Below are 57,671 nucleotides of genomic sequence, written 5' to 3' on the forward strand. Positions count from 1 at the left end.
AACCTGAACATTGCCAAAGATTGGGCTTTGTTCCAATTACGTTTATAGGTTTGAAGTGGCTACGGCACGGTATATACATCAAGTCTACGCATCACCAACGAACGAACAATCCGCTGTTTAGCGAATATACGGCAAAACAATCTCATCGCGCTGCGGCGAGCGCCTGCGGTCACGCTGCGGCAAAGCTCTAAAAAAGCCGTAATCCCTGCCGTGCGATATTTTTGCTTATGGAGCACAAAATGAAACTGCCGCGCTAAATCCAAACCCACTACTGGCAGCTCTACCAAGCTGCCACGGCGAAATGCTTCTTTCAGCGCCAGCCGTGAAATACAACCAATTCCCAAACCCGACTCCACCGCGCGTTTAATCGCCTCGGTATGCTCCAGCTCTAAGCGAATATCGAGCTTGGACTGGACATGCCGCATGGCGTAATCAAAGGTTTGCCGGGTGCCAGAACCTGACTCCCGAACAATCCAAGACGCCGCCAGCAAATCAGCAAAATCAATCTCACCGCCTTGCTGCAATTTATGCGCCAAGGGATGTTCTGGCGCAGCAAATACCGCTAATTCATCGGCAATCCAGGGAATAACATCCAAATCGGCATGCTGACAATCGCCTTCAATCAAACCTAAGTCCAGCTCATAATGCGCCACTTGCCGCACAATATGTGCGGTATTGTGCACACCCAATGAAACACGGCAGCCCGGATGCTGCCGCATAAAATCACCAATGAGTAAGGTGGCCAGATAATTACCAATGGTCAGCGTTGCACCGACACGCATCGGGCCAAACCCCGAACGTCCTGCCAATAAGGCGTCAATTTCTGCCGCATGATCGAGTAACTGGATGGCTTGTGGTAATAAAGCTGCGCCCAATTCATTAAGCTGCAAGCGTTTGCCAATCCGATCAAATAAGCGCCGATCATACACCCGCTCTAATTCAGATAGCGCGGTGCTGGTCGCCGATTGCGATAAACCCACGCATTCTGCGGCCCGCGACACGCTTTCGCCACGACCTACGGCCACAAACACCTCTAACTGGCGTAGGGTGAATTTCATTTCGATACCTTCAATTGATTTTTAAAATTCAATCTGCACTATAAATATCTGATTCGCTGACAGCAAGCGTTTATAATTTAAAGCTTCTGATCGTTAAATCGTTTCACTGGGTCGTTGATAAAACCCAGCAGCTTGATGCCCTTGTTGGCCCGCGACGATCACCGACTTTATTGATTGATAACGTATGCAAATGATTCTCGACGCTCAGCCCCATCTTGAGCAAAGCATCGCCGCTGCTCGCGCCTGTTTTATTGCCGATTGCACTCAAAGTGTAGCCATTTTACTGCCGGTCATTGCTCAGGCCCAAAACGCCCCGCAAACAGAAATCAATGCCCAATTACTTTTAGCTCAATGCTACTGGGCATTAGACGATCGCGTAGCAGGCCATGCGGCCTTAGATCGGGCTGAGACGCTGATAAAAAGCCAAAAATCACCCCGTCAGCATGCCGAATATGAGCATGCCCGCGCACAATTATTGCTGTCGAGTAATCAATACCTTGCCGCACTTAAATTGTGGATGAGCTGCTTAAAAAAAGCGTTGCCATTACACGCCTACGATTTATATGTCCACGCCTGTATTGGTATCGGCAATATCTACTGCGCCTATCAACAATATGGCGATGCCTTGCACTGGCATGAAATGGCCTTAGAATTTGCACCGCATAGCCAGCAATATGAATTGCTTGCCAATAGTTATTTACACGTCGCAGCCGATTTAAATCTGTTAGGCGAATACGAAATTGCGCTGTCTTTATCCACGCAAGGCGAGGCGGTTTTTTTATCTAGCCAGCATAAAGCGTGGCTGGCTGAATGGTATAGCTATCGAGGTGAAGCTCATCTTGAGCTAGCGGAATATACCCAAGCAAAAACCTGGCTCCATACCGCGTGGGATTTAAATCAAAAGCTCAATTATCGCTGGTGCCAAGCCAATAATTTGCTGGCCTTAGGCCGCGTCTATATGGCAACCCAAGAGCCGCAATCGGCCAAGCAATATCTACTGATGGCCCTTAATCTGATTCAATCGTTTGAATCTAATCCCTTGCGGCTCAAGGCTTATCACTTGTTAGCGCAGTTGGGTGAAGAAATAGCCGACTTTAAAATGGCGTGGGAATACCGCCGCCAATACCAACATTTGGCACTGCAAGACGCACAACAAATTGCTAAAGATAAAATCACCTCGGCACTCGAGCGCAGAATGAAAGAGCTCGATATTCAATTGCTGTTTTTACAAACGCGGCAAGAAAACATCATCTTGCGGCAAAAAAGCTCCGCCGATTCTGAATTACTCAGCTCACTGCGCAGCGCCACTTTGCAAGACCCATTAACTGGCCTGAGTAATCGCCGCCATCTCGAACAAGAAATGCCCAGAATGTATCAGCGCTGTATCGAAGAGCAGCGTCCATTCTCGGTGTTGATGGTCGATTTAGATCATTTCAAACACATTAACGATCGCTTCGGCCATCCGATTGGCGATATCGTGATTCAAAATACCGCGCAGATTTTGCTGCAATCTTGCCGTAGTGGCGATCTAATCGTCCGTTACGGCGGAGAGGAATTTGTGCTCTTACTGCCTGGCGCCGCCGGCAACACCGCCTCAGAGATTGCCGAGCGAATTCGGCAAAGAGTTGAAACGCATTCTTGGCAAGACAGTCATATCGATTTACGCGTCAGCGCCAGCATTGGGGCTGCCGAATATCACGACGAGCCCGATGCCCAAACCTTGATCAAACATGCCGATCAAGCGCTGTATCAAGCCAAACACCTAGGCCGTAACCGTGTGGAGTTATATCGATGATCTGTGAAACCGCAACCACCGACTTGGCACTACTACGCCATACCCTCCACCGCGATCACGATACCGCCGAGATTGACCACACCATTCGACACGCCAAAAAAACGCATCAATTGTCGCTACTGGCTCAAGCGCTACTGTGTCGTGGAGAATATTTAATCGATATCGGCGAGCAGCCCAGCGCCGCCAGCAAAGACTTTCGCGAGGCCGGCATACTTGCCCGCCAACTCAATGACTGGTCTTTACTCGCCCAAACTTTACATTGGCAAGCACAATGCCAATTGCATTTGGGCGAATACATGCGGGCGCTGGATATTTGGTTGCAAGCCCTGCAAACAGCCATCGACGCGGAAGATCATCCCGCTTTTGTGCGCAGCTACTCGGGAATTGCCCAAGTCTGTTTAGTGTTTGGTCAGGTAGGGCTCGCGCTTGAGTACCAACAACGCGCCTTTGATTTAGCCGCCAACATCGACGATGCCACGCTATTTACTGACTGCCTACTGGCTTTAATCGCCAATTGCTACCAGCTCAAGTATTACACTGAAGTCGAGCGGCTATTGGCACAATTAAGCGAGCATCTGGCAAGAAATCCGCGCATCGAAGCCCAGGCTGAATTTCATATTTATACCGGCTTAGTGTTATTTGATCACCACCAGCTCAGCGCGGCATTTGATCAATTGCAAACGGCAAAAACATTAGCGCAAAACTATGGTGGTTTATGGTGCCGATCTTTAGTGGCCTTAATTTTAGGGCGCATTTATTTACACCAAAATCAACACGCTGCCGCACGGCAATCACTTGAGTTTTGCCTTGAATTGGGCGAACAAATTCGTGGCTTTAATATGAGCCAACAAGCACATGAATTACTTGAAACGCTGTGCATCGAACAAGGTGATTACCAAAGCGCCTTAAGCCATCTCAAAGTGGGCCACGCCAAACAGCTACAGCAACTGCAATCTAAAGCCGAAAGAAAATTGCAGCGCATTTCACAAAAACAGCTCAACCCACTTGAGCTTGAACTGCGCTTAGCCTTAAGCCGAATTCGCTACCAAGCCAAATCAGTAGCCAATTAATTCAGTCATTACATGGACTAATAGCAGCAATCTAACTCAAACAATATAACAGCCACTTCGTATTGATAAGCTATCATTAAAGCATTCTTAATTACTCATTATTTTGGAGTAAGCTTATGCAATTAAAAAAACAGCTTGGCTCGGCTTGGCACTACTGCCATTGAGCGTTTCACTATGGGCTAGTGATAACCAGCCACTCGAAGCAGCAGTTAATCCATTGGTGGTAGCTAAAGCGGTTGAAATTGGCAATCACCTACGCAGCTTACCCAAGGCCGAAGTTAAAGCCGTCATCACACAAGATATTCTGTCGCCATCAGGCCAAATGATTCAAACCATGGGCAAGAGCACGATGCTCATTGATGGCCACAATAAACTGTATGTAAAAATAAAGAGCGACAATTTAAATCGCGAATATTTTTATAACGGCCAGCAATTAACACAATACTCCCCCACCTTGCATTACTACACCACGGTTGATGTTGCCAGTAATACCAGCGATATGCTCAATCAAGTCAAAAACGTCTATGCGCTGAATATTCCACTTAAATCGTTATTTGATATTGGCAAAGACCAAGCCGTACTCAATCAACTCACCTTGGCTGAATACGTTGGTGTCAGCAAAATTAATGGTCAATTATGTGATCATTTCGTGTTTGCTCAGGCTGAGTCCGTGTGGCAATTATGGACTAGCCGCAGCAAGCCATCGCTACCTTGCAAAGTGCTGATTACCGATAGCAGCAAGCCCAATCGCCTGGCACTCTCCGAAACTTATATTTGGAATCTGAAGCCTAAGCTCAATAAGCGCGAATTTACCTTTAAAGCTAAAGCAGGTGATATTGCGATTCCATTTAAAAAAGCGGCAGAATAAGGGGCACATGATGTTTAAATTCGCAACAAAAGCCAGCATCCTGATACTGAGCGCCGTGGCTTTAATCAGCCTCGGTATGCCAATTCAAGCACAAGCTAAAGGCGATCACCAAAAAGGCGCTCGACCTGCCGCGAGCAAAAAAATAATAAAGCGACTAACAATCACAGCAATAACAATAAAAACGATCATCGAAATAACAATATTAAAAACACCAATGTCAGCAACAATAACGTTAATGTGAATGTCGATCATAACGGCGGCTATCGCCATGGCGCTTATTATGACAATGACTATCATCCGGTTGCGACCGCAGTGGCCGTCACTGCCGCTGTCGCAGTAACCTCAGCGGTCATTGGTAGTATTGTGAATGCCAACCAAATACCGACTAATTGCGTTCAAGTCATACGCGGGAATACGGCATATATGCAATGCGGATCAACTTGGTATCAACCGCAATATCAAGGCAGTAATGTGACTTATATTGTGGTGAACCAACCGTATTAATTTATTTATGCTGTGCTGATTCATGATTAAAAATAGATGATTTAGCTTTTTTAGATAAAAAAATAGGCCATTTATCTGGCCTATTTTTAATTGGAATTGACTGTTTTTCATTTCAAAATTTAAATAAAAAAACACCTCAAACTACCCACCCATATTACCAAACTGATGCGTTGGATTTTTTAGCCCGGCACTCAGCTTTCATTTTTTGCTTGGCAGCAGTGCGCTCAGCAGGGGTCATCACGCCATTTTTATCGGTATCAATCAACAAAATCAAAAAAGGCTTCCATTTTTTTGAGATAGTCCGTTTTTGTCACTTCGACTTTTGGCATCACGCGGGGACCATCATCACAATCGGCGTAAGCCATGGTTGAACCCAAAACGGCAGTGGCCAGCAATGTGGCTTGAATCAGATGACGCATTGAAATCTCCTATTTAAACCGCTAAATACGGTTCTTTTTGAGTATAACAAAGCAAATCTAACACTCAAGCCATTATTTTCTTTATTTATTAGTAAAAATAACCATTGTTATTTGTAATAATAAAGCGATTACTGGCTTATTGCTTCACCATGGAATGTGTCAGTAGTTTTTGATTTACAAATTGCGCGGTGATTTGCACTTGTCCGTCTTGCCAGCTGGCAGTTTCACCTTGAATACCCAAGAAACCACCCGATTCACTCTGAGTCGGCTCGCCTAAAATAGCCACCACTTCAGCACGGCTCATGCCGGTTGTGACTTTGTTGTAATTCTCGACGGTGATTTTTTGCTACACGCCATCAGCAGCACCAGCAAAGATAAAATGAAATAACGTTTCATACTGTTTGTCCTTGATTTCAAATAAAAAAAACAAGCAGCCCGTAGGCTGCTTGTCATCGTAGTAATTACCGAGCGGATTAACCGAGGAAAACGCGCGCGTTGCGGAACATCCGCAACCATGCGCCGTCTTCTGACCAGTCTTCCGGATGCCACGAGTTTTGCACCGTGCGGAATACGCGTTCTGGATGCGGCATCATAATGCTAAAGCGGCCATCTGGCGTGGTTACACCGGCAATGCCGTCGGGCGAGCCATTTGGATTCATCGGGTAAGTTTGCGTTGCCTTGCCGTGGCTATCCACGTAACGCATCGCCACCAATGCCTTGGCTTTATCACCTTGCTGGCTGAAATTAGCAAACCCTTCGCCGTGACTCACCACCACTGGCATTTGACTGCCTTCCATACCGGCAAAGAACAGCGATGGTGATTTCATCACCTCGGCCATCACCAAGCGCGCTTCAAATTGCTCACTTTGATTGCGGGTAAATTTCGGCCAGTGCTCAGCGCCTGGAATAATGCCCGACAAATTGGCCATCATTTGGCAACCGTTACACACGCCCAAACCGAAGGTATCAGCGCGATTAAAGAACGCTTCGAATTGTTCACGCGCTGCGCCGTTAAACAGAATCGATTTCGCCCAACCTTCACCGGCACCCAATACGTCGCCGTACGAGAAACCACCGCAAGCAGCAAGACCATTAAAGTCAGCCAGTTGTACACGGCCGGCAATCACGTCGCTCATGTGCACGTCAACCGCTGCGAAACCCGCACGGGTAAACGCCGCGCCCATTTCAACATGACCATTCACGCCTTGCTCACGCAATACCGCAACGCGGGGTTTTGCGCCGCCGTTAATATATGGAGCGGCGATATACGGGGCTGCAACGTCTTCCGCCGGATTGAAACTCAATTTAGCAAACAAGCCTTTGTCGGCTTTATCACCAATGCGCGCGTATTCAGCGTCGGCGCATGCTGGATTGTCGCGCAGACGTTGGATTTGCCAGCTAGTGTGGCTCCAAGCGCGTTGCAAATTGACGCGTGTTTCATCCAACAACAAACGATTGCGTTTTTTGATTTTAAGCTTGTCGTCATGGTTGGTCGAACCAATCACGTGCAACTCACCTGCCAAACCGGCATTCATAAACGCCGCAATCACCGCTGCGGTATCGGAGCGACGCACTTGCATCACTGCGCCAAGTTCTTCGTTAAACAACACGCCCATCACCCGGCCGTTTTCGGCGCGCTCGATGTCATCGGATGAAATTTCATCTTGTTGACGCTGACGCAAACGACGCTCGATACAGAGTTCGTCGATTTCCAGTGTCACGCCACAATGGCTAGCAAACATCATTTCTGACACAGCAGAGATCAAGCCACCGTCAGAACGATCGTGATAAGCCAGCAACTTACCATCGGCGTTCAATTGCTGAACCGTTGCAAAGAACGATTTCAGGTGATCCACACTCACCACATCAGGGGCAAAATTACCTACTTGGCGATACACCTGAGCCAAGGCCGAGCCACCTAAACGGCACTTGCCAGTACCCAAATCAATCAGCAATAAATCAGACTCAACGTCTTTGAGTACCGGCGTCAACGTTTTGCTCACGTCGGTCACGGGTGCAAAACCCGAAATCACCAATGACAGCGGCGCAGTGACGGCTTTTGCTTCGCCATCATTCCATACTGTTTTCATCGACAACGAGTCTTTACCAACTGGAATCGACACGCCGAGTTGACGGCACAATTCCAAACCAACGGCAGCGACGGTATCGTATAAATTGGCGTCTTCCCCCGGATGACCGGCAGGCGCCATCCAGTTAGCTGACAATTTAACGTCGGACAATTTAGCAATTGGCGCAGCGGCAATATTGGTTAACGCTTCACCGACCGCCATGCGGCCAGATGCTGGGCCAGAAATCAAAGCAAGGGGGGTACGTTCACCCATCGCCATGGCTTCGCCGCGTAGCGTGTTATACCCCATAGTAGTGACTGCAACGTCCGCCACCGGCACTTGCCACGGGCCAACCATTTGATCGCGCGCGGTGTAACCACCCACAGTACGGTCACCGATATTAATCAAGAACGATTTGTCGGCCACGGATGGCAAAGCCAAAACGCGGTAGAGCGATTCTTTTAAATCCAGCGCCGCTGAATCAAAAGTTTGCAATTCTGGCGCAACCCGCGTGACATCCCGCGTCATTTTTGGTGGTTTGCCAAGCAACACATCCATCGGCATATCGACGGGTTTATTGTCGAAATACGGATCTTCAACTGTCAGCTGACGCTCATCGGTGGTGCGACCAATCACCGCAAACGGGCAACGCTCACGCTCGCAAATCGCTTCAAAGGTCAGCAAATCATCCGGATGAATGCCGAGTACGTAACGTTCTTGCGACTCATTGCTCCAAATTTCTTTCGGCGCCATGCCACGCTCTTCGATATTTACTTTACGTAAATTGAAGACCGCGCCCATACCCGCATCGTTCACCAATTCTGGGAAGGCATTCGAAATCCCGCCCGCACCAACGTCGTGAATCGATTGAATTGGATTTTTACCACCCATTTGCCAGCAGCGATCAATCACTTCTTGGCAACGGCGTTCCATTTCTGGATTACCGCGCTGCACCGAATCAAAGTCCAAATCAGCCGCGTTTGAGCCGGTTTCCATCGACGAAGCAGCGCTGCCGCCCATACCGATTAGCATGCCCGGGCCGCCGAGTTGAATCAGCAATGAGCCATCAGGTAAATCATTTTTCTTCACGTGCAAGGCGCTGATATTGCCCAAACCACCGGCAATCATAATCGGCTTGTGATAACCACGGCGCTCGCCGTTGAAATCAAGTTCAAAGGTACGGAAATAACCGGCTAGATTTGGGCGACCAAATTCATTATTAAACGCTGCCGCACCAATTGGGCCTTCGATCATAATATCGAGCGCGCTGGCGATGCGATCAGGTTTGCCGTACGGCGTTTCCCACGGCTGAACATGGCCGGGTAACAACAAATTTGAAACAGTAAAGCCACACAGACCGGCTTTCGGTTTTGAGCCACGACCGGTTGCGCCCTCATCCCGAATTTCACCGCCCGAACCAGTGGCTGCGCCTGGGAATGGCGAGATCGCGGTTGGATGATTGTGGGTTTCCACTTTCATCAAAATATGCGTTTCTTCCTGCGTGAAAGCATATTCAGCGCTGCCATTTTCTGACATGGCCGCTGGGAAGAAACGTTCAGTTAACGCGCCTTCAATCACCGATGAATTATCCGAATACGCCACCACAGTGCCTTCCGGCGCGGCTTTATGCGTTTCGCGAATCATGCCAAACAAGCTGTAGTCTTGCGCTTGGCCATCGATAATGAAATTCGCGTTAAAGATTTTATGTCGGCAATGTTCCGAGTTCGCTTGCGCAAACATGGTTAATTCCACATCGCTTGGATTACGGCCTAACTTGGTGAAGTTTTTCCACCAAGTAATCAATTTCGTCGTCAGACAAAGCCAAACCATACTCGCCATTGGCTTTTTCTAGTGCCGCTTTACCGCCGTTTAATACATCAACCGTTTCGAGTGGTTTTGGCTCAAAGTGACGGAATAATTCATGGCCCGCCGCCAAGCCATCAAACACTTGTTCAGTCATTCGGTCGTGAATCAACGGCAGCAGGATATTTTTTTCTGCGCTCGACAAAGCAGAACCATCGGCTTTGCTGGCATAAACCGCGATACCCCGCTCAATTCTTGCCACCTTACCGGCCAAAGCGCAATGCAAGGCAATATCCGTCGCTTTAGAAGACCAAGGTGAAATCGTGCCCAAACGTGGCAAGACCAAAATTGGCGTACCTTGCGCCAAATCGACTTGAGCAGGCTCTCCATAGCTCAAAATTCGCGCCAAGATTGCGGTATCGGCCTCACTCAAATCCTGAGTTTGCTCAATGAAGTGCCAGAATTCGGCGTACAAATTAACCGCAACGCCTTGCGCAGCAAGTGCCGATGATAATTTTTCAATCCGGAACGGTGAAAGCGCGGTACCGCCGCGTAGTTGGAGCACATTGGCCATGTTTGAAATTAACCCAGAAATGTGGCAAAAAGTACGTAATTATACCGAAAAATCACCCTCTTTAGGAGAAAGAAAGCAAGGAATTCCACGCCTATACGCCCAGATTGCATTAACCAACGCGCAATCGAGCTGACGTCACCCATGCATGATCAATCAGGCTACCGAGTTTCTTTGGAATTTTGCCAAGGCGAGAACAGACGATCAGCGGCGGCAATTGCAGCCTCTGCTTAGCCAATTGGCTGGTTTTTAATTTTGGCCTGACGACGAAAAGCACGCGGACTCAGCCCCAACCGAGCACTAAACTGCTGATAAAAATGACTTAAACACGGATAACCACTTTGATTGGCCACCCAATCAATACCGCGATCAGTGGTCAGCAATAAATGGCTGGCATGGGGCGATGCGCAAACGCATTAGCTCTTGGCTAAAACTGGATTTCATTTGTTGCAAGAATAAGCGCTTGAGCGTCGTCACACTGCATGCGGCGACTTCGGCCAATTCACCCAAAGTGACCGATTGCAGATAATGGCTTTGTAAATGCGTCATGGCTTTAATTAAGCGGCGATCAGGCTCCAATTGGGCGACTTCGCAATCAATAAAGCGCGCGGCGGTATCTTTTTCTAATTCAGACAAAATATCCAGCACCGCAATCAAGCGCTTGACGCCCGTTAATTCATGTAGGCGCGCCAAACGCGGTGCCAGCAACTGGGTAAATGCCGGACTAAACACCACCCCTTGCCGAATCTGCGCCAGCCATTGGCACAGATGGCGTAATTCTGGCATGCCGTGCTCAGTCAATGCCACCAGCCAATCAAGCCGAAACAGCACCACTTGTAATTCCAGCGCGGCACCATCGCTGCGTGCCGGCGCTTGCCAACTATGCGGTTGATTGGGCGCGACCAAGGCCAAATCACATTCAGTGATACTTTCTATATCATGCCCAATATGGCGTTGCCCGCCGGCACCTAGCGTCAATGTCAGCTCATATTCTGGGTGAAAGTGATAATTAAACGGAATATGCTCGGCCACATGATGGTTTAAGCGCCATGCATGGCCTTGCGAATTGCCAATCCATTCTCTAATGAGCATCGTCACCTCTCGTTTGAGCCAATCATATACTTTATTGAGCTAATAGCAGATAAAATCAGCCCTAGTCGCGGTATAACTGCACTATTGGTGCGTTGTCGCATCATCTGAACGACAGCGCACCGGCAATGCTCGCATTGTGCTGGCAGCGCTTTTACACTGTCGGATGGGCAAAAGACCCACTTCAACCAAGCAAAGGGAGAGTTAAAATAATGAGCAATCCAGCTGGCGCACACCTCAAATTGATATGGGCCAATCATACCAATGCCCATAACGGCGATAATTTTCTTGCCGAGCTTCGCCTCGTCAATCTCTCTCTGATCAAACTTTGCCGACATCAGGCTGGGCTTTGTATTTTAATACTTGCCGCAAAATCAAACCCGAAACCGTCAGCGGTGACGTTGAAGTCACGCATATTAACGGCGACTTTTGGCGTCTAGCGCCGAAGGCGGGTTTTGCTGCGGTTGCCCCGGGCGAATCGCGCACCTTTGCCTATGAAGGCCTGTATTGGGTGATTGCCGAAACCGATGCGCCACTGGTTTTTTTATATTGTTTACAACGATGGTCAAGAGAACGCTTACCACGAAACCATTGGCGATCCTGAGATTGTACCGTTTGTGACCGAGCAGCAACGCCATCGCAAAGCCGATGATTTAGTGCCACTGAGCACCCCTGCACTGACGTTTGAACACAATAAAGATTTGCATCAACTACCCATCGAGCAAGTCGGTAAAATCACCCCCAGCCCATTGTCGAGCGAATGGCTCAATGGTGAAATTTAGTATTAATAAAGACACCTTGATTGTTCACAGCGCCAATTAGCCACCGAAGCGCGCTTTTTGCGCGCGGCGATTCATGATGTGAGCCGCGTGTATTTACAGCAAGCCGCTATTCGCCCAACAGGCAGCCAAGCGATTGTGTTGCAAATCGGCGCGGTCACAGTCAGTGACTCATTGGCGCCCAACGAAGCCTATTCGTTACAGATTAACGCCAACGAAATCATCATTACCGGCGCGAGCGCGCACGGTGTGTTTAATGCCTTGCAAAGTCTGCGCCAACTCTTGCCGGTAGCTGCCTTTCTCAATCCGCAAGCAGTACTTAATGTACCTTGCTGCCGAATTATTGACGCACCGCGCTTTGCGTATCGCGGCATGCATTTAGACGTTGGCCGTAATTTCAGCAGCAAAGACAGTGTCTTGCGACTACTGGACTGCATGGCACTGTATAAACTGAATCAATTTCATTTCCATATCACTGACGATGAAGGCTGGCGCCTAGAAATCCCTAGCCTGCCAGAACTCACCGAAATCGGCAGCCAACGTGGCTTTACCCAAACGGAAACCGATCATTTAGTACCGTGCTTTGGCTCTGGTGGTGATGTGAGCAATCCAGCCGGTAGTGGTTTTTATAGCCGCGCCGACTTTATCGAAATCTTGCAATTTGCCACCGCGCGCCACATCGAAGTCGTGCCAGAAATCGACGTACCCGGCCATGCCCGTGCGGCAATTAAAGCGATGAACTTGCGCTACCACCGCTTGATGGCACAAGGTCAAACCGACGCCGCCAAACAATATTTGCTGTGCGACTTTGACGATGCATCCGACTATGAATCAGTGCAATTGTGGCACGACAATGTGATCTGCATCGCCCAAGAGTCTTGCTACAACTTTATCGAAACAGTACTGCATGATTTACAAGCGATGTACCTTGAAGCTGGCGCGCCGCTAACCACGATGCACACCGGTGGCGATGAAGTGCCGCACGGCGCCTGGGAAAAATCACCGGTTTGCCAAGCCTTTATGCAAACGCAAGGCATGACGCAAATCGTTCAACTGCAAAATTACTTCCTCGCCCGTTACCGTGATTTATTAAAAAAATACGGTTTGGTGTTTGGTGGCTGGGAAGAAATCGCCTTAGTCAAAAAAGAAGTCAATGGCGAGCACACCCATGGGCCAAATCCAGAGTTTGTGAATGCCAACTTCCGCCCTTACGTATGGAACAACGTTTGGGGCTGGGGCCAAGAAGACTTTGCCTATCAATTGGCCAATGCCGGTTATAAAACCGTGTTATCCAATGTGACCAATTTGTACTTTGACTTGGCCTATTGCAAAGACCCTGCCGAGCCTGGCTACTACTGGGGGGGCTTTATCGAAACCCGTGGCGCATTTGAATTTTGCCCCTTGGATATTTTCACCACCGCCACGGTCGATTTAATGGGCCACCCGCTCGATCAAGAAAAAATCGCCAGCAAAGTACGGTTAACGCCAACTGGGGTGAACAATATCATCGGGATTCAAGGCCAGCTGTGGGCTGAAAACATCCGTGATGCCGCCCGTTTGGAATACCTCGCCATGCCACGCATGATGGCTTTAGCCGAGCGCGCTTGGGCGCGTGATCCAAAATGGACTTTGATCGCCGATGCAGACCAGCGCCAAGCCAAAATGGATGCGGATTGGAATGAATTTGCCAATCGGCTTGGCCAACGTGAACTAGCGCGCTTAGATGGATTTTTAGGCGGCTACGGCTACCGCATCCCATTGCCGGGCGCGAAAGTGGAAAACGGCCAATTGCTCGCCAATGTTTCAGCACCGGGTTTAACCATCCGCTACACCGTTGATGGCAGTGAACCCACCGCACAATCAGCGCCCTACACCGGCGCGCTCGATTACGCGGCGCTCAGCCAAGCCGCTGGCTTTACGGGCGTGAAGCTGGCTACCTTTAGCAGCAGCAATCGCAAGAGCGCCACGGTTGTAGTCAACTAAACCAGTCGCATTCTGCTTAGGCCCCGCATGGCGCGGGGCTTTTTTTGCGTCGAAATTCAATCATTCCCCGTCGTTTTCTTGCTGTGAACTTGACAGCTGGCCATCAAACTCTTGTTCAAAGGCGACGAATAGCTCGCCGATATCAGTTAAAAAATACATACGTATATCAATACAGGCTTTTTATTACATGATTCACAGCAACATACCCATGAACTTAACTGAGTTAAGTGTTCCTAATACGCGCCCCACTTGCCGCTTTATTAACCGCCACCGCCCTATTGCACGCTTTGCTTCACGCATTCAGGCTGATGGCACCGCGCGTCTTGTTAGCCTCATGGTCAAGTAACAATCTGCCAAACATAATCCAATGTATCTATACAAAACGACACAGCCGCAGCATCGCGCATAAAAAAGCCCCATCAATCGATGGGGCATAGGCATTCAAACAGCCAATTTAATTTATTCAGAAATGAACAATTCAATTTCAACGTTTTCGGCCGAATATTGAATCTGCGCCAACAAGACCGCATCAACAAAATTAGCAAACCGGCGCAATACAATCGAATTGGCTAACGCTGGGCCCATTTCAGAGCGAAACTCACCCACATATTGCAAAGCACCAACGTGATTGCTTTCTAGCTCATCTTCATTATCGCTAATAATGCTCTTAATTTTTTTGCGAATTTCTTTTACTTCTTTAAACAAGTCGCTTGAAATTTCGCACAATTGAGCAAATTGAATCGCAATATCAATCTTGCTGCCCGGCACTAAAAAACGGCTTAATGTACGTGATGACTTTTGCAATAATTCTAACTCCAAATCATCCACATACAAATCCATGGGGAAATGACCTTCCACCGCCTTTAGCGCCTGACGAATTCCTTCATTCGACTTTAATGCCTCAGGTAAACGATTACTGGCACGGGCACCGACTTTATAACGACTTTTATTGCTCATTTAATGCTCCTAGCTTTCGATTTACAAAAGAGTGTATCTCAGCAGTGTGACGCCCCTTTTAATTAGCATCAAGTCTGAAGTACATCCCATGACAAAAATGCAATCAAACCGCCCACCTGCACAGCCCCCCATCTCAAAGCAAACAAAATAAAATCGCTACACGGCAAAGTCAGTCAACCTGAGAGAAAAAATTTTAGCGTTAATTCAAATATTTACTCAACCCACGGCAAAAATTTAGCGCAAAGGGGTTTACAAACGCCCTAAGTCTAGCTAGAATTCGCCACCTCACTGAATTGAGCAATCAGTTCAGTATGTAGTGCGCGATTGGTGGAATTGGTAGACACGCAGCGTTGAGGTCGCTGTGCCCTTACAGGCGTGCGAGTTCGAGTCTCGTGTTGCGCACCACAAAAAACATTAACCCCGACAAGCTTAGCTTTGCGGGGTTTTTTGTTGTCTATCGCATCCAAGACAGCCAGTACCAAACCTGCCCCCATTCCTGCCCCCTACTACATTTTTGTCCCATCACTTCATCGACACATACCATGCTCCCACCAGGCGACACCTTAACAACCAAGTATGGATATTGTTTTCTCTAGTTGCTGCGGTTTTGGCGCTGATTGCGGCGTAATTTACTGTCAAAAAATAGACTGAATATCTATACCCAGCGCTGATTCAAGGCAAGAAGGACTTGATGTCATTCTTTTTGTATTTACGCGGAGCTTAAACCAAAAAACAGTACTAACATAAGCAAACAGAAAGCAAACCTGGGTTGAGATGATGATCTTAGAACAGCTAAAATTAAAAACTCGTAAACAACACTCACGCCTGCATCAACACCCCCTACTCAAAGGGATTACCCAGTCTGGGTATTCTTTGGCACGCTATATTCAATTATTAAAAGCTTACTATGAAATCTACTCCGCCATTGAAACCGTACTTTTGCAAAGACAAAGCCAATTTAATCTCGATTTTGATTATCAAGCGCGCTATAAGCTGCCGTGGTTACAAGCCGATTTAAAAGATCTTGAATCGCCGCCCACGATGAGCCACCCCACTCTCGCCAATGAAACGTCGGGCATCATCACCACACCCGAGCAATGGCTCGGTGCGGCGTATGTGCTTGAGGGCTCAACCTTAGGAGCCCGCGTTATTAGCGCTTGTTTACAAAAAACGCTGCGTATCAGCCCGCAATTTGCTGGGCATTTTTTTAATGCCTATGGTTTAAATACCTCGAAATACTGGCTTGAATACCAAAATTTTTTAGCCAGCCATCCGATTGTGGCCACAACAGAAATCACCGCTGCAGCATCACAGACCTTTGGCTTATTTAATAAAGGTCTTGATTTTTATGCCCAATAAAACATTAAGTACACCAGAATTTGAGCAAGCCTTGCGCCAATGTGCAACTGAGGCGATTCATTTAATTGGTTCGATACAAGATCATGGCATTTTTTTGGTTTTAGATCTAAACGATGAGTTCATCCACGTGAGTAGCAACACCGAGCATTTTTTCGGATTAGATCCTAATGAATTACTGGGTAAAAACATTAAGCACATATCGGCACTACAGCCAATATTGAGCTTGATTAAAGATAAAAAAACAGCCGAACACCATCAAAATATATCCATCGGAAATAAATATAAATTCAATATCAGCACATCGATTCATGACGACAGTCTATATATCGAATTAACACCCAATATAATTGAAAAAGACAATCAATTAAAAATTGAAAGTACAATTAATGAGCTACTATCCATCAATAGAACGACCCATCATTCTGATTACTTCAATTTATTAGCGCAGTATATTCAAGAAATTAGCGGATTTGACCATACGATGATCTATCGCTTTGATAGCAATTGGGATGGCGAAGTGATCGCAGAAAACTGCCACAATACCTCAGACTCATATCTGGGCTCTCGCTTTCCAGCGAGCGATATCCCAGCGCAAGCCAGACAGCTCTATACTAAAAATACCATTCGTTATGTGGCGAATGTCGATGCGGATCAAGTCCCAATTTTATCCACCGATGCCAATAAAACGCCAGATTTAAGCTACGTTCAATTACGATCGTTATCACCAATTCATCTGCAATACTTAAAAAACATGGGCGTTGCGGCTTCTCTATCTATTTCTTTGTTACAAGATCAACGTTTATGGGGACTGATTACTTGTCACCATAAAACACCCAAAATATTAAGCACCCAAGCCATGCTGAGGTGCGAATTAATCGGAAATTTAGTTTCTGAACATTTAAATTCAGATCAAGTATTAGAACAATTTTCGCTTGATGAACAAATCATTCTTTTATTTGGTAAATTATCGCAATTTTTATGGCTGCCACAACAAGGTATACCCGACAAGATTCTAGAAGAAATTCAACATTTAATGACTGCCGATGGCGTGGTTTTATCCTTAAACGACAAGCGTCATCACTTTGGTAAGGTACCGGAACCGGCTGAACTCGAAGCATTAATTCAGTGGCTGCATACTCAAGAAGGTGACAAAGCCTTTGCCTGTGATGATCTGAGCTTGCGCTTTGAACCCGCTAAAGCCTACCAGCATCTCGTTTCCGGGGTTTTGGCTGGCCCTTTTCCATTACGCAATGGCAGCTATGTGCTGTGGTTTCGGTCTGAACATCCTCGTCACATTCACTGGGCTGGCAAGCCCAATAAAACCTACATTCATGCAAGCGATGGCTCGCACAGACTGCTCCCCAGAACGTCTTTTTCTGAATGGGTACAGGTCTGGCCAGGGCGTGCCCAAGCATGGCTGCCGGCCCAAATTATGATTGCGCAACGTTTTGGATCAGCGCTACTCAATCAAATTGAATATATATTCAAGCTAGAAAAAAACGAACATGAATTAAATGAAGTAACCGAGCAATTAGAACAAACGCAAGAAATTATGTCGTCAATTATTCGACATATTCCAGCGATAGTTACTTTAAAAAAATGCCGACAATTTAAGCTTCAGCCTCCTCAACCCTGCAGGTTGTGATTTTTTTTGGCATTCAAGAAGCAGATATCATTGGAAAAAATGATTTTTATTTATTTCCGCAAGAACAAGCAGAACGATTTATTCAAAGTGATCGTCAAATTTTAGCCAAAACTTGCGTCGTGGAAATTAACACCGAAGACATCCGCACCCGCAACGGTGAAATTAAAACTTTATTAACGCGAAAAATCGCCCTCACCAATAAAAAAGGCGATGCCACTCATTTGCTTGGCGTATCAATTGATGTGACCGAAAAACGTGCGGCAGAGCATGAAATTGAAAAACTGGCTTTTTATGATCCGCTAACTGGACTCGCCAATCGCCGTCTCATGCTCGATAGGCTAGGCCAAACCCTTTTGGGCAGCGCCAGATCGGGCAAACATGCTGCGCTCATCTTAATTGATTTAGATAATTTCAAATCACTGAATGATATTCATGGGCATGATGCAGGAGATTGGCTACTTAAAGAAGTCGCTAAACGACTTACTCACATAGTTAGAAAAGGCGATACGGTGGCCCGCTTGGGTGGCGATGAATTTGTGCTTATTTTGGATGAGCTGAATACCGATGAATCGCATGCGGCACAAGATTTAGAGTGGATTGCCAAGCAAATTGTAGAGCAGTTCATTCATGAGTTTAATATTCAAATGCCAAATGAAATCGAGATCAAATCGGTGATTCAACATCGTTGCAGTCCAAGCATTGGCATTTCGCTATTTCAAGGTTGTACCTTAAGCGCAGAAGAAATACTCAAACGCGCCGATACCGCAATGTATCAAGCTAAGAGTGGCGGAAAAAACACCTACCGCTTTTTTGACCCGGAAATGCAAAAAGCCGTTTTAACTCGAATTACCCTAGAAACTGAATTGCGCCACGCCGTAGTTCGGGAACAATTTATTCTTTATTTTCAACCACAGGTGAATCATTTAGGTCATTACATTGGCGCCGAAATTTTAATTCGCTGGCAACACCCCACGCAAGGCTTGATTGCTCCTGCTGAGTTTATTCCTTTAGCCGAAGAAACCGGACTAATCCTACCAATGGGGTTTTGGGTGCTGGAACAAGCATGTCAACATCTGTCACGTTGGGCAATCGATCCTTTATTCGCACACCTCACTCTATCGGTGAATGTCAGTGCCAAGCAATTTGGGCTACCTAGTTTTGAGCATGAAATTGAGCAATTACTCGCGACGTATCAAACTAATCCAAATCGACTTAAAATTGAAATCACAGAAAGTTTATTATTTGACAACACCGAAAGCGTTATCAAAAAAATGAATACCATCCGCAAACAAAAAGTGGCCTTTTCAATCGATGACTTTGGCACTGGTTTTTCTTCTCTTTCATATTTAAAACGCTTGCCACTCGAACAATTAAAAATTGACCAGTCTTTTATCCAAGATATATTAACTAATCCCAAAGATGCCGCGATTGCATCGACCATTATTGCATTAGGCAAAAATCTTTGTTTAACCGTCATTGCCGAAGGGGTAGAAACCCAAGCGCAAAAAACACTATTAGAAAGCATGGGCTGCCTTACTTATCAGGGCTATTTATTTGGTCAACCAATGAAAATGACTGATTTTGAGCACCTTATCAACGCGTCGGCCATCGCAAAATACAACCCGATTGAATGCGATGAAAGCAATTTAAAATAAAAACTTTTTTCACTCGCATGAAACTGGCATTCCCATTCAACGTGATCTTGGTAAAATCAGCTTTTGCCCACGTCAAAAGATCAAAGCCATGAGCCGTTTTTGGAGCCCTGTTGTTCACGCCCTTACGCCGTATACGCCGGGCGAGCAGCCTAAAATCACCAATCTGATCAAACTCAATACCAATGAAAACCCATATGGCCCATCGCCCAAAGCCATCGACGCGATGCAGGCTGCGGTGAATGATTTATTACGGCTATATCCTGACCCCAATGGCGATGTGCTTAAAGACGCGGTGGCAAATTTTCATCACGCCGATGGCATTACGCGCGCGAATGTCTTTGTGGGTAATAGCTCGGATGAAGTGCTGGCGCATACCTTTCAAGCCCTGCTCAAGCACGATGCACCGCTATTATTTCCCGATATTAGCTACAGTTTTTTATCCGGTGTATTGCGGCTTGTATGGCATTGAATATCGCAGTGTGCCGCTAAACGACGCGTTTGAAATCGACACCAATGATTACACCGGCGGTGGCGCGATTATTTTCCCTAATCCCAATGCGCCGACGGGTATTTTGCTGCCGCTAGCGCAAATCGAAGCGCTATTAAAAGCACATCCCAATCAAGTGCTGGTGGTCGATGAAGCGTATATCGACTTTGGCGGCACCAGCGCGATTGCGCTGGTAAACCGGTTTGATAATTTGCTGGTGGTGCAAACGTTGTCGAAATCTCGCTCGCTAGCGGGCCTACGCGTTGGCTTTGCCGTTGGCCATGCTGATTTAATTGCAGGGTTGGAGCGGGTTAAAAAATAGCTTTAACTCCTATCCGCTCGATCGCATTGCGCTGGCGGGTGCCGTGGCTGCAATCGAAGACACGGCGTATTTCAATCAAACCTGCACGGCAATTAACACTACGCGAGATACCCTCACCCAGCAATTAAGCCAATTGGGATTTGAGGTGTTGCCATCACACGCCAATTTTGTTTTTGCATCTCATCCACAAAGAGATGCGGCTGAGCTGGCACAAGCACTGCGCGAGCGCGCGATTTTAGTTCGCCACTTCAAACTGCCGCGCATTGCGCAATTTTTGCGGATTTCGATCGGCAGCGAGGCCGAAAGCGCAGCATTGATTGCAGCATTGCACACCATTCTAAACGCATAATTTGAATACCATCAGAGTCAGTGTAAGTTTGCGATCAATCTTGCACTGGCTCTAGTCCGTTTGGTATTAAAATATTACTTTTCTTGAACCACCGACCTTATATCAATCCTTTATATTAGAAATATCTAATAAATAATCGAGACTAAGTAATCACATCCCGAATAGGTCAAATAGACAAGTCCCATGAATTCATTTTTTGTTAAGCCTATGTTTGGGAGCTCTAAAGCGTTTCGCATCCTATTAATTGCAGGATGCAACCTAGGTTTTTTTCTATTTTCCTTGCGCTCTTGGTCTGGCAAGTGGCGAGCTATCAATCGCGGCAATCGATTCAATTGCTCACTGAACGTGGCTCAGCGATGATCGAGCAGTCTTTACACAATGCCTATGCTGTGCTGGATCAAATCGCTTTAAGTCCAACAATACCTTGCCAAGATTTATACGCAGATTTACAAAAAATCAGTGCAGCCACGCCTTACTTTCGCGCGATTTATATTGCAGATAGCCAAACTCAGCGTATTTTTTGCTCATCGGTCCATGCGCTCGGCCAAATAGATTCACCGATACAAACACTGATTAGTGACGGCGCCACGCGAGCCAGCGGAATTGCTTGGCATGAAAAAAGTTTAATCTCAGATCGAGAAGCCTTAGTTATTTATCGCAAACTGGATAATGGTCGCGTACTTATCGGCGTACTGGATTCACAATATTACAAAGATATTTTGCAACTGGTGATGGGATTACGGGTTAAAATCATTACGCTCAAAGTCGGTAATTTACAGCTCGTGAATCAAGGCAATGATTTTGTATTAACGCCACTCACCGAGGCCAAAAACGATAGCACTTTAGTTTCGCTGAATCAGCTGCCGGTTCAAGTCACTGCGGAACATAATCACTTTCAGTTACGAAAATATATTGAAACAAATTTACCGCTGGCCATCTTACTGGGCATGATTTTTCTGGCTTGGAGCAGTCGCTGGATTTGGCAACGACTCGGAGAAAAAAATAACTTTCGCCAGCAAGTCATCGAATCGATCCAGCAGCAACAATTTATACCGTATTACCAACCCGTCATTGGTCAGAAAAATACTATTTGTGGCTTAGAAATACTCGCGCGCTGGCAACATCCAACGCTTGGCGTATTAAACCCAGTTTTATTTATTCAACAAGCCGAAGCACAAGGTCTACTGACGCCAATCATGCTGAGCATCATTGAGCAAGTAGAAAACGATTTAGCTAAAAAACCTATCCCAGCACAATCACGGGTTGGGATTAATATCACCGCACAGCAATTAAATGATCAGTCTATGCTTAATGCCATTTTTGCATTCAATGCAAAATTAAAATATCTTGATTATCAACTGGTGATTGAATTGACTGAAGAAGGATTAGTCAGCGACCCTGATTTGGCCAATAAAATCATTCAAGAAATGGGACGGGCCGGCATTATGGTGGCGATTGATGACTTTGGTATTGGTCATAGCTCGCTAGCTTCTTTAAGCCGCTTTCCATTTCATTATTTAAAGATTGATAAAAGCTTTATTGATCACATTGTCAGTCGAGAAAAAGATCAAATTATTGTCGCGAATATGGTCGATATGGCACGACAACTCAATTTAAATGTCGTTGCCGAAGGCGTAGAAAGTAAAGATCAAGCGGATTATCTAGCGATACTGGGCATTGATTATTTGCAGGGGTTTTATTTCTCTAAACCTTTACCGATTGCCCTGTTGGCGCAGTTTAAATTTAATACCGTAAACTCAGCGCAGTTTCCATACTTTCACTAAGTCAGAATAAAAACGCCGTCAACTCACGTTAACGGCGTTTTCTTTGCTAAATCGCTATTTGGCGATACGAACAATTCATTCCTTGGATGAAGGCGCCTTCACCGACAAAGGTAGCCCTGCCACCATCAACACCACTTCCACGGCTTGCGCTGCCACCCACTGCATAAAGCTACCGTGTAAATCCACAAAATGGCGGCCCATCTGCGTTTCGGCGTGTAAGCTCCAGCCGATTTCATTGCCGACGGCAATCACGATTTGTGGCGTACTGGCAATAAACTCAGCCCAGCGGGTTTGTGCCTCAAGCAGCGTTGCATCGCCATCGTAAGCGCAATCGGTAAATAAATTGGTGAGCCACAAAGTAATGCAATCAAGCACTATGACCTCGCCACTAAAGCCATGCGCTGCCAGATCAACCTCTTGCTCTAAATTGACCCAGCGCGCATCGCGCTGCGCTTGATGCCGTGCAATTCGCTGGGCAAAGTCATCATCCCACGCGCGCGACGTGGCCAAATACGCTGGCCGCGCAGTGAGGGCTAAAGCGCGTTGTTCTGCGTAGCGGCTTTTACCGCTTTTTTGCCCACCACTAATTAAAATCAATTGCATATAAACCGACCTATAGATGTGTTGGCGGCAAAAAAATGGCGTCGAGGCGTCGAATTAGGCAATTCAACCGCGCTATTTTCTAGCTAGTATTTAGCTGCAGGCAATTTAAATCCATGCTCAGCGTAATATACCCCTAGCAAAATTAAAACTGCGCCTGCGGCACCAACGGCGGTGATGCGCTCGCCCAAAATAATAATGGCCGTGAGCATAGTGACCATCGGGATTAAATAAATATAATTACTGGCTTTCACCGCGCCGATGATACCCAGCGCTTTATTCCACGCCACAAAGCACAGCGCCGAGGCAATGATGCCTAAAAACAGCATATTGCCGCCTTGTAATGGATTGAGCCACAAAGCCAAATCAACACGGTAACCCATGATCCACGCGGCGGGTAGCAAGGTAACGATGCCGTAAAAAAACACTTGCCGCGTTAAATATAAATACCCATAACGCTGCCCTGCCCGCTTGAGCAATAAGCAATAAATCGCCCACGCTGCGCCCGCAGATAAAGCCAAAATATCGCCCAGTGGATTGAGTTTTAAAATCACGCTGCCATTAAACATCACTAAAGCCACGCCTGCTAAAGCAATCAAAGAGCCAACAATTAAGCGCAGACTGAGTTTTTCGTCATGGGTGGTGAAATGGGCAAAAAATGCGGTGAGTAATGGCGCAGATGAGACGAGTAAACCCACGCTGGAGGCTTGCGTATATTGCAGCGCGATATTTTCAGTTAAAAAATACAGCGTCACACCAAATAAACCTAGGCCACAGAAATACAATTCTTCACGCCATTGCGGTTTTTTAAGCACCGGATGCATTAAAAACAATAAGGCGTAGGCTAAGACAAAACGATCAAGGGCAATTTCAACTGGGCTGCGAAAGTCTAATAAGATTTTGGTGGAAACAAAGGTCACGCCCCAGACCAAAAACACAAAACAACACCATTAAATGGCCTTTTAAAACCGGTTTCATTGTTACCCCTTAGTCGGCCCAGCAAAGTTGAATTGCGATTTTACACAGCGCCGGCTTATTTGTTGCTTAGGTAACGCCGCACTGCCGCATTGTGTTGTTCTAAGGTCTCGGAAAACGCCGAGTAACCGTCGCCTTTGGCGACAAAATAAAATGCCTTGGTGCTGCTTGGTTGCGTCGCGGCAATCAGTGCTGCTTCACCCACCATGGCAATCGGCGTCGGTGGCAACCCGGCACGAGTATAGGTGTTGTAAGCCGTATCGGTACGCAAATGCGCTTTGGTGATATCGCCTTTAAATGCTTCGCCAACGCCATAAATCACCGTAGGATCGGTCTGTAAACGCATGCCTTTACGTAAACGATTAATAAATACGCCCGAAACCATCGGTCGATCGGTTGCTTTGCCGGTTTCTTTTTCAACGATGGACGCCAAAATCAGCGCGTCGTAGGCCGATTTAAGTGGCAAATCAGGGTGACGATTAGCCCATGCGGCATCGAGTTTTGTTTGCATTAATTGATGCGCGCGCGCCAATAGCTTGAGGTCTGAGCTGCCTTTATCGATGCGATAACTATCGGGGAAAAATAAGCCCTCGGGCGATGCGGCGCTAATACCGAGCGCGGCCAAAATTTCGCTATCGCTCATGCCCGCTGTATCGTGTTTTAAATTAGGATGAGCGTTGAGCGCGCGGCGTAGATCGCGCCAATTCCAGCCCTCGATCATGCTAAACATTTGTAAATCAACCTCACCTTTGGCTAATTTTTTAAGTAATTGCCAAGGCGACATCGGTGATTTTAAAGCGTAACTGCCGGCTTTAATGCTGGCGTCTTGCCCAGAAATGCGCGCCAGCAAAATAAATAATGGCGCAGAATCGATTGCCCCTTGCTGCACCAATTGCGCGGCAACTGCATTCACGCCACCGGGCTCAATTAACACCGAATGCGACGGCGGATTGGGCTGCTCTGATTGGGTCCAGCTATAAAACCATGCGCCACCGGCCACCAATGCCGCAAAAAAGCCAAAAATCAGTAAGCCAAACAAGCGCCCCCAAAACGATACGGGTTTATTTACTGCTTTCTTGTGGTAGAGATTAGGTTTCTTTTTATAGGGTGTTGGTGCAGCCACTGCGTTTTACCTTAGGGTCAGTTATGTTGATTTTCGGCGGTGCTCATATCACCATCGACGTCGTTAGTGCGCGCTTTTTCTCGTTGCACGGCATAAAACTTTTGCACATTGGCCAAGTCGCGCGAGCGATACATCGGCGGCAGGCTTTTCCAAATCATTTTGCCGTATTGTTTTTCAACGAGGCGCGAATCGGCAATCATTAAGATACCGATGTCGCTTTCATCACGAATTAAGCGCCCTGCGCCTTGCTTGAGCGTAATGGTGGCATTGGGCAGCTGATAATCCATAAACGGGCTGCGCCCGGCTTTGGTCAGCTGCTCCATTCTGGCTGAAAGCACCGGATCATCGGGTGGCGAAAACGGTAATTTATCAATCACCACCAAAGACAATTGCTCGCCACGCACGTCAATGCCTTCCCAGAAGGTTTGGCTGGCGACCAAAATCGCGTTCGGCTCTTTACGAAACTGATCGAGTAATTCAGTTCTCGAGCCAGTGCCTTGCAAAAACACCGGCCAATCTAAGCCAGCCGCTTTGAGTTTTTCAAGCAAGATTTCATGCGCTTCACGCATGGCGCGCAACGAGGTAAACAGCAAAAAAGCATGGCCCTGAGTGGTTTGCAATAAAGGCCAAGCTTTCTCAACCACCGCACGGGTATATTCGGCAGTATTAGGCTGGGGCATGTCTTGCGGCACATACAGCACAGCCTGCTGCTTGTAATCAAATGGGCTATCCCAGGTGGCGGTCTCGGCTGACCATAAACCCAGCTCATGCTGAAAATGGGTAAAGTGATGATTCACCGCCAACGTTGCCGAGGCAAAAATCCACGCGCGTGGATTGAGATTGACTTGTTTTTGGAATAAATCAGCGATATTGAGCGGGGTAATATGCAGCAAAAAAACCATGCTGCGTGACGTCAAGCCAATGCACGGTTTCGGCTGAATCTGATTTTTGCCATTTTTCGACTAAGGCCAACATTTCAGCTGCGCGTTTATAGCATTTTTCTAGCCCTTCACCGCGCTCGGCTTGCTTGGCGAGTAACTCAGTTAAATGCTGAATATGCCCGGTCATTTCAACCAGCTGGCTAAAAAAGCTCGGGAATTTTTCTTTAAGCTCATGCTGCGGTAAGCGCACCGTGTCTTTAAAAATTAAGCGCACATCTTTGACTGATTTTTCCAGCGCTTCGGCGGCGTTGGGCAGCATGACAAAATCTTTGGCCACCACTAAAGCTTCGGCGCGCGCGTCGCGTGCCAGTTCGATGATTTGCCCATTGGTCAGCGTATCGCCAAAAAACAAACTGGCGACTTCAGGCAGCTGATGTGCTTCGTCAAAAATCACCGTATTACATGCCGGTAGTAATTCACCCGCGCCTTCGTCTTTTAGCCACACATCAGCAAAAAACAAATGATGGTTCACCACCACAATATCGGCTTCTTGGGCGTCTTTACGCGCTTTGAGCACAAAGCATTCTTTGTGATTGGGGCAGTCTTGCCCTAAGCAATTATCGCGCGTGCTAGTCACTTGCGCCCAAATCGGCGCGTCTTCGGCTACCCCAGGGCAAGCGGCTTTATCACCAGAGCCGGTGGTATTGGCGTAGCGTTTTACTTTTTGTAAATCGGCGATGTCTTCACGGCGCATAAAGCGCCCTTCATGCTCGGCACGCGCCAAATGGTAATGACACACATAATTGGAGCGCCCTTTCAGCAGCGCAATAATCGCCGGTACTTTGAGCACATCGCGAACGCTCGGTACGTCGCGATTAAACAACTGATCTTGCAAGGTTTTGGTGCCGGTTGAAACAATCACTTTGCCACCTGACAACAGTGCTGGCACTAAATAGGCAAAGGTTTTACCGGTGCCGGTGCCTGCCTCGGCAATCAATTGCCCACGCGCTTCAATCGTGCGTTCAACCGCTTGCGCCATTTCTAGCTGGGGTTGACGCAATTTATAGCCGGGAAAAGCAGCACCAAACGGGCCGTCATCGGCAAAAACTTCTTCAAGAGTCATGGAAAGCTCAAAACATCGGATGATCGATTGTACCGTAGCTAGGCGCTGCTGACGCTTGAATCAACGTGGTCAATTTCAATATGGCATCGGGCAAAAAAAAAGCCCCGCACGCGGCGGGGCCAATCAATACAGGGAGAGATGAAAAACACAATACACATCGCATTAGCGCAGATCTATTCAACCTAAACCAACACCATCTATCGCATTGCTCACTACCCTTGTTCAGAGTGTCGCTATTGGCAAAAGTTCAGCACCAGTGTTAATTTTTTTGCGCTTGAAAAAACACCACTTGCCCAGATTGACCGGTGCTATTGCCGCCTAATAAATACGCAATCGCTGGGAATAAATCACTGGCAAGAGGTAGATTCTCCGACGATTCGGCAGGATGCGTTGCCAAACGGAATGGCGATTGAATCGGGCCGGGCACCAGTAAATTAATCCGTACATTCGGGATGTTTTCCCATTCGGATGCAGCAATCTCAACCCAGTTTTTTTGCCCGGCTTTACTCACGCTAAAACCGCCCCAATACGCATTGGGCTCAAAGGCATGGGTTTCACCCAAAACCAATACCGCGGCATCGGGCGATTGCTGCAACAGCGGAAACAACGCCCGCGTCAGCGCAAATGGCGCGGCCACATTCACGCGGAACATATCCACCCATTCATCCAGCTTTTGATTAGCCAGTGGCGACAAATGATTAAAACCATTGGCGCAGTGCAAAATGCCGTCTAGACGACCAAATTCTTTTTGGATCAGTACGCCCAATTGATTGAGCTCAGCTTCACCCATTTTGGCTAAATCCAGCGGTACGGCCGCAGGCTGCGGCCCGCCAGCCGCTTCGATGGCATCGTAAGTACGGCTGAGTTTTTTTTCGTTACGGCCCAATAAAATAATCGTCGCGCCGAGTTTGGCCAACTCAATAGCGGCCATTGCGCCCAAGCCCTGACCCGCACCCGTTACGAGAATCACTCGATCTTTAAATGCATCTGCTGCAATGCTTGCTGATTTCCAATCTGCCATTTTTTATTCCTAATCATCAGCCAAACGGCTTGAAGTGTGATTACTTAAAGTGCTACTTAATTCGCCAGCGGCGCACCGAAAAATACACTGAGATCTCGGCTCATCGTTGCAATCAATTCCGCCGAAGTGGGTCTAGGCCGACCACGGCAAATTCATCATGGATTGTTAGCGTGGGGTTGACGCTTGCTTTATCTGCGCGACATTCTAGCGTTGCAAATACTGCAGGCATTGCTGTGCCGCTTTAACGCCACTACGCACTGCGCCTTCGAGAGTCGCGGGGTATTCACCGCGCCCTTGTCCGGCTAAATCAGCGGTGAAATCACCCGCCAAAAATAAACCCGCCACATCAGTCTTATTGTCAGGCCGAAGCAAGCTAGGCGTACAGGCAAACGTCGCACGTTTTTCACTAATGACTTGTTGGCGCAACACTAAATCGGGCAGGCCTAAGCGTTGGTGCAATTCAGCTTGCACGGCCGTGGCTAATTCATCATGACTTAAGCCGCTATGCAGCCCTTCGCTAGAAATCACCACCGCAATCAAACCATGCTGCGCGTGACTCACACCGCGATCAAACACCCATTGCGAATACGCATCAGCCAAACCGAGCATCGGCGTAGCCAGTTTAATCTCGGCGGCATATTGCAAATACACCGTCACAATCGGCTGATATTGCCAAACGGCCAACTGCGCGCTTAAAGCATTGAGCGCCGGGATCGTAGGCAAAATTTTCGCCGCTTGATGTGGTGGCGTGGCACAAATCACCGCGTCAAATCGCTCAGCATCATCCAATAAAAACCTTGGGTATCTACCAACAGCCTTTTTACTCTATGGCCTAGCTTTAAATACCCAGCATGCTGCTCAATATACTGCGCCGCAGGCTCAGGAAATAACTGACTAAAATCACAACGCGGCAACAATAAATCAGACGCAGCGCGGGCGCCACCCAAACTATCGCGCAACACATTAAGCAGCACTTGGGCACTGGCCAGCTCCAGCGGCGTATTCAGTGCCGCCAAGGTCAACGGCGACCAAAATTTAGCGACCAAACTCGCCGGTTGCCGCTCATGACTTAACCATTCAGCGACGCTGATGTCTTGCGCTAAACGCCAGCCCCGCCATTTTGTGATCTGAATGGTGCGAATTAAGGCCCAACGCTCAGCCCACGATAAGCCTTTAGCCAACAATAAACCCACAACCAAATGCAAGGGTGCTGGCAACCGTGGGCAGGCCAGTACAAAACCGGGATCGACTTGCAAACGCATCGGCAAGCGCAAAAAGACGCGAGATAAATCCACGCCGCATTGCGCCATTAAACGCAATAATTCGCTATAGCCACCAATCAATAAATGCTGACCATTATCCACGGCGCTCGCCCCAACCTGATGACTGCGCGCCACCCGACGCGCCCGGCCACCGAGCACTTTGCCAGCCTCAAACACCGTGACCGACACGCCCGCCGCCGCTAACTCCACCGCCGCCGCCATACCCGCATAACCGCCGCCAATAATAGCAACGGTTTTCACCCCAGGATGATGCTTTGCACTAGTTACGCTCAAGCAAACCACCATGTTTTCCAAGCCAGCCAGAGCTTGCGAATTGGGGTCAGCTTAATGCGTTGATTAAGTACTTTTTGCGCGCCATCGGCGCGAATTTCGGCCAAGGTAGCGCGGTAAATCGCCGCCATCACCAAGCCAGTACGCTGACTTTTTTTATCGCACTCAGGTAATAAAGCGATGGCTTGATCGTAATATTGTTCGGCACGATCAATTTGGAAATTCATTAAAGCTTTAAATTCAGCCGTTTCACGGTAATTCATAATGTCAGCAGCGGGCACATTAAAGCGCTGCAATTCATCCACCGGTAAATAAATCCGGCCGCGGCGGGCGTCTTCACCGACGTCGCGAATAATATTGGTCAGCTGAAAAGCAATCCCTAAATCATGCGCGTATTTTAAGGTTTTACGATCAGTAAAACCAAAAATCATCGCCGCCAATTGCCCAACGACGCTGGCAACGCGATAGCAATACAGATGCAAATCTTTAAAGCTGTTATATCGCGCCTGATTTAAATCCATTTCCATGCCGTCGATAATTTCAAGCAGCAATTCACGCGGTAAATCATAGGCTTGGACCGCTGGCCACAATGATTGAGTTACCGGATGTTGCGGCGAGCCGGCATACATTTGGTCAACTTCATTGCGCCACCATGCCAACGTCGTTCGCGCAACGCCTTCGTCACTGATTTCGTCGACCACGTCGTCCACTTCACGACAAAATGCATACAAAGCGGTAATGGCAATGCGCTTTTCTGGGCTTAAAAAACGAAAGCTGTAATAAAAACTCGAGCCGCTTTTCGCCGCTTTATCTTCACAATATTGATCTGGTGTCACAAGAAAATCCAATTCAAAAATAACTAAGTCACTGAGCAAAAGTTTTCGCGCAAAGCGCAAAGCCGCAGACAGTACACACGTACGACAAGGCGAAGCAACGCTGCACGGAAACTTTTGCCTGACTACTTAATCTGTTGCTGCCAACGATTAATGCGCTGGCCGCACAGTTTATTTGGTTTCAGGCAAAACTTGCCGCACTTCTCGCGTCACGCCCGAAGGGCCCGGAAAAGGTAAAAATAAGCTGCGGATCAACCAAGGCACGGCCGGATCGAGCACGTCATTGAGGCTACGATTTCTGGCTCGTCCTTCATACAACTTGGCAAAATCGCCAGCAGCCAAGGCCTTACGATCCAAAATATCAACAAACACTTCGCGAGTGAACAGCGTTTCATTGATGGTTTGCGAGCCGATAATCCCCGTTTCTGGGTAGTAACGCGGAATAAAGGCAATACCGCCGCCGGTGTTGATGCGCTGATAACTCACTGAATAACCAATCGTGCCCCAAATCGGCTGCTGGTAAGAGGCATTTTTGCCGTCGTCAATTTGATAATCGAGCTGCACCAACCAATCGGCCAGCTTAGGATCGGTTTGCTGCACCAAGCCTTGGCGACGTAATTCAGTCGCCAATAGGTTTTCAAAGTCATAGCGCGCCAAGCTTTGGTCATCGGCTTTGGGGCGATCAATGGCAAATACTTTACCGGCCATGGATGCGGGTAAATCATGGCGAACAGAGACTTGTGAAACAAAAGTATTGGCACAACCGGCCAGTAACATCAGGCCAACCACAGCACTCCATCCGCGTAATTTCATGCTTTGATACTCCCCGCAATTTGTGGTGTATTCACCACCACATCACCACACTGCGCCCGGTGGCGTAAGGCATGGTCAATCAGCACCAAGGCCAGCATCGCCTCGGCAATTGGCGTAGCACGAATGCCCACACAAGGGTCATGTCGGCCAGTGGTGGCCATCATCACTGGATTGCCGTCTTTATCAATTGAGCGCCGCTCTTGTGCAATACTTGAGGTGGGTTTAACCGCCAAGTTCACAGTAATCGCTTGCCCTGTAGAGATACCCCCCAAGATACCGCCAGCATGATTACTAGCAAAACCTTGTGGTGTTAACTCATCACAATGCTCAGAACCGCGCTGAGCGATACTGGCAAAACCCGCGCCAATCTCAACACCTTTAACGGCATTGATATTCATCATCGCAAAAGCAATATCGGCATCCAGGCGATCATAAACCGGTTCACCCCAACCAACGGGGACGTTTTCGGCGACGACCGAAATTTGTGCGCCGACCGAATCACGCTCTTTGCGAATCGCATCCATATAGTCTTCAAGTTCCGGAACAATGGCATTATTGGGCGCAAAAAAAATGCATTTTCAGCCACCTGATCCCAGCTCACAAACGGGATATCAATTTCACCGAGCTTACTCATATAGCCACGAATTTCAACACCGTAGCGCGCTTTGAGCCATTTTTTGGCAATGGCGCCGGCAGCAACTCGCACCGCGGTTTCGCGCGCTGAAGAGCGGCCACCACCACGTGGATCGCGAATGCCATATTTATGCCAATAGGTGTAATCAGCATGGCCCGGACGGAAAGTTTCAACAATTTTGCCGTAATCTTGGCTGCGCTGATCTTGGTTGCGAATCAATAAGGCAATTGGCGTACCGGTGGTTTTGCCCTCATACACCCCCGACAAAATCTCCACCGTATCAGGCTCTTTGCGCTGCGTAACGTGACGGCTGGTGCCGGGCTTACGACGATCAAGCTCCAATTGAATATCCGCCTCAGACAGCGCCATTCCTGGTGGGCAGCCATCAACAATGCAGCCAATCCCTGCGCCGTGGCTTTCGCCAAACGACGTTACGGTAAACAATAAACCAATAGAATTGCCTGACATTGCCCGCCCCTAACTCAAAATGAATTTATGGCTGCAATTTTACCACGCGCATGCCTAATTGCCGCCGACTCTGTATGCGGAAGTTTTATTCAGACTAAAAAAAAAACCGCCCAAACACTGTTTGAGCGGCGCAAGTTCAAGCGGTAAAACTTTAAATTCAATTAAAAATCAGTACGTACGCCGACTGAGAACAAATCAGCGCTTTGGCCATTATTGAGTACATAGCCTGATTCAGTGGTGAAGTTAGCGTTTTTATCGTTATTCACTTTAGTATATGTTGCATATATACTTTGCTGCGTTTTGATAAATTATATGAAGCCGCAACCGAAACTTGATCAGCGCCAGAATCATTTAATGTTTCTACATCACCAGCTTGTACATACGATAGCAAGAAATTTAATTTCTCATATTTATACGAACCGGCAATGGCATAACTATCTTGAGTGCGTGATTGCTTGCCATCATCACGATCTACTTGTTCCCAAGTTAAACCTAGGCCGAAATCCATATATTTAACATTACCGCCCACCATAAAGCCGCTAATGCTTGAACCATTGGCAGTGCCAACTGGGCTAATTTTTGAAGAGGTATAGCTAGAAGTTTGGTCTTTGCCCATTGAATATGCAGCACCGACGTTAAACATATCATTTTTCCAATAGCCACCGATTTGATAGGTTGAGGCATCGTAAGTTGCTGTTTTTTCGCCAATGGTATACGAAGCATTGGCATTAAAACCGCTAAAATTAGGTGTTTCGTAATAAATCACTGAGCCTGAGCGAGCACCTAAACGACGCAATAATTGGCCATCACCCAAATAACCTGATGTATCATTCATTTCGCCTTCAATTGTTGGCGCAATGTTTTTGTATAGGTTTTTGTAGGCATTATCCATTTTACCAAAACGGGCAAAACCATAATCACCTTTATAACCGATATAGGTATCACGCGAGCCCCATACTGAAGCCGCTTCTTTATTGTATGGATCGCCAACACGGAAACGGCTTTCTAAAACCCAAACTAAATCACCACCGATATCTAATTTATCTACACCCGAAACACGGATACGTGAACTTTGATCGGCTAATTGGGTTTTATTGTCGCCATCATTTTTAGAACCGGCTTTCACACCCACTTGATCCGGGCTAAGATATTCCATCGCAGTACGAACACTACCGCTAATGGTGACTTCAGCAGAAGCTAATGGTGCTAACAATGCAGCAGCAATAGAAAGGGCAATAATTTTGCTCATATCGATTTAACTCTTATAAAAGGGATATTAAAATAAAGTAAAAAATTGTTTTAACTCTTCAATCAAACTTTTAGTGATGAGTTTAATTTTTTATATCTAAATATTAGCAGCTTCAAGTTACCAATATATGACAAACCGATAAAAGTACCCCTAAATCAGCCTCTCGTGTTGCACGCTTTCCACTTCGAGAAAACCCTAGGTTTAAACCCATTCATTTTTATTCTATACCACGGTATTGATTTAAAATTTTAGTTTCTACATTCAGCTGAACTACTTATTGCTGCCGCGTTACCAAAAAAAAATACGATTAATTGCGGCCTTTATTGGCATTGCTTTCACGAGCAAATCCACCCTTACAATTTTTTGCAACTCATACCATTAATACGGCACAACAATTTAATTTGATTTAATAAAAAAAGGCAGCCTAAGCTGCTTTTTTATCTATCGATGATTAAATCAATCGATTAGAAGCCGGTCCAAGTACCAACCAGAACGCGCAAGGTGTCGTCAGTTTTGTAGCCAGCAGAGCCGTCAACTTTAAACAATTGAGTGTCGGTGCCGTACATGTGGTAACGAGCTTGCAAGAATGCACCAGTATTTTTGCTCAAGCTGTAATCCCATTGAGCAGAAATTTGTTTAACACTGTTGTCCATATCTTTGCCGTTGAACTTACCATCCAACACTTCTTGCCAGCCCAAGCTGAAGGCATTTTTGCCAACAGAGTAAGTACCGCCAACTAAGTATTGATTTACTTCTAATTTTTGACCTACGTCTTTCCAAGTATTGTTTTTATACAATGCTTTCAAAGAGAAATCGCCAATTGAACCACGAGCACCAACAAAGTACATGTCGCTTGATGCACCAGCACCTACAGCGCGGAATTTAGTTACATCGCCTGAACCACCAGCACCTACTGGGAATTGACCAAAAACGCCGTCATTCTGACGTTGCCAGCCAGCATTTACAGCTACTGGACCAAATGCGCCATTAACACCAATGTCATAGCCGTTAGTCAAAGTGCTGCCAGCAGTTGCCGTACCGGCAGTGTCTGCACCAATTTTGTACTGAGCAGTGAAGTTAAAGCCACCGAAATCTGGAGAGAAGTAAGTGATTGCATCTTTCCATTTGTCGTTAACAGCACCGAAGTCAGCGCTCAAGTTACCTTGTGCTTTAGAGCCGTAAGGCCAGTCAAGAGTCAAGTAAGCGTTGGTAAATTGAGTACCGAAACGCAATTCACCCCAAGAGCCAGCGTAACCGATCCAAGCTTCACGACCGCCCCAACCGTCATAACGCCAGTCAGTTGCCACTTTTTGAGCTAGGCGCCATTTTCAAAGTGTCGCCATTGTCTAATTTATCTTTGCCGTCAACGTTAACCACGATGGCGATTTCTTCAGCCAAAGTTGTACCTTGAGCACCAGCTTGATTAGTACGTACGAACAGGTCCATTTCAGCAGAACCGTTGATAGAAACTTCAGCAAAAGCTGGGGCAGAAACGGCAGCAGCAACAGCTACAGCCATAAGAACGCGCTTGAACATTTATTATTCTCCAAAAGATACGAGAGTTAAGTTAAAACCACCGTAACAGCAGGCTACAACCTGAACAATTGTTGCCACTGCTTTACAGACTCGAGAATACTCACTGTTGATAGGCAAAGCAAAAACATGCCGATGCACTAAGGCAAACTGTATCTCGGATACAACAAAAAACGGCGCATTGCTGCGCCGTTTTTTTGTTTAAAACACTTATAAATCAGTGATTTGGCTGATTAGAAACCAGTCCAAGTACCTACTAAGATACGTGTCACGCTATCTTGACCGATCGCGCCGCCATCAATTTGCCAAGGAGCCGCAGCAACTGAATGTTTCTTAGCATCATCAAACATGTGATGACGAACTTGTACAAAGGCAGTCGAGTTTTTCGACAAGCTGTAGTTGTACTGAGCGTTTACAATGTTGATACCATCATCTTTAGTTACGCCGTCAACTTTACTATCAGCAATGTGTTGGAAGCCCAAATTCATATTGTGCTTGCCAGTGGTGTAACCGGCACGAACCAAGTATTGGTCAACAGTTGTTTTACCTGTAGACGTTTGAACATCTGCAACTTTGCCAGACCATTCATTGCGTTTAGCGCCAGCAGCTAAATCAAAGCCGCTTTCAAACTTGTAGATTGCACCCACATTATATGCACGAGCTTTATTGCTATCCACGCCAGAAACGAAATTACCGCTAGTACCCCAACCGCCATCACCTTTACCAAAAGTATCTGCAGCAGAAGACATAGTTTTGCTATTTTTCGATTCAGAGAAACCTGCGTCCATACGCAAGCCGCCGATGGCGTAGTTTGCAGTGATTTCGTAAGCGTTAGCATCAGTAGTGCCTGAACCTAAGTCATACTGAGCTTGGAATGCAAAACCGCCAAAGCTTGGTGAGAAGTAGCTGATTGCATTGGCATATTGCACGTTTTGCGCGCCGAAGTCAGCCCACATATTGCCCACGCCTTGCGCGCCATATGGCCAGTCTAATTGCAAGTATTGGTTAGAGAATTGGTTACCGAAGCGCGCTTCACCCCAAGTACCTTGGTAGCCGATCCAAGCTTCACGTTGACCGAAAGAGTCATAGCGACCTGGAGTTGCTACTTTTTGTGCGAGACGCCATTTCAATACGTCACCGCTGTCGAGTTTGTCTTTACCATCGATATTTACGATGATGGCGATTTCTTCAGCAAATGCGCCCTTACCATCGGTAGTTTGGTTAGTACGGTAGAAGAAGTCCATTTCAGCTGAACCCGAAATAGAAACTTCTGCCATTGCTGGCATTGCGAAGGCAGTTGATACCAAAGCACCAATCAATACACGCTTGAACATATTTTAAACTCCTGTTGAACAGATAATAACCACCCCAAAACGCAAGGTATGCTCGGCATTATCCAGACGCCTTCCATCGTAATCTGTGCAATAAGGTAGCTTTGAACAGTGTAAAACTTCACAACACAGCAACTAAAAATATTGCTGTCATAATATTTGCGTCAACTTAATCCTAAAGTGTGATTTGTTTACGACACCACCGCAGCCAAAACAGCAAGTACTTGACTTAGCAAGCAAATCAGCGGCAAAACCAACACAACACCAACACGCAACGATGACAAATTGCGATGCAAAAGAGAACAAATACACAGCAATTAAAAAAAACTGCGTTAAAAACCAGCCAAACAGTGGAAAAAACTCAATTGCAAGTAAAAATTCGTACCCCAACAACCCAAAACACCAATCCGCCAACACCTGCCTGACCCACTCCTACACAACGGAGACCATCAAAGCGCACCATAGGACTGAAGCCCATCGCTACAGATAACTACGGCGTATACACATAAAAAAAGCCAGTCGGCATCTCCGACTGGCTTTTAAAATCTAAGTTTTAATCAAAAATTGGATTGCATGGCATCTTTACATCAAAGCACTGTGGTATTCGCTCTCAAGTTTAACGCCCTACCATTCAATATTTAACCACCACTTATTTATATATAACGACTTATTTAGCCGCCATTACACGAACCATTTCCAATACTTTGCTTGAATAGCCCCATTCGTTGTCATACCAAGCTACCAATTTAACGAATGTTTTATCCAAAGCAATACCAGCATCCGCGTCAAACGTCGAAGTGCATGCTTCGCCACGGAAGTCAGTCGAAACGACTTTATCCGTGGTGTAACCCAACACGCCCTTCATTGCGCCTTCAGAAGCCGCTTTCATTACCGCGCAGATTTCTTCGTATGAGGCTTCTTTGTTCAACTCAACCGTCAAGTCAACCACCGACACATCCGAAGTTGGCACACGGAATGCCATACCGGTTAATTTGCCTTTGATTTCAGGAATCACCACGCCAACGGCTTTTGCTGCGCCAGTTGATGAAGGAATGATGTTTTCCAAAATACCACGGCCACCGCGCCAATCTTTGTTGGATGGACCATCAACGGTTTTTTGCGTTGCAGTTGCTGCATGCACTGTAGTCATCAGACCACGTTTGATGCCGAAGTTGTCGTTTAGGACTTTAGCAATCGGTGCCAAGCAATTGGTGGTGCATGAAGCATTAGAGATAATGGCTTCACCGGCATACGTTGCGTTGTTCACGCCGTAAACAAACATCGGTGTAGCGTCTTTACTTGGCGCAGACATGATGACTTTTTTCGCACCAGCGGCTAAATGCTTCTCGCAAGTTTCTTTAGTCAAGAATAGGCCAGTCGCTTCAACCACAACATCAGCGCCAATTTCGCCCCATTTCAATTCTGCAGGATCTTTTACAGCGGTCAGGCGAATTGTTTTGCCATTCACCACCAATTGGCCATCAACAACCGCAACATCACCTTTGAATTTGCCATGCACTGAGTCGTGCTTGAGCATATAAGCTAGGTAGTCTGGCTCAAGCAAATCGTTGATACCAACGATTTCAATATCATTGGCAAAGTCATAAACAGCTGCGCGAAACACCATACGGCCGATGCGGCCAAAACCATTGATACCAACTTTAATAGTCATGAATCATCTCCAGAAAAGAAATCAAATAAATCGGGACGACTAAGCATGCACTATTCAGAATAGGAGTGCCATTGCGCCACGACAAAGACCTTGCAAAAAAAACAGATTCACTGCGATACCCGCACAGCGCGCATCGCAATAGCGCAAAAATATAAACCAAGTGCGCTTTATCAGCAGCTAGGCAAAACGCCTAGCTACAATCATTACTCAGGACGCAAAGCAGCCGCTTCACGTGCTAGCGCAGTAATGCCAGCCCAATCGCCTTTAGCCACCATGTCTTTTGGGGCCAACCAAGAGCCGCCCACACAGCCTACATTTGGCAATGCCAATAATTTAGGCGCTGATTCCAAGCTCACGCCGCCTGTTGGGCAGAATAAGATTTGTGGCAATGGGCCGCCCATGGCTTTGAGCATACCCAAGCTACCCGCTTGCTCAGCAGGGAACAGCTTCATGGCATCAAAGCCTTCTTCAAGCGCAGCAATCGCTTCGGATGGCGTCATTACGCCCGGCAAGAGTTGAATACCGCAAGCACGAGCCGCAGCGGCCAATTTAGGCGTCAAACCTGGTGTTACCGCAAATACGGCACCGGCGTCTTTTGCCGCTTGGAATTGCTCAGGGCGAACCACGGTACCCACGCCAACAATCGCACCAGGTACGTTGTCACTAATCGCTTTCACCGCAGCCAATGCAGCTTCGGTACGCAAAGTCACTTCTAAGACACGGATGCCGCCGTCAACCAAGGCTTGTGCCAAAGGTACTGCGTGTTCCACGTTTTCGATTACGAGCACCGGCATAACCGAGCACGAGCGCATGATGTCACGAATCTGCATTTTTAACTCTTCCGTTTTACGTTATAAAAATAAGCTATCAAAAAAAACATAGCCCAAATAAAGCATAGAGTATATCGATCCAAACCAATCAAATCATGACCTAGATCGACATACCGTCAGATATAACCAGAACTACACATACTCAATGCGCTAAGCGCACGATCCTTTACCGTACAGGCAACACGAACCGCTTAATGCGCCAAACCCATGCTAACCGCGCCTTCTTCGGCTCCGGTTGCATTTTGGCGGAAAGTCGCAAATAACTCGCGACCCATGCCGTGTTCATTTTTACTTAGATCCGCTGTTACCACTTCACGCGCGGCCCATTCAGCAGCATCGACTTGTGCTTCAAGCACGCCGGTTTCGGCATTAAGCAAAATCATATCGCCAGTGCGCACTTTACCTAAGGCACCACCCGACACCACTTCTGGCGTAATGTGAATTGCAGCTGGCACTTTACCCGACGCGCCCGACATACGGCCATCAGTCACCAGCGCCACTTTGAACCCACGATCTTGCAACACGCCGAGTGGTGGCGTGAGCTTGTGCAGCTCTGGCATCCCATTGGCACGTGGACCTTGGAAGCGCACTACCGCAATAAAATCGCGCTCAAGTTCACCGCGTTTGAACGCAGCAATGACGTCTTCTTGATCGTCAAACACAATGGCTGGCGCATTCACTACGCGGAACTCAGGCGCAACCGCCGAAGTTTTAATCACCGCACGACCTAAATTACCTTGCAGCAACTTAGTGCCGCCATCGGCTTGGAATGGCTTGGCGACAGTACTTAATACTTCTGCATCGCCACTTTGTGTTGGCGCATCACGCCATACTACAACACCATTATCCAAGAAAGGCTCTTGAGCGTAATGACGTAAACCAAAGCCAGCGGCAGTCCACACATCGTTGTGTAATAAGCCAGCATCGAGCAATTCACGGATCACATAGCCCATGCCACCAGCAGCGTGGAAGTGATTCACATCGGCCGCGCCATTTGGATAGACTTTAGCCAACAACGGAATGATGCTCGATAGATCACTAAAGTCAGACCAATCGATAATGATGCCAGCGGCACGTGCAATGGCGATCAAGTGAATCGTATGGTTGGTCGAGCCACCAGTAGCCAGCAAACCAATAATGCCGTTGATGATGGTTTTTTCATCAACCACTTTACCGACAGGAATAAATTCATTACCCAGTGAGGTAATTTGCGCGGCGCGCTTGGCAGCTGCCACAGTCAACGCATCACGCAATGGCGTACCTGGATTGGTAAACGCTGCGCCTGGCAAATGCAGACCCATGATTTCCATCAGCATTTGATTGGAGTTGGCGGTACCAAAGAAAGTACAAGTACCCGCACCGTGGTAAGAGCCTTCTTCTGATGCCAACAAGGCATCGCGCCCTACTTTGCCCTCAGCAAAAAGCTGGCGAGTGACGTTTTTTTCTTTATTTGAAATACCGCTGGTCATCGGACCCGCTGGTACAAAAATCGTTGGCAGATGACCAAACTGCAATGCGCCGATCAACAAGCCCGGAACGATTTTGTCGCAAACACCAAGACATAAAGTCGCATCAAACATATTGTGCGACAAAGCCACTGCCGTTGACATCGCGATCACATCACGACTAAACAAAGACAATTCCATCCCTGCTTGACCTTGTGTCACGCCATCACACATTGCTGGCACACCGCCAGCAAACTGCGCCGTTGCGCCAACTTCGTGCGCAGCACGCTTAATCAGCGCTGGAAAAGCTTCAAATGGCTGATGCGCTGACAACATTTCATTGTATGAAGACACAATGGCCAGATTAGGCTGACGCATTTCACGCAACATGATTTTGTCGGTCTCTGGCATTGCAGCCCAAGCATGCGCCTGATTGGTACAGGCTAAACCTTTACGAACCGGCTCTTTACTTGCAGCGAGCTCCATACGTGCTAAATAACGACCACGAGACGCTTTACTGCGTTCAATAACACGTTGTGTTACTTCGACCAGACGAGGATGCAATGTCATACGGAACTCCTGATAGGCTGAGGGATCAGCACTCAGCTAAAATGCTTATGAAATTTGGCGTAGTTTTACTACAATCAGCGCGCCAGAGCAACCCAAAAAGTACGTCAGCCACTCCCGTTGCAACGCAACATTGGTGTTTAGTACCATGGACTTGACGCACAAAATGGTAAAAATACCTATAAGGAAAAACTTAAAATCTAAATTCGTTTGCACCGTCATTTAGGCATGTAGTAAGATTACAAAGCTTACTTGTTAACCTGTATCATTTTAGGTGCATATTAACCCCCCTTATAATCAGGAAGGATTTGCTGCAATGAACCCGATCGACGCTTTCGACATGGTATTTTTTGGCGGCACTGGTGACTTAGCCTTGCGCAAGTTACTGCCGGCACTTTACCACCAACACCAAGACGGCAACCTTCCAAAAGATGGCCGGATTATCTGCTTAGGCCGCAGCCCCTCAGACACGGCGAGCTATACCGCTAAAGCGCAAAGCAAAGCCAAAGAATTTTTGGGTAGCCACTATAACGAAGCCGATTGGGCTCAGTTCGCGGAACGCATCGAATACTTTAAAGTCGATGCCCATACCCTCAGCGACTTCGAGATTTTAGCTGAAGCACTGAATGTTTATCCAAATCGTAGCCGTGTATTCTACCTCTCAACTGCGCCAGATTTCTTTGCTCCAATTGCAAAAAATTTAGCTGCAGTCGGTCTTAACCAAGGCAATTCACGCGTCGTACTCGAGAAGCCACTCGGCCACGATTTAGAATCTTCGAATAAAATCAACGACGAAGTCGGCGAATACTTCCAAGAACAGCAAATTTACCGCATTGACCATTACTTGGGTAAAGAGCCGGTGCTGAATTTGATTGCATTGCGTTTTGCCAACACTTTGCTTGAGCCGCTATGGCGCCGGGAATGGATTCGCGACGTACAAATCACCGTTACTGAACAAGTCGGCGTTGAAACCCGCGCTGATTTTTATGACAAAACCGGTGCACTGCGCGATATGGTGCAAAACCATCTGTTGCAACTGCTCACGATTGTGGCGATGGAGCCGCCAGCATCCATTGATGCTGACGCAGTTCGTGACGAAAAACTCAAAGTATTGCGCGCACTCAAACCACTGACGCCTGAAAACGTGCACAACAAAGTCGTTCGCGGTCAGTATCGCGCCGGCGCAGTTGGCGGCAAAGCGGTTCCTGGCTATCAAGATGAGCCTGGCGTTCCAGCGGGTTCGAAAGCGGAAACCTTTGTGGCGTTAAAAGCCGAGATCGAAACTTGGCGCTGGGCTGGCGTGCCGTTCTTCTTGCGTACTGGTAAACGTTTGCAAGAACGTCTAGCTGAAATCGTGATTAATTTCCGCGCGGCACCGACGTCGATTTTTGGCAAAAACATGCAAGCGAACCGCATGGTGATTCAATTACAACCGGATGAATCAGTGCGTCTCTACCTGCTGGCCAAAGAACCTGGTCGTGAACGTTTGCGCGAAGTGTATTTGGACTTGGATTTCAAAGAAACCTTCAGCACTCGCAGTCCAGAAGCGTATGAACGTTTGTTGATGGATGTCATCAAAGGCGATCTATCGCTGTTTGTACGTCGTGACGAACAACGTGCCGCATGGCGCTGGGTTGAGCCGATTATCGAGAGCTGGGAAAATAGTTCAGAAGGTCCGAAAACCTATACGGCCGGCACTTGGGGCCCTGCAGCATCTTCTGCCCTGTTATCTCGCGATGGTTTGTGCTGGCACGAAGAATCTTGATCTGCAACAAACCTTAAAGAGTTTCCCTAATTTTTGACTGGATATGTCAAAATTGGGGAAACTCCGTATTGCATTGCACAATTATAAATCTGGAGATCCACGCATGACGTTGCAATGGCATGAGTTCACAAGTAAAGACGAACTCGACCTCAAACTCGCTCAATCCATTGCCCAACAACTCCAAGCGGCGATTACTGAGCGGGGCTCAGCGAGTCTGGCCGTATCAGGTGGCCGCACGCCAGCTGGCATGTTTAAAGCACTGCGAACCAGTGCGATTGATTGGTCAAAAGTGATCATTACCTTGGTGGATGAACGCTGGGTGCCGATCGATCACGCCGATAGCAATGAACGCCTGACCCGCGAAAATCTATTGCAAGACAATGCAGCCGCAGCGCAGTTTATTTCTATGGTCAACGATGCCGCAACGCCACATGCAGGTCTAGCAGGTATTGAAGCGCAGCTTAAACAAATCAAAGCCCCTATTGATATACTGATCTTAGGTATGGGTGATGACGGTCATACTGCGTCTTTATTCCCCAATGCCGCAGAGCTCGAAGCTGCCTGTGCATCCACAGACTGGGTTGCGGCAGTCACGCCGCCAGTTGCTCCGCATTCGCGTATCACCCTCACTTTGCCGACGATTGCTACAGCACGCAATCTGTACGTCCATATCACCGGTGAAGGCAAAAAAGAATTATTGCAACACGCCATGCAAGAACAAAAGTCACTGACCGAGCAATATCCAATTCGCCGTGTGCTCGACCAAAGCGAGCAGCCTGCTCAGGTTTATTGGACTGCTTAAGTGAACCGCTTTTCCTTTAACTTTTTTCTATCAACGCCAAAGCAGTCATCCTGCTTGGCGTTATTGCGTTTGATTGAGGGCGCTAAATAATGCTCGAACGAATCAAAGCAGTACTCGACACTTTGTCTAAATCCGAACGCAAAGTAGCTGATTTAGTGCTGGCGCAACCCAATTTAGTCGCCAATGCGCCGATTGCCCAAATTGCCGATCTGGCCGCCGTTTCTCAGCCTACCGTGATTCGCTTTTGCCGTTCACTCAATTGCTCAGGATTGCAAGACTTCAAACTACGCCTCACGCGCAGTTTGGTTTCTGGCGTGCCTTATGTGCATTCGATGGTCTCTGCGGATGACTCGGCGCATGACTTGGCAAAAAAATTATTCGACAATAATATTTCTCATCTACTGCGTTGTCGCAATGAACTCGATACCGATGTATTAGAAAAAGCCATCAAGATCTTATCTAACACCCCAAAAATTGAAGTTTGGGGTCAAGGCCAGTCGGGCGCGGTAGCGATTGATGCGCAAAATAAATTCTTCCGCCTTGGCGTGCCAACGGTTGCGTATACCGACCCCCATATGCATGGCATGAGCGCATCGATGCTCAAACCCGGTGATGCGGTAATTGCGGTCTCCAATTCGGGCCGTACTTTAGATATGCTGCGCTCGGTCGAAATTGCGCGTGATTCGGGTGCCGATGTGATCGGCATTACCCATTCCAAATCACCAATGGCCAAACGCTGCAATATTTGTCTGTTTGCCGACACGATGGAAGATCCAGACCTTTACACGCCAATGATTACCCGCATCGTGCATTTGGTCATCATCGACGTATTGGCTGTGGGTGTTGCACTCAAACGTGGCCCTGAGCTGATCGATCAGCTCGAGAAAATGAAACGCAATATGAAAGAAAAACGAGTTCGTGGACATGAGCACTAAAAAAAATTCGCCCTCACACGACAATACCTGCAAGCGATCAACAAGGAACGATCCCGATGTCTAACCTAACCTCTTCTCCTGCTTGGCTGGCACTTGCTGAGCACTTTAAAGAAGTGTCACCGATGCATATGCGCGATTTGTTTAATAATGATCCGCATCGATTTGAAAGGTTTTCGCTTGAATCGGGTGGTCTATTTTTTGATTACTCAAAAAACAGAATTACCGAAAAAACCATGAGCCTGCTCATGGACTTAGCACGTCAATCGGGCTTGGTGGATCGCGTTGAAAAAATGTTTTCTGGTGAAAAAAATCAACACCACCGAAATCGTGCGGTACTGCATACCGCATTACGTAATTTAGACCGTACGCCGATCATGGTCGACGGCGAAGACGTGATGCCCAAAGTCAATGCCGTGAAAGAGCAAATTGGCGTGTTTTCCGACAAAGTTCGCTCAGGTGAATGGCAAGGCTACACCGGCAAACCGATTACCGATATTGTGAACATCGGCATTGGCGGTTCAGACTTAGGTCCGCTAATGGTCTGCCAAGCTCTCAAAGAATATGGTCATGCTCGTTTAACGATGCACTTTGTGTCGACTGTTGATGGCGACCAAATCGTCTCAACGCTTAAGCAGCTTGATCCTGAAACCACGTTATTTATTGTTGCGTCAAAAACCTTTACCACCCAAGAAACCATTACCAATGCGCGCACTGCCCGCAAATGGTTCCTGTCGAGCGCGCTCGAAGAAAAACACATCGCTAAGCACTTTGTTGCCGTTTCGACCAATAGCAAAGCCGTGGCTGAGTTTGGTATCGACATCAACAATATGTTTGAAATTCTGGGATTGGGTTGGCGGTCGTTACAGCCTGTGGTCAGCGATTGGCCTGCCGATTGCGATCTTCTTGGGTAAACATAACTACCAAGATTTGCTGCATGGCGCATACACCATGGATCAACACTTCCGTGGCAAACCACTCGAGCAAAATCTACCGGTCATTATGGGGATGCTCGGCATTTGGTATGCCAACTTCTTTGATGCCACTACGTATTTGATTTCGCCATACAACCAATGCTTGTCGCGCTTTCCAGCCTACTTGCAACAATTGGATATGGAATCAAACGGCAAATCGATTGACCTTGATGGCAATCGTGTTGATTACGCTACCGGCCCTGTGGTTTGGGGTGATGCGGGTATTAACGGCCAGCACGCATATTATCAAATGCTGCATCAAGGTACCCAGCTACTGCCTATCGACTTTATTGCGACCATTGAGCATCCGGACATTCCAGAGCCACACAGCACCATTTTGATGGCCAATGTGTTTGCCCAAACCGAAGCCTTTATGCGTGGTAAAAACGAAGCCGAAGTTCGAGCCGAACTTGACAAGGCTGGTATTACTGGTGAAGCCCAAGAAAAACTCGTGCCACACAAGATTTTCAAAGGCAATCGCCCGACCAATACCATTTTGATGCAACGCTTAACACCGCGCCGCTTAGGTGCGTTGATTGCCCTGTATGAACATAAAGTATTCGTGCAAGGCACCGTATGGAATGTCAATTCCTACGATCAATGGGGCGTTGAGCTCGGCAAGCAATTAGCCAAGGCGATCGAGGCCGATCTAACTACCCCAGGTCTGACACATTCGCATGATGCATCAACCAATGGTTTAATCAATTACTACAAGCGGAACACCCCGCGCTAACCCAAAAGGGCGACTACTCGTCGCCCATTTACAAACAATATCCGAACCGATCATCGGATGTGTACCACAACACCACTCACAAGGTAGATACAAATGGCAGAGCAACTTAATGACCATGACCCACAAGAAACTTAAAGAATGGCGCGATGCTTTAGCAAGCGTGATTGAAACTGAGGGCGCTGAGCGTGCTCATTTCTTAGTGGAACAATTGGTCGATCACGCCCGTCAAGACGGTGTCAACATTCCGTACACTGCGACCACCGCCTATATCAATACCATTCCAGCGCATTTACAAGCCAAACATCCTGGCAACGCGCATCTTGAAGAACGTATTTTGTCGTACACCCGCTGGAATGCGGCGGCAATGGTGGTTAAAGCCAATCGTTTTGATGGTGATTTAGGTGGCCACGTTTCATCGTTTGCCTCTGCTGCTACTTTGTATGATGTGGGCTGGAATCACTTCTGGCATGCCGCAGACGAAAACCACGGCGGTGACTTAGTTTACGTCCAAGGCCATTCAGCGCCTGGCGTTTACGCACGTGCTTTCCTTGAAGGCCGTATTTCTGAAGAACAACTGAATAAATTCCGTCAAGAAGTCGACGGTGGCGGTTTGTCGTCTTACCCACATCCATGGTTGATGCCTGATTTCTGGCAATTCCCAACCGTATCAATGGGTCTTGGTCCATTGATGGCGATCTACCAAGCTCGCTTTATGAAATACCTCGATGATCGCGGCTTCACGCAAAAAGGTGATCGTCACGTATGGTGCTTCTGCGGTGATGGTGAAATGGATGAGCCAGAATCACTCGGCGCGATCTCACTCGCGGGTCGTGAACACCTCGACAATCTGATTTTTGTGATTAACTGCAACTTGCAACGTCTTGACGGTCCTGTTCGCGGTAATGCAAAATCATCATCAAGAACTCGAAGGCGACTTCCGTGGTTCTGGCTGGAATGTGATTAAAGTCGTTTGGGGCACAGGCTGGGATGCGTTGTTGGCACAAGACAAAAAAGGCTTGTTGCAAAAACGCATGATGGAAGTCGTTGACGGCGAATATCAAACCTACAAATCAAAAAGATGGCGCTTATGTTCGCGCGCATTTCTTTGGTGCTTACCCAGAGTTGCTCGATCTGGTTTCTAGCATGTCCGATGACGACATCTGGCGCCTGACCCGCGGTGGTAATGATCTGTACAAAGTGTACGCAGGCTATAAAGCGGCGGTACAACACAAAGGTCAACCAACCCTATTACTCGTTAAAACCGTAAAAGGTTTTGGTCTAGGTACCGCTGGCGAATCACAAAACGTGGCGCACAACACGAAAAAATTAGCCAATGACGATTTATTGAACCTGCGTGATCGCTTCAATATTCCATTGACTGACGAACAAGCGGCATCATGCACGTTCTACATGCCACCGGCCGATTCTCCAGAATTGAAATACATGCACGAGCGTCGCAGTGCTTTAGGCGGCTTCTTGCCTAGCCGTAAGCCAGTAGACGAACCACTTGAAGTGCCAGGTTTAGATCTATTCAAAGGTCTACTTGAGTCTTCTGGTGATCGTGAAATGTCGACCACCATGGCTTTCGTGCGTATTTTGACTGCCTTGGCCAAAGACAAGAAAATCGGTAATCGCGTTGTGCCTATCGTTCCGGATGAATCACGCACCTTTGGTATGGAAGGTTTGTTCCGTCAACTCGGTATTTGGTCACACGTAGGCCAATTGTACGAGCCACAAGATGCTGACCAATTGATGTTCTACAAAGAGTCAAAAACGGGTCAAATTTTGCAAGAAGGGATTAACGAAGCTGGCGCGATGAGCGATTGGATCGCCGCATCAACTTCTTACGCCAACCACGGCGTCACCATGATTCCGTTCTACATCTACTACTCAATGTTTGGTTTCCAACGTATCGGTGACTTGGCTTGGGCAGCTGGCGACTTGCGCGCACGCGGCTTCTTGATTGGCGGTACTGCGGGTCGCACCACATTGAATGGTGAAGGTTTGCAGCATCAAGACGGCCACGGTCACTTGTTTGCTGAATTCATCCCAAGCTGCGTATCGTACGATCCAACGTTTGCGTATGAATTGGCCGTGATTGTACAAGACGGTATGCGCCGTATGTACCAAGACCAAGAGAACATCTATTACTACCTCTCAGTAATGAACGAAAACTACACCCAGCCGGCCATGCCAGCAGGTAGCGAGGCCGGCATTCTGAAGGGCATGTATATGTTCCAAGAAGGCCCGAAAGACGCCAAGCTCAAAGTGCAATTGATGGGTTCAGGCACGATTTTCCGTGAAGTAATCCAAGCTGCGGCATTACTTAAAGCCGATTTCGGTATCGAATCGGATATCTGGGCGTGCCCAAGCTTTAACGAATTGCGCCGCAATGGTATGGCTGCTGAGCGTCACAATATGCTCAACCCAATGGGTGAACAAGCCGTGCCATACGTAACCCAATGCTTGACTGGCCGCCAAGGCCCTGTCATCGCTGCAACCGATTACAAACGCGCCTTTGCCGATCAAGTTCGCGAATATGTACCAGGTCGTTACGTGGTGCTTGGCTGCGATGGTTTTGGCCGTTCTGACTCACGCAAACAATTGCGTAAGTTCTTTGAAGTCGACAGCTTCTACGTTGCGGTTGCCGCAATTAAAGCTTTGGCTGACGAAGGCAAGATCGGTAAAGAGAAGGTACTTGAAGCCATGGAAAAATATGGCATCAACCCAGCGAAACCAGCCCCTTGGACAGTGTAATCGAGTGAGTCGTTCTTGATGGGTATAACCCAGAAAACCAAGAACGATCAGAGGGCGAGGCCTATACCTTGCCCCTAACTCTCACCCACACAGGATTTGATGATGAGCAATTTAATTGAAGTAAAAATTCCTGACATCGGCGGGCATGCTGGTGTTGATGTGATCGAAGTCTTCGTCAAAGTTGGCGACACGATCGAAAAAGAACAATCTTTAATCGCACTTGAAACCGATAAAGCGACGATGGAAGTGCCATCAACGCACGCGGGTGTTATTAAAGAAATGAAAATCAAAGTCGGCGATAAAGCCTCTGAAGGCGACGTGGTATTGTTGCTCGAAGTCAGCGAAGCGGCGCCTGCGCCTGCAGCCGCTGCTGCGCCGGTTGCTGCCGTTGCTGCTGCGCCAGCCGCGGCGGCACCTGCGACTAGCGCTGGTGTCGTTGAAGTAAAAGTACCCGATATCGGCGGCCATGCTGGCGTTGACGTGATTGAAGTTTTCGTTAAAGTTGGCGATGTCATCGAAAAAGAGCAATCGCTAATCGCGCTTGAAACAGATAAAGCCACAATGGAAGTGCCATCAACGCACGCCGGCGTGGTTAAAGAAATCAAAATCCAAGTCGGCAGCAAAGCGTCTGAAGGCGATGTGATTTTATTGCTTGAAGTTGCAGCAAGCGCGAACGCACCAGCAGCCACTGTTACCGTTGCAGCGCCGCTCGCAGCGCCAGCACCCGTTGCTGCAGCCCCTGCTGCCCTAGTGACTGCGGCACCAACTGCAAGCACCGCTGTAAATGAAGTGAATTTTGGTAAAGCGCATGCTTCACCATCAGTGCGTAAATTCGCCCGTGAACTCGGTGTTGATTTAGGCAAAATCACCGGCAAAAGGCCCGAAAGGCCGTATTTTGCATGAAGACGTGCAAAGCTTCGTTAAATCAGTCATGACCAGTGCAGTCGCTTCGTCGCTAGCAGCACCAGCTGCAGGCTCAGGCATTGGTTTGGAATTGCTGCCTTGGCCAAAAGTGGACTTCGCCAAGTTCGGCCCGATCGAAAGCAAGCCATTGTCAAAAATCAAAAAGATTTCTGGCGCCAACTTGCATCGCAACTGGGTCGTGATCCCGCACGTTACGTTTAACGATGAGTGCGATATCACTGAATTGGAAGACTTCCGCAAAACCATCGGTAAAGAAATGGAAAAAAGTGGCCTGAAACTCTCGCCGCTGGCTTTCATTATCAAAGCCGCTGCTGAAGCACTCAAAGCCTTCCCAGAAATGAATTCATCGCTCGATGGCGATAATTTAATTCTGAAGCAGTATTACAACATCGGCTTTGCAGCTGATACGCCAAATGGCTTGGTCGTACCGGTCATCAAAAACGTCGATCAAAAAGGCTTGAAACAAATCACTAAAGAATTGAGTGAATTGTCAGCTTTAGCGCGTGATGGCAAGCTCAAACCGACCGATATGCAAGGCGCGACATTCACCATCTCTAGTCTCGGCGGCATCGGTGGCACCAGCTTTACGCCTATCGTGAATGCACCTGAAGTGGCGATCTTGGGCGTATGCAAATCGCAAATCAAGCCAATTTGGAATGGTAAAGAATTTGCGCCACGCCTGATGTGCCCATTGTCGTTGTCATTCGATCACCGCGTGATCGACGGCGCGCAAGCCGGCCGTTTCACGGTGTTCTTGGGTAAATTGTTGTCGGATGTTCGTCGACTGGTGCTGTAAGCAGCCTGTAGGGTGGGTTAGGCGGTCTGTTGCCGTAACCCACCAAACCCTCGCGCAATATGGTGGGTTACGCCGATGGCTAACCCACCCTACAGAACTCACAGGATTTTAAAATGAGCAATACGATTGAATTAAAAGTACCCGATATTGGCGGCCATGCTGGTGTTGATGTGATTGAAGTGTTTGTTAAAGTCGGCGATACCGTTGCCGTAGAAGACAGCTTGATCGCACTCGAAACCGACAAAGCAACGATGGAAGTACCGTCGACACACGCAGGTGTCATCAAAGAAATGCGTTTGACTGCAGGCAGCAAAGCTTCAGAGGGCGACGTGATCGCCATCTTGGAAGTCGCTGCCAGTGCAGCGGCACCAGCGCCAGCAGCAACTGCGCCTGCTCAAACTTCGGCACCAGCAGTATCGGCTCCTACGCCTGCTGTGGCACCGATTGCTGGTCAATACACCGGTAATGTCGATATTGAATGCGATATGCTGGTCGTTGGCGCTGGCCCTGGCGGCTATTCAGCGGCATTCCGTGCCGCTGATTTGGGCATGAAAACTGTCATCGTTGAACGTTATGCAACGCTCGGTGGTGTGTGCTTGAATGTGGGTTGCATTCCATCGAAAGCCTTGCTGCACAATGCAGCGGTCATCGATGAAGTATCGCACATGGCCAAAAAACGGAATTAAAATTCGGCGCGCCCGAAGTCGATATCGATGCACTACGCGGCTACAAAGAGCAAGTGATTAACAAGCTCACTGGCGGCCTCGCTGGCATGGCAAAAATGCGTAAAGTTGAACAAGTACGCGGTATTGGTACTTTCCTTGACGCCAATCACATGGAAGTTCAAGTCACTAGCGGCACCGGTAAAGATTTAAGCGGCGAGAAAAAAGTCGTTAAATTTAAGCAAGCCGTGATTGCAGCGGGCTCACAAGCGGTGAAACTACCATTTATCCCGAATGATCCACGCATTGTTGATTCAACTGGCGCGTTGGAGCTCAAATCAGTACCAAAACGCATGCTAATTATCGGCGGCGGGATTATTGGTTTGGAAATGGGTACCGTGTATTCAACCCTAGGCGCGCGTTTAGACGTGGTTGAATTGTCTGACGGTTTGATGCAAGGCGCAGACCGTGACCTCGTTAAAGTATGGCAAGACTGGAATGCGCATCGCTTTGACAATATCATGCTCAGCTCAAAAACCACGTCGATTGTGCCAAAAGACGACGGTGTTTGGGTGACGTTTGAAGGCCCAAAAGCCCCAAGCGAAGCACAATGCTATGACTTGGTACTCTACTCAACCGGTCGCTCACCGAACGGCAAGAAAGTTGGCGCAGAAAATGCCGGTGTGATGGTCGACGAGCGTGGTTTTATCAACGTTGATAAACAAATGCGTACCAATGTGGCCAATATTTTCGCGATTGGCGATTTAGTCGGTCAACCCATGTTGGCGCATAAAGCGGTCCACGAAGCGCACGTTGCCGCTGAGAACGCCGCCGGTCACAAAGCCTACTTCGACGCCCGCGTGATCCCTGGTGTTGCCTATACCGACCCTGAAGTGGCCTGGGTAGGTCTGACCGAAGATCAAGCCAAGAAAGACGGCATCAAAATCACCAAGGGTGTATTCCCATGGGCGGCCTCTGGTCGTGCGATTGCCAACGGTCGTACTGAAGGCTTTACCAAATTGATTTTTGATGCAGAAAACGGCCAAATCCTCGGTGGTGCCATTGTTGGCCCGCACGCTGGCGATATGATTGGTGAAATCTGTCTCGGCATCGAAATGGGCGCCGATGCAGTAGATATCGGCAAAACCATTCACCCTCACCCAACCATGGGCGAATCGATTGGTATGGCTGCCGAAGTGGCAAAAGGTGTTTGTACCGATTTGCCGCCACAGCGCAAAAAATAAATTGCTGTTATGACGCAAAAAAGCCACGATTTTCGTGGCTTTTTTTATACACTCGCATTTAAAACGATGAATGGCGGAATGCGTAATATTCAATAAAAACAAATATTTGCCGCAAGAAAGCCAGTAAATACATCAATTGCCGCAATGGGCTGGCAAGTTTTGCCGACATTTAACGCATAGCACGTAAAAAAATGAGTTTCGCCATTCAAATATACGTATTTTCCGCATTGCAACATGGCACGCGTCTTGCAATACTTGATTCACAGTGTTGCAAGGAGCAATTCAGATGGCCAGCAATCAGCTCAAGTATCATATTTCTACGGGTTCGCAACAAAAACCAGCAGAACAACTGAGTGATGAAGTGACTGCGCAACTACAGCATTATTTAGAGCTCTGTGCGAACTTACGCATTGATTTCTATGATTGCCTTGCACATGCGCGCATTGAATACGATAAAAATCGTCGACATTAAATTTTAGGCAATAAAAAAGCACTCAACGTATTGAGTGCTTTTTTATCTATTGGCGTCCCCACGGGGAATCGAACCCCGGCCGCCGCCGTGAAAGGGCAGTGTTCTAACCGCTAAACTATAGGGACATTAAAGCTACATCTCAAACTGATCAAAAAATCAATCTGACTAAAACTGGTGGAGGTAAGCGGAATCGAACCGCTGACCTCTTGCATGCCATGCAAGCGCTCTACCAACTGAGCTATACCCCCGCACTTACAAATAAACATACAACTTAATACTGGCGTCCCCACGGGGAATCGAACCCCGGCCGCCGCCGTGAAAGGGCAGTGTTCTAACCGCTAAACTATAGGGACTTAAATCTTATTTAACTGATACACAAACAATCAATTAAATCTAACTGGTGGAGGTAAGCGGAATCGAACCGCTGACCTCTTGCATGCCATGCAAGCGCTCTACCAACTGAGCTATACCCCCAGAGAGAGCAGAATAATAGACGGCAAATTAAAGTACGTCAAGCCCTCTTTGAATTATTCTGCACTTATTTTTAAATCGGCGCCCACCAATACGGATCAGTTTCAAAGTTCACCTCAGCGGCCTTCGAATTAGGATAGTTTTGCAATAAAACTCGGCGGGTATCTGCGCTCAATTCTTTCATTCCCAATTTATCGTAGGACTGAATCATCAAACCCAATGCATCTTCAACTTGCTTGGTATTGGCATAGTTATCCAGCAATGCACGGCCACGATTGGCTGCAGCTAAATAAGCCCCGCGCTGAAAGTAATAACGGCCCACATGCAATTCATATTTGGCCATTGCACCAATTAAATAACCCATCCGAATTTCGGCATCGCGCGCATATTTGCTCTCAGGAAAACGTTGCACTAAATCACGAAATGAATTAAATGACTCTTTCGCAGCTTTTGGATCGCGCTCAGACATATCTTGCTTCGATATATTCGACATAAAACCTTGTGACTCATTAAAAGTCACTAGGCCTTTCAGATACAAAGCGTAATCCAAACTCGGGTGACTTGGATTTTGTTTAATAAAGCGATCAATTGCAGCTAAAGCCAAAGCCGGCTCTTGATCTTTGTAATAGTTGTAGCCCATTTCCAATTGCGCTTGCTGTGCATAACGCCCATAAGGGAAACGTGCTTCTAATTTTTCCAGCAGCTTATTTGACGCTTCATAGCTGCGGCTCACTTGCTCAGATTTAGCCGCTGAGAATAATTTCTCGGCACTCCAGCCCTGAGTTTCATCTGGTTTTTCATTATTAGCGAAGAACATCCTGCCATTAAGCTAACTAACAAGGCAGAAATCAGGATTCGCGGTAGAATCTTAGTCATGATGCAATCCGATATTGAACTCGACGATTATAACGACTTCGCAGACATCCGTGTTTTGTCTGTGCCCGCCGACTTGGCAGGTACACGCTTGGACGCTGCTTTAGCGAAGATTTTGCCTGATTTTTCCCGCAGCCGCTTGACTACGTGGATTAAAGACGGGCGGGTTTGGGTAGATGACGCAACCGCGCTACCAAAAACCAAACTTTGGGGAGGAGAAACGCTTAAAGTCGACGTGCAGCCCGACCCCAACGAAGTGGCGTTTGAAGCCGAAGACATCGAGCTCGATGTTTTATACGAAGACGCCACCATCATTATTATCAATAAACCTGCTGGCTTAGTCGTTCATCCGGGTAGTGGCAATTGGTCGGGCACTTTATTAAATGCCCTGCTGTTTCATTACCCAGAATTACGCCAAATCCCACGTGCCGGCATTGTCCATCGCCTAGACAAAGAAACTAGCGGTTTAATGGTTGTAGCACGCACACTGCAAGCACAAGTGCACTTGGTCAATCAATTACAAGAACGCAGCGTTAAACGCCATTATATTGCCGTTGCCAACGGTTTAATTCATGCCGATGGCACGGTGGATACGCCGATTGGTCGTCACCCGAAAGACCGCGTTAAAATGGCCGTGGTTCGCAGTGGTAAACCTTCGATTACGCATTACCATATTTTAGAGCGTTTTAACGCTTACACCCTGATTGAATGCCGCTTAGAAACCGGTCGAACCCATCAAATTCGTGTGCATATGGCGCATATTAAACATCCACTCGCCGCAGATCCCGTGTATGGCGTAGCGCCTAAAATGGATACCAGCAACGAAGTGCGTATGGCACTAGACGAACTTAACCGCCAAGCATTGCATGCCAGAAAGCTCTCTTTAGTCCATCCTGAGAGTGGTAAAACCATGACGTGGAAAGCCGCAGTTCCATTTGATTTGGAACAGCTGATTGGTACCTTGCGCGCAGATGTTGGATTAAGCCAAGACGATTTCGACGACGATGATGAAGGCGAAGACGATCATGACTGTGAACTCATTTATGTCCGTGAATAATACCCATTTATTAAATCCGATTTGGCCTTCTCCAGCCAATGTGCAGGCCAAACAAACCACTCGGCATGGCGGTGTGAGTGTGGCGCCTTATGCCAGCTTCAATCTGGGCGACCATGTTGGCGATGACATTAAGGCCGTCATGGCCAATCGGCAACAACTGCCCCATCCTGCGGCTTGGCTTAAGCAAACCCACAGCACCATCGTGGTCGATGCCGCAGAAATTCATGCGCCCATCGAGGCCGATGCCAGTATTAGTCGCACTAAAGGCGCAGTCTGTGTCGTAATGACTGCCGATTGTTTGCCGGTTTTACTTTGTGATCAGCACGGGACGGTGGTTGCGGCGGCGCATGCCGGTTGGCGTGGCCTTTGTGATGGGGTGATTGAAAACACCGTACATGCCATGGCGGTTCCCAGCAATACTTTAATGGCGTGGTTGGGCCCCGCAATTGGGCCGAACGCTTTTGAAGTGGGCGACGAAGTCAGAGCTGCATTTATGCAACATGATGCCGCAGCAGTTGCGGCATTTACTGCGAGCAGTAAGGGCAAGTGGCTGGCTGATATGTATTTATTGGCACGCCAACGGCTCAATGCGCTCGGCATTACGGCCATTTATGGTGGTGGCGAATGTACCTATACCGATAGCGACAATTATTTTTCCTATCGCCGCGACGGAATCACCGGTCGTATGGCCAGCTTGATTTGGCTGGAATAAGTAAGGGGTATTTGATTGCAAGCCAAATCTAAAATGGCTTGCAATCAAATACCTAACTATTCATACCAATGAGATAGGGTGTATTACCGCCACCATAAACCGTACTTATTCGTGCAGCAATAACGAAAAAAAACCTTACTCAACGATTGTTTGTATCTACATCTTGCTGATCAAGTTTGGTTTCGGCTTTTTTCTTTTGCACACTGCGTTTCAGCCAAAAAATCAACCATGTTGGCAGCACTGCTAATGTGATAAAGAAAAACAGCCCAAGCACCCAATTGCTTGCCCCCACCACGGCGGCAAACATCACAATGACAAACAAATACCCAATTAATAAGATGTACATCAGCAACCTCAAAAAAAGGCGCCTATGGCGCCTCTTTTAATATTTTAACGCATGCAATTTAAGCGCGTTTATCGTGCTCAATCAAGGCATAGGCCGAATGATTATGAATCGATTCAAAGTTTTCTGATTCAACCACATAGGCAACAATCCGCGGTTCGTTATTCAAACTTGCGGCCACATCGCGCACCATGTCTTCAACAAACTTCGGATTATCATACGCACGTTCAGTCACGTATTTTTCATCTGGGCGTTTTAATAAACCATACAACTCGCAAGAGGCTTGCTTCTCTACCATCTCAACGATCTCTTCAATCCACACATGCTGACCCAAAGTAGCACTAATGGTCACATGTGAACGCTGATTATGGGCACCATACTCAGAGATTTTTTTCGAGCAAGGGCAAAGACTCGTCACCGGTACCAGCACTTTGAGTGTTTGTGTAAATACGCCATCTTTTAGCTCACCAATCAGCGAAACATCATAGTCAAGCAAGCTTTTTACGCCTGAAACCGGCGCTGTTTTATTGATAAAAAACGGGAAGCGCATTTCTAAATAACCCGCTTCAGCTTCTAAACGTTCGCACATTTGACGCAAAATGGCTTCAAATGATTCGACTGAGATTTCTTTGTTGTGACTATTTAAAATCTCAACAAAGCGCGACATATGCGTGCCTTTAAAGTGTTGCGGCAAAAAGACATACATATCAAAAGTAGCAACAGTATGTTGCACCCCATCAGCGCGATCCGCGACTTGCACAGGATGGCGAATCGACTTGATCCCTACTTTATTAATCGCAATATTGCGGGTATCCACTGTGTTTTGCACATCGGCAATGACCACGCTCATCGGAATCTCACTTCAAAAGAATTAATTGGATAAGTTGATTATACCCTGAGGCCAATACCCGAGCAAACCAGTCGGGAATTGCATTTA

49 protein-coding genes, 5 tRNA genes and 7 pseudogenes are annotated in these 57,671 nt (G+C 47.5%); 28 read left to right on the plus strand and 33 right to left on the minus strand.

Annotated elements, in window-relative coordinates; translation table 11 throughout:
• Positions 1-59: 59 nt before the first annotated feature.
• Positions 60-1,058, minus strand: coding sequence for a LysR substrate-binding domain-containing protein (locus GKO28_RS04590; RefSeq protein ID WP_203563915.1), 999 nt, complete (start codon positions 1,056-1,058; stop codon positions 60-62).
• Positions 1,059-1,242: 184 nt separating this feature from the next.
• Here GKO28_RS04590 and GKO28_RS04595 point away from each other — a divergent pair, with 184 nt between their 5' ends.
• The 5 genes from GKO28_RS04595 to GKO28_RS04615 all read left to right on the plus strand — a co-directional run bounded on the left by GKO28_RS04595 (position 1,243) and on the right by GKO28_RS04615 (position 5,295).
• Complete coding sequence (locus tag GKO28_RS04595) at positions 1,243-2,853, plus strand: GGDEF domain-containing protein (protein WP_182075505.1); 1,611 nt, start codon at positions 1,243-1,245, stop codon at positions 2,851-2,853.
• Positions 2,850-3,923: a tetratricopeptide repeat protein gene (locus tag GKO28_RS04600; RefSeq protein ID WP_182075506.1), complete on the plus strand. Its 1,074-nt coding sequence runs from the start codon at positions 2,850-2,852 to the stop codon at positions 3,921-3,923. Before GKO28_RS04595 ends, GKO28_RS04600 begins: the two co-directional genes overlap by 4 nt.
• A gap of 160 nt (positions 3,924-4,083) precedes the next feature.
• The gene (locus GKO28_RS04605; RefSeq protein ID WP_182075507.1) at positions 4,084-4,791 is read left to right on the plus strand and encodes a DUF2092 domain-containing protein; all 708 of its coding nucleotides are present in this window, start codon (positions 4,084-4,086) and stop codon (positions 4,789-4,791) included.
• A gap of 7 nt (positions 4,792-4,798) precedes the next feature.
• Complete coding sequence (locus GKO28_RS04610) at positions 4,799-5,032, plus strand: hypothetical protein (RefSeq protein ID WP_203563916.1); 234 nt, start codon at positions 4,799-4,801, stop codon at positions 5,030-5,032.
• Positions 5,029-5,295 (plus strand): hypothetical protein, encoded by a 267-nt coding sequence (locus tag GKO28_RS04615; protein WP_203563917.1) that lies wholly within the window; start codon positions 5,029-5,031, stop codon positions 5,293-5,295. The genes GKO28_RS04610 and GKO28_RS04615 overlap by 4 nt, the downstream gene beginning before the upstream one ends.
• 257 nt (positions 5,296-5,552) lie before the next feature.
• Here GKO28_RS04615 and GKO28_RS04620 read toward each other — a convergent pair whose 3' ends face one another.
• The 3 genes and pseudogenes from GKO28_RS04620 to purL all read right to left on the minus strand — a co-directional run bounded on the left by GKO28_RS04620 (position 5,553) and on the right by purL (position 10,160).
• Positions 5,553-5,714: a hypothetical protein gene (locus GKO28_RS04620; protein WP_182075508.1), complete on the minus strand. Its 162-nt coding sequence runs from the start codon at positions 5,712-5,714 to the stop codon at positions 5,553-5,555.
• Between the two features lie 136 nt (positions 5,715-5,850).
• Positions 5,851-6,054, minus strand: coding sequence for an outer membrane protein assembly factor BamE (bamE, locus tag GKO28_RS04625; protein ID WP_374220756.1), 204 nt, complete (start codon positions 6,052-6,054; stop codon positions 5,851-5,853).
• Positions 6,055-6,187: 133 nt separating this feature from the next.
• Positions 6,188-10,160 (minus strand): annotated as a pseudogene (gene purL / locus GKO28_RS04630) (phosphoribosylformylglycinamidine synthase).
• On the opposite strand from purL, the gene GKO28_RS21120 reads away from it, so the two are divergent.
• Positions 10,159-10,293: a hypothetical protein gene (locus GKO28_RS21120; RefSeq protein WP_282099229.1), complete on the plus strand. Its 135-nt coding sequence runs from the start codon at positions 10,159-10,161 to the stop codon at positions 10,291-10,293. The pseudogene purL and the gene GKO28_RS21120 overlap by 2 nt on opposite strands.
• A 94-nt stretch (positions 10,294-10,387) precedes the next feature.
• Here GKO28_RS21120 and GKO28_RS22655 read toward each other — a convergent pair whose 3' ends face one another.
• From GKO28_RS22655 to GKO28_RS04645, 3 genes are read right to left on the minus strand one after another with little or no spacing between them, the layout of a single operon-like run.
• Positions 10,388-10,510 carry a hypothetical protein gene (locus GKO28_RS22655; protein WP_374220757.1) on the minus strand — a complete coding sequence of 41 codons (123 nt, stop codon included), beginning with the start codon at positions 10,508-10,510 and terminating at the stop codon, positions 10,388-10,390.
• A gap of 16 nt (positions 10,511-10,526) precedes the next feature.
• The gene (locus tag GKO28_RS04640) at positions 10,527-11,249 is read right to left on the minus strand and encodes an AraC family transcriptional regulator (RefSeq protein ID WP_182075511.1); all 723 of its coding nucleotides are present in this window, start codon (positions 11,247-11,249) and stop codon (positions 10,527-10,529) included.
• A 2-nt stretch (positions 11,250-11,251) separates the two neighbouring features.
• Positions 11,252-11,584, minus strand: coding sequence for a hypothetical protein (locus GKO28_RS04645; protein WP_182075512.1), 333 nt, complete (start codon positions 11,582-11,584; stop codon positions 11,252-11,254).
• An 11-nt stretch (positions 11,585-11,595) separates the two neighbouring features.
• On the opposite strand from GKO28_RS04645, the gene GKO28_RS22660 reads away from it, so the two are divergent.
• From GKO28_RS22660 to GKO28_RS21125, 4 genes and pseudogenes are all read left to right on the plus strand, one after another.
• Positions 11,596-11,850, plus strand: a complete 255-nt coding sequence (locus GKO28_RS22660) for a carbohydate-binding domain-containing protein (protein WP_182075513.1) — start codon at positions 11,596-11,598, stop codon at positions 11,848-11,850.
• Positions 11,774-12,028, plus strand: coding sequence for a hypothetical protein (locus GKO28_RS04655; RefSeq protein ID WP_182077537.1), 255 nt, complete (start codon positions 11,774-11,776; stop codon positions 12,026-12,028). The genes GKO28_RS22660 and GKO28_RS04655 overlap by 77 nt, the downstream gene beginning before the upstream one ends.
• Positions 12,029-12,067: 39 nt before the next feature.
• Positions 12,068-13,624, plus strand: a pseudogene (locus tag GKO28_RS04660) (family 20 glycosylhydrolase); the annotation flags it as partial.
• A gap of 63 nt (positions 13,625-13,687) precedes the next feature.
• A complete protein-coding gene (locus tag GKO28_RS21125) occupies positions 13,688-14,008 on the plus strand; it encodes a chitobiase/beta-hexosaminidase C-terminal domain-containing protein (RefSeq protein WP_282099385.1) in 321 nt (106 codons plus the stop codon).
• 459 nt (positions 14,009-14,467) lie between these two features.
• Here GKO28_RS21125 and GKO28_RS04665 read toward each other — a convergent pair whose 3' ends face one another.
• Positions 14,468-14,965 carry a hypothetical protein gene (locus GKO28_RS04665; protein ID WP_182075515.1) on the minus strand — a complete coding sequence of 166 codons (498 nt, stop codon included), beginning with the start codon at positions 14,963-14,965 and terminating at the stop codon, positions 14,468-14,470.
• Between the two features lie 318 nt (positions 14,966-15,283).
• On the opposite strand from GKO28_RS04665, the gene GKO28_RS04670 reads away from it, so the two are divergent.
• The 8 genes from GKO28_RS04670 (at position 15,284) to GKO28_RS04695 (ending at position 22,566) form a co-directional block, all read left to right on the plus strand.
• A tRNA-Leu gene (locus GKO28_RS04670) sits at positions 15,284-15,370 on the plus strand.
• Positions 15,371-15,739: 369 nt separating this feature from the next.
• Positions 15,740-16,324: a biliverdin-producing heme oxygenase gene (locus GKO28_RS04675; protein ID WP_182075516.1), complete on the plus strand. Its 585-nt coding sequence runs from the start codon at positions 15,740-15,742 to the stop codon at positions 16,322-16,324.
• Positions 16,314-17,969 (plus strand): GAF domain-containing protein, encoded by a 1,656-nt coding sequence (locus GKO28_RS04680; RefSeq protein ID WP_182075517.1) that lies wholly within the window; start codon positions 16,314-16,316, stop codon positions 17,967-17,969. The genes GKO28_RS04675 and GKO28_RS04680 overlap by 11 nt, the downstream gene beginning before the upstream one ends.
• Positions 17,966-19,624 carry an EAL domain-containing protein gene (locus tag GKO28_RS04685; RefSeq protein WP_182075518.1) on the plus strand — a complete coding sequence of 553 codons (1,659 nt, stop codon included), beginning with the start codon at positions 17,966-17,968 and terminating at the stop codon, positions 19,622-19,624. Before GKO28_RS04680 ends, GKO28_RS04685 begins: the two co-directional genes overlap by 4 nt.
• An 88-nt stretch (positions 19,625-19,712) precedes the next feature.
• Positions 19,713-20,093, plus strand: coding sequence for an aminotransferase class I/II-fold pyridoxal phosphate-dependent enzyme (locus GKO28_RS19265; RefSeq protein ID WP_247646374.1), 381 nt, complete (start codon positions 19,713-19,715; stop codon positions 20,091-20,093).
• The gene (locus tag GKO28_RS21130) at positions 20,080-20,433 is read left to right on the plus strand and encodes an aminotransferase class I/II-fold pyridoxal phosphate-dependent enzyme (RefSeq protein WP_282099230.1); all 354 of its coding nucleotides are present in this window, start codon (positions 20,080-20,082) and stop codon (positions 20,431-20,433) included. The genes GKO28_RS19265 and GKO28_RS21130 overlap by 14 nt, the downstream gene beginning before the upstream one ends.
• Entirely contained in the window at positions 20,405-20,782 is a 378-nt protein-coding gene (locus GKO28_RS21135; RefSeq protein WP_282099231.1) for an aminotransferase class I/II-fold pyridoxal phosphate-dependent enzyme, read from the plus strand. Before GKO28_RS21130 ends, GKO28_RS21135 begins: the two co-directional genes overlap by 29 nt.
• A gap of 299 nt (positions 20,783-21,081) precedes the next feature.
• Complete coding sequence (locus GKO28_RS04695; protein WP_182075519.1) at positions 21,082-22,566, plus strand: EAL domain-containing protein; 1,485 nt, start codon at positions 21,082-21,084, stop codon at positions 22,564-22,566.
• Positions 22,567-22,641: 75 nt separating this feature from the next.
• Here the strand turns inward: GKO28_RS04695 and GKO28_RS04700 are convergent, their stop codons facing one another.
• From GKO28_RS04700 to edd, 18 genes and pseudogenes are all read right to left on the minus strand, one after another.
• Positions 22,642-23,169, minus strand: coding sequence for a bifunctional adenosylcobinamide kinase/adenosylcobinamide-phosphate guanylyltransferase (locus GKO28_RS04700; RefSeq protein ID WP_182075520.1), 528 nt, complete (start codon positions 23,167-23,169; stop codon positions 22,642-22,644).
• An 83-nt stretch (positions 23,170-23,252) separates the two neighbouring features.
• The gene (locus tag GKO28_RS04705) at positions 23,253-24,104 is read right to left on the minus strand and encodes a DMT family transporter (RefSeq protein WP_182075521.1); all 852 of its coding nucleotides are present in this window, start codon (positions 24,102-24,104) and stop codon (positions 23,253-23,255) included.
• Between the two features lie 95 nt (positions 24,105-24,199).
• Positions 24,200-25,264 (minus strand): endolytic transglycosylase MltG, encoded by a 1,065-nt coding sequence (gene mltG, locus GKO28_RS04710; protein ID WP_307838949.1) that lies wholly within the window; start codon positions 25,262-25,264, stop codon positions 24,200-24,202.
• 17 nt (positions 25,265-25,281) lie between these two features.
• Complete coding sequence (locus GKO28_RS19270; protein ID WP_247646375.1) at positions 25,282-26,157, minus strand: ATP-dependent DNA helicase; 876 nt, start codon at positions 26,155-26,157, stop codon at positions 25,282-25,284.
• A complete protein-coding gene (locus GKO28_RS19275; protein WP_247646376.1) occupies positions 26,126-27,268 on the minus strand; it encodes an ATP-dependent DNA helicase in 1,143 nt (380 codons plus the stop codon). Before GKO28_RS19275 ends, GKO28_RS19270 begins: the two co-directional genes overlap by 32 nt.
• A gap of 259 nt (positions 27,269-27,527) precedes the next feature.
• On the minus strand, positions 27,528-28,289 hold the full coding sequence (locus GKO28_RS04720) for an SDR family NAD(P)-dependent oxidoreductase (RefSeq protein WP_182075522.1): 762 nt from the start codon (positions 28,287-28,289) through the stop codon (positions 27,528-27,530).
• Between the two features lie 204 nt (positions 28,290-28,493).
• The gene (locus tag GKO28_RS04725; RefSeq protein ID WP_203563919.1) at positions 28,494-29,078 is read right to left on the minus strand and encodes an FAD-dependent oxidoreductase; all 585 of its coding nucleotides are present in this window, start codon (positions 29,076-29,078) and stop codon (positions 28,494-28,496) included.
• The gene (locus GKO28_RS04730) at positions 29,048-29,845 is read right to left on the minus strand and encodes an FAD-dependent oxidoreductase (protein WP_203563920.1); all 798 of its coding nucleotides are present in this window, start codon (positions 29,843-29,845) and stop codon (positions 29,048-29,050) included. The genes GKO28_RS04725 and GKO28_RS04730 overlap by 31 nt, the downstream gene beginning before the upstream one ends.
• Positions 29,842-30,678 (minus strand): presqualene diphosphate synthase HpnD, encoded by an 837-nt coding sequence (gene hpnD, locus GKO28_RS04735; RefSeq protein WP_173532222.1) that lies wholly within the window; start codon positions 30,676-30,678, stop codon positions 29,842-29,844. Before hpnD ends, GKO28_RS04730 begins: the two co-directional genes overlap by 4 nt.
• Positions 30,679-30,846: 168 nt before the next feature.
• Positions 30,847-31,488 (minus strand): DUF4136 domain-containing protein, encoded by a 642-nt coding sequence (locus tag GKO28_RS04740; RefSeq protein WP_173532223.1) that lies wholly within the window; start codon positions 31,486-31,488, stop codon positions 30,847-30,849.
• Positions 31,485-32,590, minus strand: a pseudogene (gene aroC / locus GKO28_RS04745) (chorismate synthase). Before aroC ends, GKO28_RS04740 begins: the two are co-directional and overlap by 4 nt.
• 262 nt (positions 32,591-32,852) lie before the next feature.
• Positions 32,853-33,839, minus strand: a complete 987-nt coding sequence (locus GKO28_RS04750; protein WP_182075523.1) for a porin — start codon at positions 33,837-33,839, stop codon at positions 32,853-32,855.
• A gap of 464 nt (positions 33,840-34,303) precedes the next feature.
• Entirely contained in the window at positions 34,304-35,146 is an 843-nt protein-coding gene (locus GKO28_RS04755; RefSeq protein WP_182075524.1) for a porin, read from the minus strand.
• Positions 35,136-35,375, minus strand: coding sequence for a porin (locus GKO28_RS04760; RefSeq protein ID WP_182075525.1), 240 nt, complete (start codon positions 35,373-35,375; stop codon positions 35,136-35,138). Before GKO28_RS04760 ends, GKO28_RS04755 begins: the two co-directional genes overlap by 11 nt.
• A gap of 230 nt (positions 35,376-35,605) precedes the next feature.
• Positions 35,606-36,706, minus strand: coding sequence for a porin (locus GKO28_RS04765; RefSeq protein WP_182075526.1), 1,101 nt, complete (start codon positions 36,704-36,706; stop codon positions 35,606-35,608).
• A 664-nt stretch (positions 36,707-37,370) separates the two neighbouring features.
• Positions 37,371-38,375 (minus strand): type I glyceraldehyde-3-phosphate dehydrogenase, encoded by a 1,005-nt coding sequence (gene gap / locus GKO28_RS04770; protein ID WP_182075527.1) that lies wholly within the window; start codon positions 38,373-38,375, stop codon positions 37,371-37,373.
• 203 nt (positions 38,376-38,578) lie between these two features.
• The gene (gene eda, locus GKO28_RS04775) at positions 38,579-39,205 is read right to left on the minus strand and encodes a bifunctional 4-hydroxy-2-oxoglutarate aldolase/2-dehydro-3-deoxy-phosphogluconate aldolase (protein WP_182075528.1); all 627 of its coding nucleotides are present in this window, start codon (positions 39,203-39,205) and stop codon (positions 38,579-38,581) included.
• A gap of 191 nt (positions 39,206-39,396) precedes the next feature.
• Complete coding sequence (gene edd, locus GKO28_RS04780) at positions 39,397-41,220, minus strand: phosphogluconate dehydratase (protein ID WP_182075529.1); 1,824 nt, start codon at positions 41,218-41,220, stop codon at positions 39,397-39,399.
• A 313-nt stretch (positions 41,221-41,533) separates the two neighbouring features.
• On the opposite strand from edd, the gene zwf reads away from it, so the two are divergent.
• The 8 genes and pseudogenes from zwf to GKO28_RS04820 all read left to right on the plus strand — a co-directional run bounded on the left by zwf (position 41,534) and on the right by GKO28_RS04820 (position 53,278).
• Positions 41,534-42,982, plus strand: a complete 1,449-nt coding sequence (zwf, locus tag GKO28_RS04785; RefSeq protein WP_182075530.1) for a glucose-6-phosphate dehydrogenase — start codon at positions 41,534-41,536, stop codon at positions 42,980-42,982.
• A 103-nt stretch (positions 42,983-43,085) separates the two neighbouring features.
• A complete protein-coding gene (gene pgl, locus GKO28_RS04790) occupies positions 43,086-43,784 on the plus strand; it encodes a 6-phosphogluconolactonase (protein WP_182075531.1) in 699 nt (232 codons plus the stop codon).
• An 89-nt stretch (positions 43,785-43,873) separates the two neighbouring features.
• Positions 43,874-44,719, plus strand: a complete 846-nt coding sequence (gene hexR / locus GKO28_RS04795; protein ID WP_173532233.1) for a transcriptional regulator HexR — start codon at positions 43,874-43,876, stop codon at positions 44,717-44,719.
• Positions 44,720-44,775: 56 nt separating this feature from the next.
• Positions 44,776-46,423: pseudogene (pgi, locus tag GKO28_RS04800) on the plus strand (glucose-6-phosphate isomerase).
• Between the two features lie 93 nt (positions 46,424-46,516).
• Positions 46,517-49,180: pseudogene (gene aceE / locus GKO28_RS04805) on the plus strand (pyruvate dehydrogenase (acetyl-transferring), homodimeric type).
• A gap of 102 nt (positions 49,181-49,282) precedes the next feature.
• Positions 49,283-50,900 (plus strand): annotated as a pseudogene (aceF, locus tag GKO28_RS04810) (dihydrolipoyllysine-residue acetyltransferase).
• Positions 50,901-51,013: 113 nt separating this feature from the next.
• Positions 51,014-52,806, plus strand: a pseudogene (lpdA, locus tag GKO28_RS04815) (dihydrolipoyl dehydrogenase).
• A 286-nt stretch (positions 52,807-53,092) separates the two neighbouring features.
• Positions 53,093-53,278: a hypothetical protein gene (locus GKO28_RS04820; protein WP_182075532.1), complete on the plus strand. Its 186-nt coding sequence runs from the start codon at positions 53,093-53,095 to the stop codon at positions 53,276-53,278.
• A 50-nt stretch (positions 53,279-53,328) separates the two neighbouring features.
• Here the strand turns inward: GKO28_RS04820 and GKO28_RS04825 are convergent.
• The 5 genes from GKO28_RS04825 to GKO28_RS04845 form a co-directional block, all read right to left on the minus strand.
• Positions 53,329-53,403: transfer RNA gene (locus GKO28_RS04825), tRNA-Glu, on the minus strand.
• A gap of 47 nt (positions 53,404-53,450) precedes the next feature.
• Positions 53,451-53,526 (minus strand) — tRNA-Ala (locus GKO28_RS04830).
• A gap of 30 nt (positions 53,527-53,556) precedes the next feature.
• A tRNA-Glu gene (locus tag GKO28_RS04835) sits at positions 53,557-53,631 on the minus strand.
• Positions 53,632-53,676: 45 nt separating this feature from the next.
• Positions 53,677-53,752: transfer RNA gene (locus tag GKO28_RS04840), tRNA-Ala, on the minus strand.
• Between the two features lie 70 nt (positions 53,753-53,822).
• Positions 53,823-54,566: an outer membrane protein assembly factor BamD gene (locus GKO28_RS04845; RefSeq protein ID WP_307838950.1), complete on the minus strand. Its 744-nt coding sequence runs from the start codon at positions 54,564-54,566 to the stop codon at positions 53,823-53,825.
• A gap of 57 nt (positions 54,567-54,623) precedes the next feature.
• Here GKO28_RS04845 and rluD point away from each other — a divergent pair, with 57 nt between their 5' ends.
• Together rluD and pgeF are read left to right on the plus strand one after the other, a co-directional pair.
• Complete coding sequence (rluD, locus tag GKO28_RS04850; RefSeq protein WP_374220712.1) at positions 54,624-55,679, plus strand: 23S rRNA pseudouridine(1911/1915/1917) synthase RluD; 1,056 nt, start codon at positions 54,624-54,626, stop codon at positions 55,677-55,679.
• Positions 55,648-56,391 (plus strand): peptidoglycan editing factor PgeF, encoded by a 744-nt coding sequence (gene pgeF / locus GKO28_RS04855; protein WP_247646377.1) that lies wholly within the window; start codon positions 55,648-55,650, stop codon positions 56,389-56,391. The genes rluD and pgeF overlap by 32 nt, the downstream gene beginning before the upstream one ends.
• 139 nt (positions 56,392-56,530) lie before the next feature.
• Here pgeF and GKO28_RS04860 read toward each other — a convergent pair whose 3' ends face one another.
• Together GKO28_RS04860 and folE2 are read right to left on the minus strand one after the other, a co-directional pair.
• Positions 56,531-56,737 (minus strand): hypothetical protein, encoded by a 207-nt coding sequence (locus tag GKO28_RS04860; protein WP_182075533.1) that lies wholly within the window; start codon positions 56,735-56,737, stop codon positions 56,531-56,533.
• 58 nt (positions 56,738-56,795) lie between these two features.
• Positions 56,796-57,584, minus strand: coding sequence for a GTP cyclohydrolase FolE2 (folE2, locus tag GKO28_RS04865; RefSeq protein ID WP_182075534.1), 789 nt, complete (start codon positions 57,582-57,584; stop codon positions 56,796-56,798).
• Between the last annotated feature and the right edge of the window lie 87 nt (positions 57,585-57,671).

The organism is Deefgea sp. CFH1-16, assembly GCF_016881365.1.
GTDB lineage: Bacteria > Pseudomonadota > Gammaproteobacteria > Burkholderiales > Chitinibacteraceae > Deefgea.

Bases quoted from the DNA above. Each gene is read 5' to 3' on its own strand.
- gap (WP_182075527.1), bottom strand. From the start codon at position 38,375: ATGACTATTAAAGTTGGTATCAATGGTTTTGGCCGCATCGGCCGTATG.
- GKO28_RS04700 (WP_182075520.1), bottom strand. From the start codon at position 23,169: ATGCAATTGATTTTAATTAGTGGTGGGCAAAAAAGCGGTAAAAGCCGC.
- GKO28_RS04645 (WP_182075512.1), bottom strand. From the start codon at position 11,584: ATGTCGGCAAAGTTTGATCAGAGAGAGATTGACGAGGCGAAGCTCGGC.
- GKO28_RS04595 (WP_182075505.1), top strand. From the start codon at position 1,243: ATGCAAATGATTCTCGACGCTCAGCCCCATCTTGAGCAAAGCATCGCC.
- GKO28_RS04680 (WP_182075517.1), top strand. From the start codon at position 16,314: ATGCCCAATAAAACATTAAGTACACCAGAATTTGAGCAAGCCTTGCGC.
- GKO28_RS04720 (WP_182075522.1), bottom strand. From the start codon at position 28,289: ATGGCAGATTGGAAATCAGCAAGCATTGCAGCAGATGCATTTAAAGAT.
- GKO28_RS04740 (WP_173532223.1), bottom strand. From the start codon at position 31,488: ATGAAATTACGCGGATGGAGTGCTGTGGTTGGCCTGATGTTACTGGCC.
- zwf (WP_182075530.1), top strand. From the start codon at position 41,534: ATGAACCCGATCGACGCTTTCGACATGGTATTTTTTGGCGGCACTGGT.
- rluD (WP_374220712.1), top strand. From the start codon at position 54,624: ATGATGCAATCCGATATTGAACTCGACGATTATAACGACTTCGCAGAC.
- GKO28_RS04765 (WP_182075526.1), bottom strand. From the start codon at position 36,706: ATGTTCAAGCGTGTATTGATTGGTGCTTTGGTATCAACTGCCTTCGCA.
- GKO28_RS04845 (WP_307838950.1), bottom strand. From the start codon at position 54,566: ATGTTCTTCGCTAATAATGAAAAACCAGATGAAACTCAGGGCTGGAGT.
- GKO28_RS19265 (WP_247646374.1), top strand. From the start codon at position 19,713: ATGAGCCGTTTTTGGAGCCCTGTTGTTCACGCCCTTACGCCGTATACG.
- GKO28_RS04610 (WP_203563916.1), top strand. From the start codon at position 4,799: ATGATGTTTAAATTCGCAACAAAAGCCAGCATCCTGATACTGAGCGCC.
- GKO28_RS04640 (WP_182075511.1), bottom strand. From the start codon at position 11,249: ATGCTCATTAGAGAATGGATTGGCAATTCGCAAGGCCATGCATGGCGC.
- GKO28_RS04620 (WP_182075508.1), bottom strand. From the start codon at position 5,714: ATGCGTCATCTGATTCAAGCCACATTGCTGGCCACTGCCGTTTTGGGT.
- GKO28_RS04665 (WP_182075515.1), bottom strand. From the start codon at position 14,965: ATGAGCAATAAAAGTCGTTATAAAGTCGGTGCCCGTGCCAGTAATCGT.
- GKO28_RS04655 (WP_182077537.1), top strand. From the start codon at position 11,774: ATGCGCCACTGGTTTTTTTATATTGTTTACAACGATGGTCAAGAGAAC.
- GKO28_RS04600 (WP_182075506.1), top strand. From the start codon at position 2,850: ATGATCTGTGAAACCGCAACCACCGACTTGGCACTACTACGCCATACC.
- GKO28_RS04750 (WP_182075523.1), bottom strand. From the start codon at position 33,839: ATGAGCAAAATTATTGCCCTTTCTATTGCTGCTGCATTGTTAGCACCA.
- GKO28_RS04860 (WP_182075533.1), bottom strand. From the start codon at position 56,737: ATGTACATCTTATTAATTGGGTATTTGTTTGTCATTGTGATGTTTGCC.
- GKO28_RS04590 (WP_203563915.1), bottom strand. From the start codon at position 1,058: ATGAAATTCACCCTACGCCAGTTAGAGGTGTTTGTGGCCGTAGGTCGT.
- GKO28_RS04760 (WP_182075525.1), bottom strand. From the start codon at position 35,375: ATGTTCAAGCGCGTTCTTATGGCTGTAGCTGTTGCTGCTGCCGTTTCT.
- pgl (WP_182075531.1), top strand. From the start codon at position 43,086: ATGACGTTGCAATGGCATGAGTTCACAAGTAAAGACGAACTCGACCTC.
- GKO28_RS19275 (WP_247646376.1), bottom strand. From the start codon at position 27,268: ATGACTCTTGAAGAAGTTTTTGCCGATGACGGCCCGTTTGGTGCTGCT.
- pgeF (WP_247646377.1), top strand. From the start codon at position 55,648: ATGACTGTGAACTCATTTATGTCCGTGAATAATACCCATTTATTAAAT.
- edd (WP_182075529.1), bottom strand. From the start codon at position 41,220: ATGACATTGCATCCTCGTCTGGTCGAAGTAACACAACGTGTTATTGAA.
- folE2 (WP_182075534.1), bottom strand. From the start codon at position 57,584: ATGAGCGTGGTCATTGCCGATGTGCAAAACACAGTGGATACCCGCAAT.
- GKO28_RS21125 (WP_282099385.1), top strand. From the start codon at position 13,688: ATGGATGCGGATTGGAATGAATTTGCCAATCGGCTTGGCCAACGTGAA.
- GKO28_RS04675 (WP_182075516.1), top strand. From the start codon at position 15,740: ATGATGATCTTAGAACAGCTAAAATTAAAAACTCGTAAACAACACTCA.
- eda (WP_182075528.1), bottom strand. From the start codon at position 39,205: ATGCAGATTCGTGACATCATGCGCTCGTGCTCGGTTATGCCGGTGCTC.
- GKO28_RS21120 (WP_282099229.1), top strand. From the start codon at position 10,159: ATGTTTGAAATTAACCCAGAAATGTGGCAAAAAGTACGTAATTATACC.
- GKO28_RS04820 (WP_182075532.1), top strand. From the start codon at position 53,093: ATGGCCAGCAATCAGCTCAAGTATCATATTTCTACGGGTTCGCAACAA.
- hexR (WP_173532233.1), top strand. From the start codon at position 43,874: ATGCTCGAACGAATCAAAGCAGTACTCGACACTTTGTCTAAATCCGAA.